Origin of the sequence: Nonomuraea corallina, from assembly GCF_027620315.1 — a bacterium.
GTDB lineage: Bacteria > Actinomycetota > Actinomycetes > Streptosporangiales > Streptosporangiaceae > Nonomuraea > Nonomuraea corallina.
In genome coordinates this window covers 1-56,377 of record NZ_JAPNNL010000014.1, presented here as the reverse complement: position 1 = coordinate 56,377, position 56,377 = coordinate 1, and the positions used below count along the sequence as shown (strand labels likewise).

52 protein-coding genes (1 of these 52 cut by a window edge) are annotated in these 56,377 nt (G+C 71.8%); 26 read left to right on the top strand and 26 right to left on the bottom strand.

Annotated features, from left to right (window positions below; all coding sequences use genetic code 11):
* The 3 genes in view from OUY22_RS06105 to OUY22_RS06095 are tightly spaced (at most 11 nt apart) and all read left to right on the top strand, a layout consistent with a single transcriptional unit that may run on beyond the window.
* Nucleotides 1-1,046: the 3' portion of an ABC transporter permease gene (locus tag OUY22_RS06105; protein ID WP_270153779.1), read on the top strand. 217 nt of this gene lie to the left of the window's left edge; the window shows 1,046 of its 1,263 coding nt (coding positions 218-1,263); the start codon falls outside the window, past its left edge; it ends in the stop codon at nucleotides 1,044-1,046.
* A gap of 11 nt (nucleotides 1,047-1,057) precedes the next feature.
* On the top strand, nucleotides 1,058-1,453 hold the full coding sequence (locus OUY22_RS06100; RefSeq protein ID WP_270153778.1) for a cytidine deaminase: 396 nt from the start codon (nucleotides 1,058-1,060) through the stop codon (nucleotides 1,451-1,453).
* Nucleotides 1,453-2,727, top strand: a complete 1,275-nt coding sequence (locus tag OUY22_RS06095; RefSeq protein ID WP_270153777.1) for a thymidine phosphorylase — start codon at nucleotides 1,453-1,455, stop codon at nucleotides 2,725-2,727. Before OUY22_RS06100 ends, OUY22_RS06095 begins: the two co-directional genes overlap by 1 nt.
* On the opposite strand, the gene OUY22_RS06090 is transcribed toward OUY22_RS06095, so the two are convergent.
* Nucleotides 2,717-3,712: a hypothetical protein gene (locus OUY22_RS06090; RefSeq protein WP_270153776.1), complete on the bottom strand. Its 996-nt coding sequence runs from the start codon at nucleotides 3,710-3,712 to the stop codon at nucleotides 2,717-2,719. The two genes, OUY22_RS06095 and OUY22_RS06090, sit on opposite strands and share 11 nt — an antisense overlap.
* A gap of 32 nt (nucleotides 3,713-3,744) precedes the next feature.
* Complete coding sequence (locus tag OUY22_RS06085) at nucleotides 3,745-4,137, bottom strand: MarR family winged helix-turn-helix transcriptional regulator (RefSeq protein ID WP_270153775.1); 393 nt, start codon at nucleotides 4,135-4,137, stop codon at nucleotides 3,745-3,747.
* 148 nt (nucleotides 4,138-4,285) lie between these two features.
* Between OUY22_RS06085 and OUY22_RS06080 the strand changes: the two genes are divergently transcribed.
* The 4 genes from OUY22_RS06080 to OUY22_RS06065 are packed head-to-tail and all read left to right on the top strand — an operon-like array spanning nucleotide 4,286 to nucleotide 6,931.
* Nucleotides 4,286-4,861 (top strand): AMIN-like domain-containing (lipo)protein, encoded by a 576-nt coding sequence (locus tag OUY22_RS06080; protein WP_270153774.1) that lies wholly within the window; start codon nucleotides 4,286-4,288, stop codon nucleotides 4,859-4,861.
* Between the two features lie 4 nt (nucleotides 4,862-4,865).
* Nucleotides 4,866-5,219 carry a cupin domain-containing protein gene (locus OUY22_RS06075; RefSeq protein WP_270153773.1) on the top strand — a complete coding sequence of 118 codons (354 nt, stop codon included), beginning with the start codon at nucleotides 4,866-4,868 and terminating at the stop codon, nucleotides 5,217-5,219.
* Between the two features lie 30 nt (nucleotides 5,220-5,249).
* On the top strand, nucleotides 5,250-6,323 hold the full coding sequence (locus OUY22_RS06070) for an adenosine deaminase (RefSeq protein ID WP_270153772.1): 1,074 nt from the start codon (nucleotides 5,250-5,252) through the stop codon (nucleotides 6,321-6,323).
* On the top strand, nucleotides 6,320-6,931 hold the full coding sequence (locus tag OUY22_RS06065; RefSeq protein ID WP_270153771.1) for a hypothetical protein: 612 nt from the start codon (nucleotides 6,320-6,322) through the stop codon (nucleotides 6,929-6,931). Before OUY22_RS06070 ends, OUY22_RS06065 begins: the two co-directional genes overlap by 4 nt.
* Nucleotides 6,932-7,408: 477 nt before the next feature.
* Here OUY22_RS06065 and OUY22_RS06060 read toward each other — a convergent pair whose 3' ends face one another.
* Nucleotides 7,409-7,843, bottom strand: coding sequence for a plasmid mobilization protein (locus OUY22_RS06060; protein WP_270153770.1), 435 nt, complete (start codon nucleotides 7,841-7,843; stop codon nucleotides 7,409-7,411).
* A 49-nt stretch (nucleotides 7,844-7,892) separates the two neighbouring features.
* On the bottom strand, nucleotides 7,893-8,156 hold the full coding sequence (locus OUY22_RS06055) for a hypothetical protein (protein ID WP_270153769.1): 264 nt from the start codon (nucleotides 8,154-8,156) through the stop codon (nucleotides 7,893-7,895).
* A gap of 431 nt (nucleotides 8,157-8,587) precedes the next feature.
* Between OUY22_RS06055 and OUY22_RS06050 the strand changes: the two genes are divergently transcribed.
* The gene (locus tag OUY22_RS06050) at nucleotides 8,588-9,031 is read left to right on the top strand and encodes a helix-hairpin-helix domain-containing protein (protein ID WP_270153768.1); all 444 of its coding nucleotides are present in this window, start codon (nucleotides 8,588-8,590) and stop codon (nucleotides 9,029-9,031) included.
* 2 nt (nucleotides 9,032-9,033) lie between these two features.
* On the opposite strand, the gene OUY22_RS06045 is transcribed toward OUY22_RS06050, so the two are convergent.
* Complete coding sequence (locus OUY22_RS06045) at nucleotides 9,034-9,189, bottom strand: hypothetical protein (protein WP_270153767.1); 156 nt, start codon at nucleotides 9,187-9,189, stop codon at nucleotides 9,034-9,036.
* A 90-nt stretch (nucleotides 9,190-9,279) separates the two neighbouring features.
* Here OUY22_RS06045 and OUY22_RS06040 point away from each other — a divergent pair, with 90 nt between their 5' ends.
* On the top strand, nucleotides 9,280-9,684 hold the full coding sequence (locus tag OUY22_RS06040; RefSeq protein ID WP_270153766.1) for a MarR family winged helix-turn-helix transcriptional regulator: 405 nt from the start codon (nucleotides 9,280-9,282) through the stop codon (nucleotides 9,682-9,684).
* 68 nt (nucleotides 9,685-9,752) lie between these two features.
* Here the strand turns inward: OUY22_RS06040 and OUY22_RS06035 are convergent, their stop codons facing one another.
* From OUY22_RS06035 to OUY22_RS05990, 10 genes are all read right to left on the bottom strand, one after another.
* Entirely contained in the window at nucleotides 9,753-10,085 is a 333-nt protein-coding gene (locus OUY22_RS06035) for a helix-turn-helix domain-containing protein (protein ID WP_270153765.1), read from the bottom strand.
* Nucleotides 10,082-10,456, bottom strand: coding sequence for a type II toxin-antitoxin system RelE/ParE family toxin (locus OUY22_RS06030; protein WP_270153764.1), 375 nt, complete (start codon nucleotides 10,454-10,456; stop codon nucleotides 10,082-10,084). Before OUY22_RS06030 ends, OUY22_RS06035 begins: the two co-directional genes overlap by 4 nt.
* A gap of 177 nt (nucleotides 10,457-10,633) precedes the next feature.
* The gene (locus OUY22_RS06025) at nucleotides 10,634-11,362 is read right to left on the bottom strand and encodes an enoyl-CoA hydratase/isomerase family protein (protein WP_270153763.1); all 729 of its coding nucleotides are present in this window, start codon (nucleotides 11,360-11,362) and stop codon (nucleotides 10,634-10,636) included.
* Nucleotides 11,359-12,831 carry a class I adenylate-forming enzyme family protein gene (locus OUY22_RS06020; protein WP_270153762.1) on the bottom strand — a complete coding sequence of 491 codons (1,473 nt, stop codon included), beginning with the start codon at nucleotides 12,829-12,831 and terminating at the stop codon, nucleotides 11,359-11,361. Before OUY22_RS06020 ends, OUY22_RS06025 begins: the two co-directional genes overlap by 4 nt.
* The gene (locus tag OUY22_RS06015) at nucleotides 12,824-13,498 is read right to left on the bottom strand and encodes a TetR/AcrR family transcriptional regulator (RefSeq protein ID WP_270153761.1); all 675 of its coding nucleotides are present in this window, start codon (nucleotides 13,496-13,498) and stop codon (nucleotides 12,824-12,826) included. Before OUY22_RS06015 ends, OUY22_RS06020 begins: the two co-directional genes overlap by 8 nt.
* Before the next feature lie 175 nt (nucleotides 13,499-13,673).
* Nucleotides 13,674-15,083, bottom strand: coding sequence for an ATP-binding protein (locus OUY22_RS06010; protein WP_270153760.1), 1,410 nt, complete (start codon nucleotides 15,081-15,083; stop codon nucleotides 13,674-13,676).
* Nucleotides 15,084-15,244: 161 nt separating this feature from the next.
* Nucleotides 15,245-16,882: a phospho-sugar mutase gene (locus OUY22_RS06005; RefSeq protein WP_270153759.1), complete on the bottom strand. Its 1,638-nt coding sequence runs from the start codon at nucleotides 16,880-16,882 to the stop codon at nucleotides 15,245-15,247.
* The gene (locus OUY22_RS06000; protein ID WP_270153758.1) at nucleotides 16,879-17,682 is read right to left on the bottom strand and encodes a purine-nucleoside phosphorylase; all 804 of its coding nucleotides are present in this window, start codon (nucleotides 17,680-17,682) and stop codon (nucleotides 16,879-16,881) included. The genes OUY22_RS06005 and OUY22_RS06000 overlap by 4 nt, the downstream gene beginning before the upstream one ends.
* Nucleotide 17,683: 1 nt before the next feature.
* The gene (locus OUY22_RS05995) at nucleotides 17,684-18,988 is read right to left on the bottom strand and encodes a M20/M25/M40 family metallo-hydrolase (RefSeq protein ID WP_270153757.1); all 1,305 of its coding nucleotides are present in this window, start codon (nucleotides 18,986-18,988) and stop codon (nucleotides 17,684-17,686) included.
* Nucleotides 18,985-19,965, bottom strand: coding sequence for an Lrp/AsnC family transcriptional regulator (locus OUY22_RS05990; RefSeq protein ID WP_270153756.1), 981 nt, complete (start codon nucleotides 19,963-19,965; stop codon nucleotides 18,985-18,987). Before OUY22_RS05990 ends, OUY22_RS05995 begins: the two co-directional genes overlap by 4 nt.
* Before the next feature lie 109 nt (nucleotides 19,966-20,074).
* Between OUY22_RS05990 and OUY22_RS05985 the strand changes: the two genes are divergently transcribed.
* On the top strand, nucleotides 20,075-21,376 hold the full coding sequence (locus OUY22_RS05985) for an MFS transporter (protein ID WP_270153755.1): 1,302 nt from the start codon (nucleotides 20,075-20,077) through the stop codon (nucleotides 21,374-21,376).
* Nucleotide 21,377: 1 nt separating this feature from the next.
* On the opposite strand, the gene OUY22_RS05980 is transcribed toward OUY22_RS05985, so the two are convergent.
* Nucleotides 21,378-21,830: a gamma-glutamylcyclotransferase gene (locus OUY22_RS05980; protein WP_270153754.1), complete on the bottom strand. Its 453-nt coding sequence runs from the start codon at nucleotides 21,828-21,830 to the stop codon at nucleotides 21,378-21,380.
* Between the two features lie 71 nt (nucleotides 21,831-21,901).
* Here OUY22_RS05980 and OUY22_RS05975 point away from each other — a divergent pair, with 71 nt between their 5' ends.
* Complete coding sequence (locus tag OUY22_RS05975; RefSeq protein ID WP_270153753.1) at nucleotides 21,902-23,296, top strand: NAD(P)H-quinone dehydrogenase; 1,395 nt, start codon at nucleotides 21,902-21,904, stop codon at nucleotides 23,294-23,296.
* A 37-nt stretch (nucleotides 23,297-23,333) separates the two neighbouring features.
* Nucleotides 23,334-23,906, top strand: a complete 573-nt coding sequence (locus OUY22_RS05970; protein ID WP_270153752.1) for a dihydrofolate reductase family protein — start codon at nucleotides 23,334-23,336, stop codon at nucleotides 23,904-23,906.
* 173 nt (nucleotides 23,907-24,079) lie between these two features.
* Here OUY22_RS05970 and OUY22_RS05965 read toward each other — a convergent pair whose 3' ends face one another.
* Both OUY22_RS05965 and OUY22_RS05960 read right to left on the bottom strand, forming a co-directional pair.
* Nucleotides 24,080-24,688, bottom strand: a complete 609-nt coding sequence (locus tag OUY22_RS05965; RefSeq protein WP_270153751.1) for a class I SAM-dependent methyltransferase — start codon at nucleotides 24,686-24,688, stop codon at nucleotides 24,080-24,082.
* A gap of 17 nt (nucleotides 24,689-24,705) precedes the next feature.
* Nucleotides 24,706-25,680: an NAD(P)/FAD-dependent oxidoreductase gene (locus OUY22_RS05960; RefSeq protein ID WP_270153796.1), complete on the bottom strand. Its 975-nt coding sequence runs from the start codon at nucleotides 25,678-25,680 to the stop codon at nucleotides 24,706-24,708.
* A gap of 114 nt (nucleotides 25,681-25,794) precedes the next feature.
* Here OUY22_RS05960 and OUY22_RS05955 point away from each other — a divergent pair, with 114 nt between their 5' ends.
* On the top strand, nucleotides 25,795-27,975 hold the full coding sequence (locus OUY22_RS05955; protein ID WP_270153750.1) for a helicase-associated domain-containing protein: 2,181 nt from the start codon (nucleotides 25,795-25,797) through the stop codon (nucleotides 27,973-27,975).
* 50 nt (nucleotides 27,976-28,025) lie between these two features.
* Here the strand turns inward: OUY22_RS05955 and OUY22_RS05950 are convergent, their stop codons facing one another.
* Complete coding sequence (locus tag OUY22_RS05950) at nucleotides 28,026-29,039, bottom strand: hypothetical protein (protein ID WP_270153749.1); 1,014 nt, start codon at nucleotides 29,037-29,039, stop codon at nucleotides 28,026-28,028.
* 103 nt (nucleotides 29,040-29,142) lie between these two features.
* Here OUY22_RS05950 and OUY22_RS05945 point away from each other — a divergent pair, with 103 nt between their 5' ends.
* On the top strand, nucleotides 29,143-29,751 hold the full coding sequence (locus tag OUY22_RS05945; protein ID WP_270153748.1) for a TetR/AcrR family transcriptional regulator: 609 nt from the start codon (nucleotides 29,143-29,145) through the stop codon (nucleotides 29,749-29,751).
* Here OUY22_RS05945 and OUY22_RS05940 read toward each other — a convergent pair.
* Genes OUY22_RS05940 through OUY22_RS05925 form a run of 4 tightly spaced genes read right to left on the bottom strand, consistent with a single transcriptional unit; the run spans nucleotide 29,744 to nucleotide 30,811 of the window.
* Nucleotides 29,744-30,118, bottom strand: coding sequence for a dihydrofolate reductase family protein (locus tag OUY22_RS05940; RefSeq protein WP_270153747.1), 375 nt, complete (start codon nucleotides 30,116-30,118; stop codon nucleotides 29,744-29,746). The genes OUY22_RS05945 and OUY22_RS05940 overlap by 8 nt on opposite strands.
* Nucleotides 30,115-30,282, bottom strand: coding sequence for an SRPBCC family protein (locus OUY22_RS05935; protein ID WP_270153746.1), 168 nt, complete (start codon nucleotides 30,280-30,282; stop codon nucleotides 30,115-30,117). The genes OUY22_RS05940 and OUY22_RS05935 overlap by 4 nt, the downstream gene beginning before the upstream one ends.
* 38 nt (nucleotides 30,283-30,320) lie before the next feature.
* Nucleotides 30,321-30,485 carry an SRPBCC domain-containing protein gene (locus OUY22_RS05930; protein ID WP_270153745.1) on the bottom strand — a complete coding sequence of 55 codons (165 nt, stop codon included), beginning with the start codon at nucleotides 30,483-30,485 and terminating at the stop codon, nucleotides 30,321-30,323.
* On the bottom strand, nucleotides 30,482-30,811 hold the full coding sequence (locus OUY22_RS05925) for an ArsR/SmtB family transcription factor (RefSeq protein ID WP_270153744.1): 330 nt from the start codon (nucleotides 30,809-30,811) through the stop codon (nucleotides 30,482-30,484). The genes OUY22_RS05930 and OUY22_RS05925 overlap by 4 nt, the downstream gene beginning before the upstream one ends.
* Nucleotides 30,812-30,946: 135 nt before the next feature.
* Here OUY22_RS05925 and OUY22_RS05920 point away from each other — a divergent pair, with 135 nt between their 5' ends.
* From OUY22_RS05920 to OUY22_RS05880, 9 genes are all read left to right on the top strand, one after another.
* Nucleotides 30,947-33,244 (top strand): TIM-barrel domain-containing protein, encoded by a 2,298-nt coding sequence (locus tag OUY22_RS05920; protein ID WP_270153743.1) that lies wholly within the window; start codon nucleotides 30,947-30,949, stop codon nucleotides 33,242-33,244.
* Nucleotides 33,241-34,536, top strand: a complete 1,296-nt coding sequence (locus tag OUY22_RS05915) for an ABC transporter substrate-binding protein (protein ID WP_270153742.1) — start codon at nucleotides 33,241-33,243, stop codon at nucleotides 34,534-34,536. The genes OUY22_RS05920 and OUY22_RS05915 overlap by 4 nt, the downstream gene beginning before the upstream one ends.
* Complete coding sequence (locus OUY22_RS05910; protein WP_270153741.1) at nucleotides 34,537-35,400, top strand: carbohydrate ABC transporter permease; 864 nt, start codon at nucleotides 34,537-34,539, stop codon at nucleotides 35,398-35,400.
* Entirely contained in the window at nucleotides 35,397-36,218 is an 822-nt protein-coding gene (locus OUY22_RS05905; protein WP_270153740.1) for a carbohydrate ABC transporter permease, read from the top strand. Before OUY22_RS05910 ends, OUY22_RS05905 begins: the two co-directional genes overlap by 4 nt.
* Before the next feature lie 25 nt (nucleotides 36,219-36,243).
* Nucleotides 36,244-39,132: a glycoside hydrolase family 3 C-terminal domain-containing protein gene (locus OUY22_RS05900; RefSeq protein ID WP_270153739.1), complete on the top strand. Its 2,889-nt coding sequence runs from the start codon at nucleotides 36,244-36,246 to the stop codon at nucleotides 39,130-39,132.
* 224 nt (nucleotides 39,133-39,356) lie between these two features.
* The gene (locus tag OUY22_RS05895; RefSeq protein ID WP_270153738.1) at nucleotides 39,357-42,071 is read left to right on the top strand and encodes a cellulose binding domain-containing protein; all 2,715 of its coding nucleotides are present in this window, start codon (nucleotides 39,357-39,359) and stop codon (nucleotides 42,069-42,071) included.
* Nucleotides 42,072-42,278: 207 nt separating this feature from the next.
* A complete protein-coding gene (locus OUY22_RS05890) occupies nucleotides 42,279-43,493 on the top strand; it encodes an ROK family transcriptional regulator (protein WP_270153737.1) in 1,215 nt (404 codons plus the stop codon).
* 106 nt (nucleotides 43,494-43,599) lie between these two features.
* Complete coding sequence (locus tag OUY22_RS05885; protein WP_270153736.1) at nucleotides 43,600-46,359, top strand: glycoside hydrolase family 3 protein; 2,760 nt, start codon at nucleotides 43,600-43,602, stop codon at nucleotides 46,357-46,359.
* Nucleotides 46,356-47,360, top strand: a complete 1,005-nt coding sequence (locus tag OUY22_RS05880) for a LacI family DNA-binding transcriptional regulator (protein ID WP_270153735.1) — start codon at nucleotides 46,356-46,358, stop codon at nucleotides 47,358-47,360. Before OUY22_RS05885 ends, OUY22_RS05880 begins: the two co-directional genes overlap by 4 nt.
* Nucleotides 47,361-47,449: 89 nt before the next feature.
* Here the strand turns inward: OUY22_RS05880 and OUY22_RS05875 are convergent, their stop codons facing one another.
* From OUY22_RS05875 to OUY22_RS05865, 3 genes are all read right to left on the bottom strand, one after another.
* Nucleotides 47,450-48,898, bottom strand: coding sequence for a serine hydrolase domain-containing protein (locus tag OUY22_RS05875; RefSeq protein WP_270153734.1), 1,449 nt, complete (start codon nucleotides 48,896-48,898; stop codon nucleotides 47,450-47,452).
* A gap of 126 nt (nucleotides 48,899-49,024) precedes the next feature.
* Nucleotides 49,025-50,407, bottom strand: a complete 1,383-nt coding sequence (locus tag OUY22_RS05870; RefSeq protein ID WP_270153733.1) for a hypothetical protein — start codon at nucleotides 50,405-50,407, stop codon at nucleotides 49,025-49,027.
* A 221-nt stretch (nucleotides 50,408-50,628) separates the two neighbouring features.
* Nucleotides 50,629-52,374 carry an acetyl/propionyl/methylcrotonyl-CoA carboxylase subunit alpha gene (locus tag OUY22_RS05865; protein ID WP_270153732.1) on the bottom strand — a complete coding sequence of 582 codons (1,746 nt, stop codon included), beginning with the start codon at nucleotides 52,372-52,374 and terminating at the stop codon, nucleotides 50,629-50,631.
* Nucleotides 52,375-52,566: 192 nt separating this feature from the next.
* On the opposite strand from OUY22_RS05865, the gene OUY22_RS05860 reads away from it, so the two are divergent.
* From OUY22_RS05860 to OUY22_RS05850, 3 genes are all read left to right on the top strand, one after another.
* On the top strand, nucleotides 52,567-52,839 hold the full coding sequence (locus OUY22_RS05860) for a WXG100 family type VII secretion target (RefSeq protein WP_270153731.1): 273 nt from the start codon (nucleotides 52,567-52,569) through the stop codon (nucleotides 52,837-52,839).
* Between the two features lie 75 nt (nucleotides 52,840-52,914).
* Nucleotides 52,915-54,063 carry a S8 family serine peptidase gene (locus OUY22_RS05855; RefSeq protein WP_270153730.1) on the top strand — a complete coding sequence of 383 codons (1,149 nt, stop codon included), beginning with the start codon at nucleotides 52,915-52,917 and terminating at the stop codon, nucleotides 54,061-54,063.
* Nucleotides 54,064-54,132: 69 nt separating this feature from the next.
* A complete protein-coding gene (locus OUY22_RS05850) occupies nucleotides 54,133-56,223 on the top strand; it encodes a serine/threonine protein kinase (protein ID WP_333486613.1) in 2,091 nt (696 codons plus the stop codon).
* Nucleotides 56,224-56,377 lie beyond the last annotated feature (154 nt).

The window sequence follows — 56,377 nt, the reverse complement described above, 5'->3', positions numbered from 1 at the left end:
TGGTGCTCGGCACGTGGTTCGCCGGCTGGGCCGGCTACCAGTGGGGGCCCTACGCGGCGCTCGTCGCCGGGCTGCTCGCGGGCGCGATCGGCGGCCTCATCCACGCCATCGCCACCGTCACCTTCGGCGTCGACCACATCATCAGCGGCGTGGCCATCAACCTGCTCGGCCCGGGCGTCACCCGGTTCCTGTCCGAGGTGCTCTACAAGGAGGGCAGCCAGGCCAACCAGGCGGGCGCGGGCATCACCACCTCGCCCGCGCTGTCGTCCGAGGCGCCCGAGCTGAGCCTGCCGCTGCTGTCCAGCGGTCCCGACTGGCTGGGCAGCCTGGAGAGCACCAGGTGGTTCCTGCTCGGCGACCTGGCGGGCATCCTGCGCGGGCTCACGCACAACGTGAACGTGCTGGTCATCCTGGCCGTGCTGATGCTGCCGCTGACGTTCTTCGTGCTCTGGCACACCTCCTTCGGGCTGCGGCTGCGCTCGGCGGGCGAGAACCCGTGGGCGGCCGAGTCGCTGGGCGTGAACGTCTACCGGATCAAGTACATCGCGGTGGTCATCTCCGGCGCGTTCGCCGGGCTGGGCGGCGTGTTCCTGGTCTTCGTCAGCACCAAGTACGTCGAGGGGCAGACGGCCGGGCGCGGCTTCATCGGACTCGCCGCGATGATCTTCGGTAACTGGCGGCCCGGCGGGCTCGCGGCCGGCGCCGCGCTCTTCGGGTACGCCGACGGCCTGCAACTGCGCAGCCAGGGGGCGATCACGTCCTTCCTGCTCCTGGGCGCGATCCTGCTGCTGGTCTACCTCGGCGTCAGGGCCCGCCGCGCGGACGGGCTGTCGGCCCTGACCGTCAAGGACTACACGGCGATGGGCGCCGCCGTGGTGGGCGCGGCCGTGCTCTTCTGGCTCTGGCTGACCGTCGACCGGCTGCCGAACGAGTTCGTCTTCATCACGCCGCACGTGCTCACGCTGCTGGTGCTCCTCGTCGCGTCGCAGCGGCTGCGGATGCCCAAGGCCGACGGCGTACGCTACCGACGGGGGGAACAGCATTGAGCGGGACAGCATTGATCATCGATTGGGACTCTCTGCGTGCCAAGGCCGCGGAGGCCATGCACCACGCCTACGCCCCGTACTCGAAGTTCCCGGTCGGCGCCGCCGCGCTGGTCGACGACGGGCGCGTGGTCACCGGCTGCAACGTGGAGAACGCCTCCTACGGCGTGGGGCTGTGCGCCGAATGCGGGCTGGTGTCCGCGCTGCAGGCGTCCGGCGGCGGCCGGCTGCTGGCCTTCACCTGCGTCGACGGCCACGGTGAGCTGCTCATGCCGTGCGGGCGCTGCCGTCAGCTGCTGTGGGAGTTCGGCGGCGCCGACCTGCTGGTCGAGACCGTCGACGGGCCCAAGCCGATGTCCGAGATCCTGCCGTACGCGTTCGGCCCCGACGACCTGTCCCGGATGTCGTGATGGACGTCATCGAGGTCATCGTCGCCAAGCGCGACGGCGGGGAGCTGACCGGCGCCCAGATCGACTGGGTGATCGACGCCTACACCCGCGGCGAGGTCGCCGACGAGCAGATGGCCGCGCTCGCGATGGCGATCCTGCTCAACGGCATGAACCGGCGTGAGATCGCCGGCTGGACCCGGGCGATGATCGACTCCGGCGAGCGGATGGACTGGTCGGCGCTCGACCGGCCCACCGCCGACAAGCACTCCACCGGCGGCGTCGGCGACAAGATCACGCTGCCGCTGGCGCCGCTGGTCGCCGCCTGCGGCGCCTACGTGCCGCAGCTCTCCGGCCGCGGCCTCGGCCACACCGGCGGCACGCTCGACAAGCTGGAGTCGATCCCCGGCTGGCGGGCCTCGCTCTCCAACGACGAGATGCTCGGCGTGCTGCGCGAGGCGGGCGCGGTCGTCTGCGCCGCCGGGTCCGGGCTGGCCCCCGCCGACAAGAAGCTGTACGCGCTGCGCGACGTCACCGGCACCGTCGAGTCCATCCCGCTCATCGCCTCGTCCATCATGTCCAAGAAGATCGCGGAAGGCACCGGGTCGCTGGTGCTGGACGTGAAGGTGGGCTCAGGGGCGTTCATGAAGACCTCGGAACGGGCCCGCGAGCTGGCCGAGACCATGGTCGCGCTCGGCGCCGACGCGGGCGTGCGCACGGTCGCGCTGCTCACCGCCATGGACCGGCCGCTCGGCCTGGCCGTGGGCAACGCCCTGGAGGTCGAGGAGTCGGTCGAGGTCCTCGCGGGCGGCGGGCCGTCCGACGTGGTGGAGCTGACCGTACGGCTCGCGCGGGAGATGCTGGAGGCCGCCGGGGTGTCCGGCAAGGACCCGGCCGACGCGCTGCGCGACGGGTCGGCGATGGACGCCTGGCGGCGGATGATCGCCGCTCAGGGCGGCGACCCGGACGCGCCGCTGCCCCGCGCGGCCGAGACGCTGACCGTCGAGGCGCCGTCGACCGGCGTGCTGACCCGGCTGGACGCCTACGCGGTGGGCCTGGCCGCCTGGCGGCTCGGCGCGGGCCGGGCGCGCAAGGAGGACCCGGTCTCGGCGGGCGCCGGCGTCACCCTGCACGCCAAGCCCGGAGACCGGGTCACCCGGGGCGAGCCGCTGCTCACCCTGCACGCCGACGACGCCGCCCGGTTCGAGCGGGCGCTGGCGGCGCTGGAGGGCGGCTACGCGGTGGGCGAGACGGCCGGCGACGTGCTGCCGCTGGTCATCGAGCGCGTCACACCGTGATGAACGCGTACAGCGCCCGGTGGTTCGACTTCGTGCTGTTCACCGTGTGGTCGACCGGCGACGGCCGCACGGCGCCCTTGACGAACAGGTAGTCGATCTTCCTGGTGCGCAGGGTGGGCTTGGCGCCGTAACCCGTCATGCCGTAGCCGCCGAGCGTGGTCCTGGCGATGCCCGTGCGATTCGCGTCGATGCCGACGACGCGGATCGTCGAGGCGTTCATCAGCCTCCTGGCGTCCGCGCCGAGCCGGATGCCGGAGCCCGCCAGTCCCGTGTCGCCCGGCCCGGCGCAGGCGTTCCTGCTGTTCTCCTGGGGCAGGTGCATGGAGGCCGCGAACACCGGCGTCCCCGTCGCCCGCATCGTGAACCTCGCCGCGATCGCGCTGGTGCGCTTCCACTTGTGGGCGTACGCGGCGCCGGCGTCGTTGCTCGGCGGCTTGTACAGCGTGCACCCGGCCCCGCCGGCGTACGCGGTGCCCGGCTTCAGCCAGCCCGCGCTCCAGTACTTGGAGGTCTCGGCCAGTTTCAGCGTCCTGGTGTTGTAGATGATCCCGTTGGTCTGACGCTTCTTCAGGTCGCCGAGCGACTGCTGGCTGCAGTGGTGGGACCCGCCCCACCGCTCCGGGTCGTCCCAGGCGACGATCGCCTTGAAGGTGCCCGCCGGGTAGCCGAACTTGGCGGAGAGCTGGTCGGCGTAGGCCGTGGCCTGCCCGGTGCCGCGCACCTGCTGGACGATCAGCAGGTCGGGCGCCCGCACGCCGGACGTGCCCGTCCTGCCGTTGTCGTCGACCAGCATCGAGGTGAGGTGCGCCGGGCCCGAGATCCGGGTGCACGACCCGTCGGCGTTGTTCATCACCAGGTTCTCGATGTTGTCGTTGTAGACCCGGAGGACCTGGGCCGCCTCCCGCGCGTGCGCCGGCGTCGTGACCGCGACGGTGAGCACGGCGGTCGCCGCGACTGCCTTGACTGAGCGGTGTAAAAAGGACATCGCCGCAGCGTACCGGTGAAAGGTCCGGAAGGTCACCGGGCGAGGAGCGGCGCGGCGTCCTCGGCGAAGATCGCGCACAGCACGGCGCGCTGCGTGGGCAGGGCGGCCGCGTGGCGGGCGCGGCCCTCGTCGGTGATGCGCACGAACACGCCACGCCGGTCGGAGTCACAGGCCCGGCGCGTGACGAGCGCGGCCCTCTCCAGGCGGGCCACCACGCGCGACAGCGCGCTCTGGCTCAGGTGGACCTCCTCGCAGAGCTCCTGGATGCGCAGCTTCCTGTCGTGGTGGACGATCCGGTCGAGGACCTCGAACTCGCTGGGCCCCAGCCCGTGCTTGGCGCCCAGCTCGCGCTCCAGCGCGCACATGGCCCTGGCGTGCCGGGCCAGGACGTAGTGCCAGGTGTCGACCGCGAACTGATCGTCCATGCGCGGAGGTTACCACGCCGTAAAGATCTCTGTTAGACGCCGCCGCGCGGGCGCGGAACCTATCGCGCCGGGCGGCTCCGCCTCTCCTCCTGATGCTGATCAGGTCGCCGGGCGCATCGCCGGCGCGGTCACCGGGCATCCAGGTCACATGACCCCGTTCGTACGGGCCGCCGGCGCCTTCCTCGCGTGCGGCGCGGCCCTGATCTCCTGCGGCACGGCGCCCCCCGGCGCGACCTCGGCGGGCAGCGCCACGTCCTCCGCCCCCACCGGCGGGTCGCCCACCGCCACCCCCGTCCCGAGCCCCACCGGCACCGCCCCCCTCCAGGTCGAACGCGACGGCATCGAGCCCGCCACGGTCACCGGGGTGCGGATCGGCCGCCACCCCGCGTACGACCGGGTGGTCGTCGACCTCGACGGCGACGTCCCCGGCTACACCGTGCGGTGGGTCCGCGAGCTGGAACAGGACGGGTCCGGCCGGCCCATCGACCTGAACGGCGGCCACGCCCTGCACCTGCGGCTCACCCCCGCCGACGCCCACACCGAGGACGGCGTCCCCACCTGGACCGGCACCGCCGTGCCCCCGTCGGGGACCGTCACGGCCATCGCCAAGACCGGCGACTTCGAGGGCGTCGTCGGCATCGCCCTGCTGACCGGCGCGGTCAAGGGCTTCGAGGTCCGGGAGCTCACCGGCCCGCCCCGCCTGGTGGTCGACGTGGCACACTGATCGGGTGGTGAGAAAGATCGAAGGACCTGCGCGCGTCCCGGTGCCGGGCGGCAAGCTCATCGACGAGCACGTGGGCCGGGTCAACACCGGCGACGAGGCGGTCTCCATCGCCCACATGGTCGCCCCGCCCGGCTGGGAGGAGCCCGCCCAGACCCCGGAATTCGCCGAGTACACCCTCGTGCTGCGCGGCGCCGTCCTGGTCGAGCACGACGGCGGCACCACCGAGGTGCTCGCCGGCCAGACCCTCGTCACCGAGCCGGGCGAGAGGATCCGCTACCGCACCGGCGACGAGGGCGCCGAGTACATCGCGGTGTGCCTGCCCGCCTTCAGCCCCGATTCCGCCCATCGCGACGAGTGACGCGGCCCTGGTGGCTCGTATCATGGGCGGATGAGTCCCACGATTGACGAGATCCGGCGCGCGCCCAAGGTTCTGCTGCACGACCATCTCGACGGTGGTCTTCGCGCCGAGACCATCGTGGACCTGGCCCGCGACTCCGGCTACGACCGGCTGCCCACCACCGACCCCGGCAACCTGCGCCAGTGGTTCGAGGAGGCGGCCGACTCCGGCTCGCTGGAGCGCTACCTCGAGACCTTCCAGCACACCGTCGGCGTCATGCAGACCCGCGAGTCGCTCGCCCGCGTCGCCGCCGAGTGCGCCGAGGACCTCGCCGCCGACGGCGTCGTCTACGCCGAGGTGCGCTTCGCCCCCGAGCAGCACACCGCCGACGGGCTCACCCTCGACCAGGTGGTGCAGGCCGTGCTGGAGGGCTTCCGCCAGGGCTCCGAAGGGCGCGGCATCCGCGTCGGCACGCTGCTCACCGCCATGCGCCACCAGGCCCGCTCGATGGAGATCGCCGAGCTGGCCGTGCGCTACCGCGACGTCGGCGTCGTCGGCTTCGACATCGCCGGCGCCGAGGCCGGCTACCCTCCCACCCGCCACCTCGACGCGTTCGAGTACCTCCAGCGGGAGAACGCCCACTTCACCATCCACGCCGGAGAGGGCTTCGGCCTGCCGTCCATCTGGCAGGCCATCCAGTGGTGCGGCGCCGACCGGCTCGGCCACGGCGTGCGCATCATCGACGACATCTCCGTCGCCGACGACGGCTCCGCCAAGCTCGGCCGGCTGGCCGCGTACGTGCGCGACAAGCGCATCCCGCTGGAGATGTGCCCCACCTCCAACCTCCAGACCGGCGCCGCCGCGTCCATCGCCGAGCACCCGATCGGGCTGCTGCGCCGCCTCTACTTCCGGGTCACGGTCAACACCGACAACCGGCTGATGAGCTCCACCAGCGTGTCGCAGGAGTTCGCCCAGCTGGTCGAGGCGTTCGGCTACGGCTGGGACGACCTGCAGTGGTTCACGGTCAACGCGATGAAGTCGGCCTTCCTGCCGTTCGACGAACGCCTCGCGCTGATCAACGGCGTGATCAAGCCCGGATTCGCCCAGCTCAAGTGGCAGCCGTGAAACAGGTCTTCCGTTCCAAGACCGCCTACGTCTTCGGCTGGGTCTGGGTCGTGTTCGCCGCCGCCAACGTCGTCGACCTGATCGTCCGCTACAGCGGGAAGCCGTCCCTGGTGGCGCTGGCCGTGCTGGGCGCGCTCACCGCCGTCGTGTACGTCGTCGCCCTGCGCCCGGCCACCGTCCTCACCGAGCCCGGCCTGCTGGGCCGCACCCCGTTGCGGTCCACGTTCGTGCCCTGGGCCGCGGTCGACGACGTGACCGTCTCCCACTCGATCAACGTCACCCACTCCGGCGGGCGGTTGCTGCGCCTGTGGACCCCGATGACCTCGGCCAGGGAGCGCGCCAAGGCCCAGCGCCGCGGCGCCGCCCCCGTACGGCGCGGGCGCTTCCAGACCGAGCCGACGCTGACCAAGGGCGAGCAGGCGGCGGCGGAGGTCTTCGCGGGCAGGACCCACGCCGACTGGGTGGCCGACCAGATCACCGGCCGCGCCGAACAGGCCAGGTTCCGCAAGGAGGAGCCGGGGCCGGTCCGCGTGAGCTGGGCGTACGACTCCATCGCCGCCATCGCGGTGGCACTTGTCCTGATCATCCTCGCGGCCATGGTGCCCTGATCTTGTTTACTCTTCCCGCCGAGTGTTGATTCGGCGGGAACGTGTTATATGACCACTTTTCTGGATAACGGTGCGGCCCGTGAGCGCCGCCGATCATCCCGCCGTCGAACGCCTCTGGCTCATGTCCCGCCCCGACATGGCGGAGTTCCAGGGCGACCTGCCCAGTTCCGACGCCACCTAACGCTTCGGCAACCACTCCTGCGACCCGACCTTTGGCACCACGACGCGACCACCGTGGTCGCACGACGGGACATCGGCCCCGGGAAGGAGTTGACCATCGACTACGCCACGCACACCGGGATCGAGACGTGGCCGATGACCTGCAGGTGCGACACCCTTCAGTGCCGGCGCACCGTGACCGGCCGCGACGAACTCCTGCCACCCCTCCAGGCCACGTACGGCGCCCGCTGGAGTCCGCCCTGCTCGCCCGCATAAACGCCTTTTCGCAAGCGGGAGCCAATATCCGTTAGGACAGACCTAGCTACATGCTTCGGTCTTCTTCTTCCGCTTGCGACGCAGACCTTTCAGGACAAGTGATTGCTCACGATGATCTCGTCCTGTGTCGAGTCCGACGCCGCTTCGTTGGAGCAGTTCTACGATGTGAAGAACTGAGTCTTGGAGCTGTCGCGTTTGCTCTCCGGAGAGCACTGCCGCAGGTGGCGCAGTTGGTGCAGTCGCCGCTGCCTCCAGTCCGACCTTGCGCAACCATGCGCTCAGCTTCATCCCTGCTGCCGACGCAGCTTCAGCCAGCAAGCTGAGATCGCTAGGGCTTACACGTATTGATATGACGCGGTCGAGGACGACGGGGGTGGAATCCTCGGCCACTTGCTCGCGGTTGTCGTAGAACCACTCGGCACGATCTTCCTCATCCATTGCAGCGATGTCGTGTGCAGTTGGATCGTTCTTCGTCATGATGATCCTTTCCTCGGCGTCTCGTATGCGGTAATCGGCCTCGCGATCTCTAGTTCGTATGTGCCCCAGTCACGCTTTTGGTGATGGGATAGAGGATGACCACGGTCACACGTCGCCCGGCATCGGTAACACCTGTCAATAGATAGTGATCGAGAATAGGCTCCCCGTCCCTGGTGCGGGACTGTCGTACCTCGGGCATGTTGCGGACAACCTGTTCGATCTCGTCGCGTGAGACGCCATGCCCTTGCGCATGACTCAGGTTTCCCTCATCCCAGTCCAGCGGCAACTCCACGAATGGGAGCGGCTTGCTCATCGACCACCAGCCACGTCATACATACTACCCGAGCGATGTCATACGAACCACTGGGCACAGGGAACGGCGCGATCTTGCAGATGACGGCTGCCGAGCGCTCGAGTCGCGCTGACGTGATTCCCACCCAGCGTGATCCCGACGCCGCCCGCTTCCTCAGCATCCCCCAGCAGACGTCCAACCACTGGGCACGCGGCTACGAAAGAGGCCGTCCCCTGCTGCACATCCTTACCCGGGAGGGACGAGCATCGCATAGCCACTGTTCCCTTCGTCGATGTGCAGTGCTGCCAGTCAGAGAGGGGCTGGTGTGTGGCGGCTCACCATGCGCGGCTCGGAGCCGTACACGGCACCGGCGGCCCGGAACAAGCGGTCCAGGACTCGCGACAGGTGAGGCGCGTACGGGATGGTGACGGATTTCGCCACGGCCCACCCCAGTGACCGAAGGCGGCGGCCGGGTGTTCACCGTGGGCGGCGAGGAGTTCGCCGCGCTGGACCCGGACGCCCACGTGCGGCTGCGGCTGCCCACCGCCGAGGCCGGGGAGCTGGTCTCCCAGCACCCGACGGCCGTGCGGTCGGGCGACTGGGTGCGGCTGCCGATCGCCGACGTCAACGGTCAGGCGCTCAACTCCTGGGTGCGGCGGGCCTGGCTCGCGTGCGCCCCGCCGGAGCTCGCCGCCCTGGCGTCCGCCGCCGAGAGCGCCGACCGGGCCGGTGACCTGCCGAAGGCGATCGGCCGACCCGCCACCCGGGCGCTGGCGGGCGCCGGCATCACCACGCTCGACCAGGTCGCCCGCCTCTCGGACGCGGAGCTCGGCGCGCTGCACGGGGTCGGCCCGAAGGCGGTGAGGATCCTGCGGGAGGCGCTCGACGCCCGCTGACCTCACCCGCCCGGGGTCCGCCAGGCGTCGAGATGGGCGTCGATGAACGCGCCCAGCGACGTGGGCTCGCGTCCGGTGATCGTGTAAGCCCGGCCGCGGTGGTCGTCAGGCGCGCGGAGCGCGGCCACGGCGACCTCGGCGATGTCGCGCGCGTCCACCCACGCCAGCGGCGCGCCGCCCGAGGACAGGCTCAGGACGCGGTCGTCCCGTACGGCGTCGCGGTGGAACCGGGGGTCGGTCAGGATCTGGTGGAACCAGGACGGGCGGAGCAGAGTCCAGGAGGCGGCCCGGGTGACGACCGCGTCCTCGACCCGGCGCGGACGGGCAGTCCTGCCGTGCTCGGACGGCTCACCCGGCGGATCGGGATGCGCGAGCTGGCCGACGAGATCGGCTGCGACGCCTCCAACGTCACCCAGATCATCCGCAGGCTGGAGGCGCGCGACCTCGTCCGCCGCCGGCCGCACCCTCACGACCGCCGCTCCCGCCACATCGTCAGGACCGCCGACGGGACCGCCCTGTACGCCGCCTTCGAGGAGTCCTTCGCGTTCGCCCGGTCCGCCATCGCCAACCTGGACGCCCGCGAACAGGACCAACTGGCCACCCTCCTCCGCAAGGCCCTCAACGGCGAGCAGCCCCCCTCCACCAGCCGATGACGCGCCTCAGCGGTCGCGGTTGACGAAGCGGTCCATGTCGGCCTGGCGTGCCCGCGCCCGGGACGGGTTCAGGCGACTTTTACGGTGTGATCGCCGAAGTCGGCCACCACATCCAGTGTCCCGCCCAGGGCGACGACATAGGAGCGCAGGATGTCCAGGCCGCCGATCTGGCCATGCTCGATCTGGGACACGCGTGCCTGCGATACCCCCATGCGTTCCGCGAGCAGCTTCTGCGAAATCCCCAGGCGCTTGCGCATCTCGGCAAGCTGGGCGCCGCGAAGCTCGCTGCGAAGCTGCTCCAGACTGGCCTGCCGCGCGGCGACACGCTCGGGGGAGTCCCATTCGGGGTCGATCTCGCGAATCTTGGCTTTGGTGTCAGACCACTTCACGAACTCGCTCATCGCTGTTCCTCCTCCTTTTCGGCACGGTATGCGGCGTAGCGTTCCTCCGCCAAGGGAATCGCCGTGCGGTACCACCGGTTCCATGCCCCGGACTTGTCACCAGCGACCAGCACGATGGCCTCCCGGGTGGGGTCGAAGACGAACAGCATGCGGATCTCGGCCTCGCCTGGTACACGCGGCCGCAGTTCCTTGAGGTTGTGCAGGACTCGGGAGTGGTGGATCCGGTCGACCAGCGGGCGGCCGAGTTTCGGACCTTGCAGGGCAAGCTCGTCCAGGGCTTCCTCGATCTTCTCGGCAGCGATCGGATCGTTCTTGCAGACGTCCATGAACCAGGCGTTCACTTCGATGTGCAGCGTGATCTCCCAGGCCATGCTGCCAATATAATGAATCCTTATATCACTCGGAGGCTATCACAAGGAACGGAGTACGGTTCTACCGGAAGATGCCGAATGTCGTCTCTTCAGTCTCTGGTCCTGGAAGCGGCCCGCTACCAGGACCATGGTGTTCGCTCCGGCAGGCCGTGCGGGAACGAAACGGCATTTCCTGGCTCAGCGGTCGCGGTTGACGAAGCGGTCCATGCCGGCCTGGGCGATGCCCGAGTCCTCCACCTCCTTGGCGGCCTCCGTCTCCACGGCGAAGGCGGCCTCCACCTCCTCCAGTGACGGGCGCAGGAGGCGCAGGTGGACGCCGGTGGCCGTGCCGGGCAGGGTCCAGCGGTGGACGAGGCCGATCGCCGTGTCCAGGAGGGCGTCGGGGGCGACGATCTCGTCCAGGATGCCGAGCCGCTGCGCCTCCTCCGCGCTGATCCGGGACGAGTCGAGCACGAAGCGCAGCGCCCGGCCGCCGATGAGGCGGCGCAGCAGGAGGCTGGAGGCGTTGGAGATCGACAGGCCGATGTGGTTCTCGGGCAGGAAGTACTCGGCGGCGGGGGTGCCGAGGCGGGCGTCGAAGCAGAGGGTCCACTCGGCGGCGCCGCCGACGCACAGGCCGTTGACGGCGGCCACCACGGGCACCCGGGTCTGCAGGACGGCCCTGGTCAGGTCGTGGAAGAGCGCGACCTCGTCCAGCAGGGACCGGCCGACCGCCTCGTTGATGTCCTCGCCGGCCGAGAACGCCCGCCCGGTGCCCGTCACCACGATGCCTCTGACCGAGCCGTCGCCGTGGTCGCGGACGGCCTGCGCGAGGTCCCTGCGCATGCCGGCGGTGAGCGCGTTGAGCTTCTCCGGACGGTTCAGGGTGATGACGGCCACCTCGTCGCGGACCGTTGTGTCGATCATGACCTCTCCTCTGCGAAGGCGAACGCCCCGGCTCGCTGGTCGGGCCGGAGCAGGTGACGCTTCTCGATACGGGCGGACGGGGTGAGCCGGAAACCGTCCACGAACTCCACGTAAGCCGGGACCTTGAAGCGGGCCAGCCGCTCGGCGGCGTGCGCGACCAGGCCCGCGGCCGTCTCCCTGTCCGCCGCATGGCCGGGCCTGAGCTGGACGAACGCCTTCGGCAGCTCGCCCCACAGGTCGTCGGGCACCGGGACGACGGCGGAGTTCAGCACGGCCGGGTGCTCGCCGAGGACGCGCTCGACCTCGGCGCAGGAGATGTTCTCGCCGCCCCTGCGCACCATGTCCTTCAGCCGCCCGCGATGGTGGATGTAGCCGTGCTCGTCCTGGAAGCCCAGGTCGCCGGTGTGGTACCAGCCGCCGCGAAAAGCCGCGGCGGTGGCTTCCCGGTGGTTCCAGTAGCCCTTCATCATCGGCTTGCCGCGGACCAGGATCTCGCCCGTCTCCTCGTCGATCCTGACCTCCTTGCCGGCCGGGGGCCGGCCCATGGCGCCGGTGCCGACGGTGTCCACGTCCTCCAGGCCGGCGAGCAGGTCAGGGCCGCTCTCGGTCGACCCGTACAGCTCCCGCCACGGCGCGCCCCAGCGCTCCTCGAACGCGCGGTGCAGGCTCGGCGCGATGCCGGAGCACAGGACCAGCCGCATGCGGTTGTCCCGGTCGAGGTCGTGCGGCGGCTGCTTGTGCAGGAGCAGCGGCATCGTGCCGAGCACGTACGTGAGCGTCGCGCCGTGCTCGCGGACGGCGGGCCAGAAGCCGGAGGCGGAGAAGCGGGGGAGCACCACGTGCGGGATGCCGCCCATCAGGCACATGAGGGTGGTCCACTGCGGATCCATGTACGAGTGCGCCTGCGCGATGATCATGACATCGTCGTCGCGGAGCCGCACGCCGTCGGCGACGATGCGCGCGCAGCGGATCCAGTAGTCGTGGGTGAGCAGGCAGGCCTTGGGGAAGCCCGTCGTGCCCGAGGTGTATTGAAAATTCGCGATATCGTCCGCGTCAGGCGAGATGTCGGGCGGCGACGCGGGCCCGGACAGCGCGTCCAGCGTGTAGACGCGGCCCGGCAGGTGCGGGACGTGCTCCGGCGTCGTCAGCGTGGCCACCGCGCCCGAGTCGCGCAGCACGTGCTCCAGGTCGGCGGCCCGGTACCGGACGTTGACCGGCACCGTGATCGCCCCGGCCTTGAGCACGGCCAGCCAGCTCAGCGGCCAGCCGGCGACGTTCTCCATCATGATCGCCACCCGGTCGCCGGGCCGGACGCCCTCGGCGGCGAGCGCCCCGGCCAGCCGGTCGGACTCGGCGTCCGCCTCGGCGAAGCTCAGCGACGCCTCGGGGAAGCGCAGGAACTCGCGTCCGCCGTACCGCTGCGCGGCGTGGCGGACCAGCTCGGGAATCGTTCGGTACGGATCAGTCACGAGGCGGCTCCCAGGGCAGGTCGGGCAGCAGGGAGAGGTCGGCGATCGGCAGCGGGCGGGCCGGTGCCCGGACGGCCGCCAGCCCGATGGCCACGAACTCCGCGCACACCTGCTCCAGCGTCGAGTCGCCGTCCGGGCGGTACCACTCGCTGGTGCCGGTGCACATGGTCATGAGGGCGAGCCGGGTCAGCTTCTGGTCGGCGACGTGGAAGACGCCCTCCCGCACCCCGTCGGCCACCGCCTGCCGCCAGCGGTCCTCGTACGCGTCGCGCAGCGCGATGACCTCGGCCAGGGCGGCGGAGCCGGGGGTGAGCGCGCGCAGCTCGCCGTCCATGACCCGGGTGGTCAGCGGGTTCAGCGCGTGGGTGGCGGTGAGCGAGCTGATCAGCAGGGCCAGCCGCTCGGCGGCCCCGGACACCCCGTCGAGCACCGTCGCGGTGGCCTCGACGAGGCCCTGGTGCCCCGAGATGAGCAGGTCGGCGAGAAGGGCTTCCTTGCTGGGGACGTGGTGGTAGATGCCGGCGTTCGTCATGCCGACGGTACGGGCGAGATCGCGGATGGTCGTGGCCGCGTACCCCTGACGGGCGAAGAGCAGCACCGCCGCGGTCCTGATGCGGAGACCGGCGTCGGCGTCGCGGTCGGTGAGGTACGTGGCGAGGGGGGTCATCGGCCTACCGAACGTTCGGTTACTCGGATATGTCGCACGATAAACCACAAAAGGGGCATCGCCTAGAGGGGAAGTTTGGTCTCACCGGTGAGACCAACGGGAACTTCGGTCTCACGTGGCGAACCAGTGAGACCATCCCGGACCCTTGGTCTCACGGGTGAGACCAAGGGACGGGTCAGCGCCAGGCGTCGAGGAGCTCGTCCGGGGTGACGTGGCGGATGCCGTCGACGGCGCATCCGGCCCGGGAGACGGCGTAAAGGGGGGTGCCGGCGTCGGCGCCGGGCATCTTCGACCGGTGCACGATCAGCTCGCTCAGGTCGTGGTGGTCGAAGGGCCGGTTCTCCAGCCACTTGATCGATCCCAGCAGGGTGACGCGCTTGGCCACGGGTTCGCGGTCGGCGCCGACGAGGTCGATCTCCGGGTCGTTGTTGCGCGTCCAGTAGCCGCCCACGGCGCCGGTCTCCTCGGGCAGGTCGGCCATGCGGCGCAGCGACTCCCGGATGACGGGCTCCACGGCCGTCCCCCGCCAGGACGTCCACTGCCGGCGGATGTGCTCCAGCACCTGGTCACCCCGGCCCCGCTCGATGACCGTCAGCCGGTTTCCGATGAACGGGATCCAGAACCGCAGGTGTGAGTCGACCACGTGGTATCGCGTCTCCCGCGACGGGCGCGTGGACAGCGGACGGTCGACGGCGATCATCCGTTTCTCCAGCAGCAACTGGAGGGCGCGGTTCATCGTGGCACGGGACATGCCCTGAGCGGACGCGGCGATGTTCGCGTGGGTACGCTGTCCGGATCCGATCGCGGTGAGCACCTGACGGGCATGCGCCTCCGGCGGGAACTCCGCATCCAGGGCACGCTCCCCGCTGACGACCAGGGCGGAGATCGGGTCGTTGACCGCCTCCCGCAGGTAGTCCCAGAGCGAGCCGCCCTCGGGCCACTCCTCGCAGACCAGGGGCAGGCCACCGGACACCAGATGGGCGTCGAACGCCTCCGCCGCCTGTAGCCCCAGAGCCTTCCCGACGTCGAGGGGAGTGAGGGGGTCGACCAGGAAATCAGCCGCCCGCTGGTAGAAGGGCCGCTCGTAGGCGTTGATCGCCTCCATCATCGACAGGTCGGAGCCGATGAGGAGCAGCAGCACCGGACGCCGGGAGAACTCCCGGTCGAAGACCTTCTGCAGCACGCCCTCCAGCGTGGGGTCCGCCTTGATGAGGTACGGCAGCTCGTCGATGACGACGATGCTCGGCGCGTCCTCGGGCAGCGCGCGGGCCAGGAGAACGAGCGCGTCATGCCAGGACCGCGGCTCGCGCTCCTGGAAGACCGAGGCGGCGGGGAGGTCGCTCGCCAGCACCTCGTCGGTGAAGATGCGCAGCTCCCTGGTCAGCGTCTGACCGGTCGCCGTGTAGAACACGTACGGCACGCGGGCCCGATGGATGAACTCCTCCGCCAGCCGCGACTTGCCCACCCGGCGGCGTCCCCGGACCAGGAGCGCCCGGCCGGGGCGTCCGGTCCTGCTGGCGCGGCACTTCTCCAGCGCACGCCCCAGGACCGCCAGTTCCCGCTGCCTGCCGATGAAGGGCTCCACGACACCTCACTTTGGTCTCATCCGTGAGACTAACAAGAAGAGTTGGTCTCAAGAGCTGAATCGGTGAGACCCGGGCTCACCATCGGTCTCATGGATGAGACCAACCGCGGCTGAGACGACCAACTTTGGACCGTCCACAATTGGTCGTCTCAGCGGTGGAGTCAGAGTCCCAGGGCGGCGCTCAGGTCGGTTTTCAGGGCCGCCAGGTCGTCGGCCGCGCGGGCGCGGGCCGGGGCGACGTCGTCCGCCACCGGGACCACGACCTCCAGATAGCACTTGAGCTTCGGCTCGGTGCCCGAGGGCCGGACCACCACCCGGGCGTCGCCCGACAGCGTGAAGCGCAGGCCGTCCGTCGGCGGGAGCCCGCCGTCACCGCGGCTCAGGTCGTCGAGCCGTACCACCTCGCGGCCGCCGAGCCGGTCCGGCGGGGTGGCGCGCAGCCGGGCCATGGCGTCCTTGATGAGGGACAGGTCGGCGACCCGGAAGGAGAGCTGGGACGTGGCGTGCAGGCCGTAGCGCCGGGCCTGGTCGTCGAGGAGGTCCAGCAGCGTGCGGCCGGCGCGCTTGGCGTCGGCGGCGATGGCCGCCACCGTCAGGGCGGCGCCGATGCCGTCCTTGTCGCGGACCGGCAGCTCGGGGGAGCCGCCGCGGGTGGTGCCGACACTGTAGCCGATGGCCTCCTCGTAGCCGAAGACCAGGCCGGGTCCGGCCTTGATGATCCACTTGAAGCCGGTCAGGGTCTCGCCGTAGCCGACGCCGTGGGCGCGGGCGATCTTGCCGAGCAGGGTGGAGGACACGATCGTGGTGGCCACCATGCGCGCGCCCGACGTGTGCGTGATGACGTGCTCCGCCAGCAGGCCGCCCACCTCGTCGCCGGTGAGCATGCGGCAGCCGCCGCCCGGCAGCGGGACGCCCACCGCGCACCGGTCGGCGTCGGGGTCGTTGGCCAGCACCAGGTCGGCGCCCGTCGTCGCGGCCAGGGCGACGGCCAGGTCCATCGCGCCCGGCTCCTCCGGGTTGGGGAAGGCCACGGTCGGGAAGTCGGGATCGGGGTCGCGCTGCTCCGCCACCGGCAGCGGCGGCTCGAAGCCGGCCGCCTCGAAGGCCCGCGCGAGCGTGTCCGCGCCCACGCCGTGCAGCGGCGTGTAGGCGACCCGCAGGTCGCGGGCCTCGCCCAGCGGCAGCGTGGTGACCGCGTCGAGGTAGGCGGCCACGACGGAGTCGTCCAGGAGCGTGCCGGGGCCGCCGAGCGGCAGGTCGCCGACCGGCCCCACCGCGTCGATCGCGGCCGAGATCTCGGCGTCGATCGGCGGCACGATCTGGGAGCCGTCGCCCCAGTAGACCTTGTAACCGTTGTCGCGGGGCGGGTTGTGGCTGGCGGTGACCGTCACGCCCGCGTCGGCCCCCAGGTGGCGGACCGCGAAGGCGAGCACCGGCGTCGGCAGCGGGCGCGGCAGCACCGAGGCGCGCAGCCCGGCGCCCTTCAGCACCGCCGCCGTGTCGCGGGCGAACACGTCGGACTTGTGGCGGGCGTCGTAACCGATGACGACGTGCCTGCCGGGGCCGAGCACCCGGGCCAGCCCGGCGGCGGCGCGCATGACGGTGACCCGGTTCATCCGGTTGGGCCCGGCGCCCAGCTCGCCCCGGAGCCCGGCGGTGCCGAACTCCAGCTTGGCCCCGAACCGGTCGAGCAGCCCTTCGGCGTCGCCGCGTTCCAGCAGGCCGGCCAGCTCGGCGCGGGTGTCGGGGTCGGGGTCCTGCGCCAGCCACGCCCGCGCCCGGTCCTGCACGCTGGTCACAGCCGGTCGACCGCCTTCGCGAGCAGGACGCCCATGCGGGCGGCGGTGGCGCGGCCGACCTGGAGGACCTCCTCGTGGTCGAGCGGGTCGCCCGCCAGCCCGGCGGCCGGGTTGGTGACCAGAGAGACGCCGAGCACGTCCAGCCCCGCCTCGCGGGCGGCGATGGCCTCCAGGACGGTGGACATGCCGATCAGGTCGCCGCCGAGCGTGCGCAGCATCCGGATCTCGGCGGGCGTCTCGTAGGTGGGGCCGCGGAAGGCGACGTAGACGCCCTCGGCGAGGCTGGGGTCGATCTCCCGTACGAGGTCGCGCAGGCGCTTGGAGTAGACCTCGGTCAGGTCGAGGAAGGTGGTGCCGGTGATCGGGTTGGCGCCGGTCAGGTTGATGTGGTCGCTGATCAGCACCGGGTCGCCGACCTGCTGGGTCTCGGGCCGGAGCCCGCCGGCCGCGTTGGTGAGCACGACCGTGCGGACTCCGGCCGCCGCGGCGGTGCGCACGCCGTGGACCACCGCGTCGACGCCGCGCCCCTCGTACAGGTGGCTGCGTCCGAGGAAGATCAGCGCATGGCGGCCGGCGTCGGTGCGGACGGCGCGGATGCGGCCGCCGTGGCCGGCGACGGCGGGGGCGGCGAAGCCCGGCAGGTCGGTGAACGGGACCTCCGCCACCACCTGCCCGATCGCGTCCGCGGCCGGAACCCAGCCGGACCCCATCACGAGGGCCACGTCGAAGGTGTCGAGACCGGCGGCGGCCTTCAGCGCGGCGGCCGCCTCTCGGGCGAGGACATAGGGGTCATTACTCACCTCAGTAGTTTAGGAGCAGGCGGTCGAGCACCCGCACCCCGAACTGGAGCGCCTCGACCGGCACCCGCTCGTCCACGCCGTGGAACATCGAGGCGAAGTCGAGGCCGGCCGGCAGCCGCAGCGGCACGAACCCGAACCCGCGCACGTTCAGGTCGGCGAAGAACGTCTTGTTGTCGGTGCCGCCCGACATGCAGTACGGGATCGCCCGCGCGGCCGGGTCCTCGGCCTTCAGCGCCGCGATCATCGACTCGACCAGGGCGCCGTCGAACGTCGTCTCCAGCGCGATGTCGTGGTGGACGAACTCGCGGCGCACCTTCGGCCCGATCAGCGAGTCGATCGTGGCGAAGAACTCGTCCTCGAAGCCAGGCAGGAACCGGCCGTCGACGACGGCGGAGGCCTGGCCGGGGATGACGTTCGCCTTGTAGCCGGCGTCGAGCTGGGTCGGGTTGGCGGTGTGACGCAGGGTGGCGCCGACGAACCGGACCAGCGGGCCGAGCCGGTCGAGCAGCGGCCCGGGGTCGTCCTCGTCGAACGGCAGCCCGTACGCGTCGGCCATCTCGGTGAGGAAGCGGCGCACCGTCGGGGTGTAGGTGAGCGGCCAGTCGTGGGCGCCGATCCGGGCCACCGCCTTGGCGACCTCGGTGACGGCGTTGTCGGGGTTCAGCATGGAGCCGTGGCCGGCGGTGCCGTCGGCCATCAGCCTCATCCAGGACAGCCCCTTCTGGGCCGTCTCGATGAGGTAGAGCCGCAGCGATGGGTCGATCTCCAGCGAGTAGCCGCCGACCTCGCTGATCGCCTCGGTCACGCCCTCGAACAGGCCGGGGTGGTGCTTGGTGAGGTACTTGGCGCCGAGGTTGCCGCCCGCCTCCTCGTCGGCCAGCCAGGCGAAGACCAGGTCGCGGCGCGGCCGGCGGCCGTCGCGGGTGAGCTGGCGGAGCACGGCCAGCATCATCGCGTCCATGTCCTTCATGTCGACCGCGCCGCGGCCCCAGACGTAGCCGTCGCGCACCTCGCCCGCGAACGGGTCCACCGACCAGTCGGCGGCGTTGGCCGGGACCACGTCCAGGTGGCCGTGGACGAGCAGGGCGGGCAGCGACGGGTCGGAGCCCTCGACCCGGGTGATCACGTTGCCCCGGCCGGGCGCGCTCTCCAGGTAGGTGGCCTCGATGCCGACCTCGGCCAGCCGGGCCATGACGACCTCGGCGGCGGCCCGCTCCCCGGGGCCGCTGTCGTCACCGTAGTTGCTGCTGTCGACCTTGATCAGCTCCACGCACAGGTCGGCGACTTCGTTCTCAGCAGGCGTCATGATCTGTTCTCCATGGTGAGCAGGCCGGACTTGCGCAGGTGTCCCCGCTTGTAGGCCCGGGTGATGAGTGTGACATCGAGGTCGGTGACTTCGTCGAGCGGGCCGACGACGCCCGACAGGAACGCGTGGAGCGCGGCCTCGTGGGCCACCGCCACCTGGACGATGAGCCGGTGGACGCCGGTCGTGGCGGCGCAGTAGCGCACGTGCGGATGGGCGGCGAGCGTCCGGCCGGTCCGGTCCAGGCCGTTCGGCCGGACCTTGAGCCAGAGCTGGGCCTCCACCGCCAGGCCGAGCAGCGCCGGCTCCGCCTCGGCACGGAGCAGCAGCAGACGGCGCTCCAGCAGGGAGGCGATCCGCCTGCGCGCGGTCGGCTGCGACAGCCCCAGCCGTTCGGCGACGGCCGCGACCGGGATCCGGCCGTCGGCGACCAGCAGACCTGCGATCTCCTTCTCCAGAGGTGAAAGCCCGTCCACGTCGGGCAGGGGAGCCGCCGGCGTCGCCCGGCGCAGCCTGGCGACCTCCTCGTCGGTGAGAAGCGGCGCGTGCCATTCGGCCACGGTCCTGAACGTGTGGAGGACGACCTGGGTCTGGGTCTGCACCACCCCGTCGATGGCGGAGATCTGCGCGGACACGAGGTCGTGCAGGTGCTCCCGGGACGGCGGGACCAGCTCGCAGCCCAGGTCCTGGGCCCCGGTCAGCGCGAAGACCGCGCGGATGTCCGGCCGCTCGGACAGCGCCCGCGCCACCGCCGCCGCGGTGCCGGGCCGGACCCGCACGTGCAGATGGGCCGGGAGGCCGCCGCCGGTGCGCGCGTCGTCGTGGATCGCGGTGACCCGCACCATCCCCTCGGCCATCAGCCGCAGCAGCCGGCGCGCGACCGTCCGCTCGTGCTCGCCGAGCGCCCGGCCGAGCTCACCCCACGACGCCCGAGGGCTGACCTGGAGCGCGGCGACGAGGCGGCGGTCGAGAACGTCCACGCTGAGCCGTTTCTGTGTCGGGTTCCGTCATCAGGGACGGCTTGCCTGACCGGTTCGGCCAATTCCCGCAGATTACGGCATGACGCACTGTTGAGCAAAGGAGCCGCCCGTGGCGACCTCACCCGTTGCCCCATCCCCCCTCGGCATCCCCAAGAGCCGCCTGCGCCAGCTCTTCGCCGCCAGCGTCGGCAACGTCGTCGAGTGGTACGACTGGTACGCCTACAGCTTCCTGACCGTCTACTTCTCCCACCAGATCTTCCCCGAGACGGACAACCCGTTCGTGCCGGTGCTGAGCGCCTTCGGCGTCTTCGCCGTGGGCTTCTTCATGCGGCCGCTGGGCGGGCTGCTGGTGGGCGTCTTCGCCGACCGGTTCGGCCGCAAGGCCGCGATGACGTTCACCATCATCCTGATGGGCGTCGGCTCGCTGATGATCGCGGTCACGCCCACGTACGCGGCCGCGGGCGTGCTCGCGCCGATCATCCTGACCCTGGCCCGGCTCGTGCAGGGGCTCTCGGTGGGCGGCGAGTTCGCCGCCGCGACCACGTTCCTCGTGGAGTCCGCGCCGCCCGGACGGCGCGGCCTGTTCTCCAGCTTCCAGTACGTGAGCACCACGATCGGCCAGTTGCTCGCCTCCGGGCTGGCCGCGCTGCTGGCCACCATGCTCGCCGAGCCCGACATGAACGCCTGGGGCTGGCGGGTCCCGTTCGTCGTGGGCGCGCTGATCAGCCTGGTCGGCCTGTGGATCCGCCGCGGCGCGGAGGAGACCAGCACGCTCGCCGAGGACATCCGGCAGGGCAGGGCCGAACGGCCCGGCATGTTCGACTTCCTGCGCCACCACCCCGGCAAGGCCGCGCTCATCGTCGGCATCACCCTCGCCGGCACGGTCGCGTACTACACCTGGACCACGTTCCTGCCCACGTACGCCCAGCAGACCGTGGACTTCGACAAGGCCGACTCGCTCACCGTGAGCACGATCGCGCTGGTGTTCTTCATGATCCTGCAGCCGCTGCTGGGCATGGTCTCGGACCGGGTGGGGCGCAGGCCGATGCTGCTGACGTTCGGGCTCGGGTTCACGATCCTGCCGGTGCCGCTGCTGGGCATGCTGACCGACTCGTTCGCCAGCCTCCTGGTCATCCAGTGCGTCGGCATGGTGTTCCTCGGGTGCTTCACCTCGATCTCGGCCGCGGTGAACTCCGAGCTGTTCCCCACCCGGGTGCGCGCCGCCGGCGCGGGCTTCCCGTACTCGCTGACCGTCGCCCTGTTCGGCGGGACCGCGCCGCTCATCGGCACGGCGATGGCGAACGCCGGCGCGTCCTACCTGTTCCCGTGGTACATGTCGGGGCTGGCGCTGGTCTCCACCCTCGTGTACGCGTTCGCGCTGAAGGAGACCAGGCACCTGCCGCTGAGCTGAGTCAGTCGCCGAGCGACTTGCAGGGGCGTCCCCGCAGCTCCTTGACGTAGTCGTCGGGGGCGCCCGCCCGCTCGGCGGCGTCGGCCAGGATGCCGAGATAGCGGGCCGACGGCAGCCCGCCCTCGTAGCCGTCGAGCACGTAGAACCAGGCCACGACCTCGCCTTCGAGCGTCTGCACCCGCAGCCGGACCTTGTGGTAGAGGCCGCGGGCGGCGCCCTCCCACTGGTCGAGGGAGTGCTCGTCGAACTCCGGCACGTCGTAGAGGGCGACGAAGACGTGCTCGTCGGGATCCTCGACGATCGTGGCGAGCGCGCCCTCCCACCCCAGGGTCTCCCCGCCGAAGGTCAGGCGCCAGCCAGGCAGCCAGCCCACATCCCGCAAGGGGGAGTGAGGGGCCCGCATGGCCATCTGCTCCGGGTCCATGTTGCTGCCGTAGGCGGCGTAAACAGGCACAGCAAGCAAGCGTAGCGTGACCGTGGCCGCCCCGTTCGTCGGCAGCTCAGAGTATGCGGGACAATAGGGATGTGACGAGGATCGTGATCATCGGTGGCGGACCCGGCGGCTACGAGGCGGCGCTGGTCGCGGCGCAGCTAGGCGCGCAGACCACGCTGATCGAACGCGACGGTCCCGGCGGGGCGTGCGTGCTGACCGACTGCGTGCCGTCCAAGACACTGATCGCCACCTCCGTCCGCAAGCAGGCGCTGCTCGACGCGCCGTCGCTGGGCGTCGCCTTCGACGGCGGGCTCGACGGCGACGTCGGCGTGGCGAGCGTCGACCTGCCCCTCGTCAACAAGCGGGTCAAGGAGCTGGCCCAGGCGCAGTCCGCCGACATCGCCGCCCGCGTCGAGGCCGAGGGCGTCGAGATCGTCAAGGCTCAGGGCCGGCTCGTCGACCCGCAGGTGGTCAAGGCCGGCGACCGGACGATCCGGGCCGACGTGGTGCTGGTGGCCACCGGCGCCACCCCGCGCATCCTGCCCGGCGCCGAGCCCGACGGCGAGCGCATCCTCACCTGGCGGCAGCTCTACGACCTCGACAAGCTGCCCGAGCACCTCATCGTGGTCGGCTCCGGCGTCACCGGCGCCGAGTTCGCCGGCGCCTACCGCTCGCTCGGCGCGGAGGTCACGCTGGTCTCCAGCCGCGACCGCATGATGCCCAACGAGGACGCCGACGGCGCCGAGGTGCTCGAAGAGGTCTATCGCCGCCGCGGCATGAACGTCATGGGCCGCAGCCGCGCCGCCTCCGTCAAGCGCACCGCCGACGGCGTGGTGGTGACCCTGGAGGACGGCCGCACCGCCGAAGGCTCCCACGCGCTGATGACGGTCGGCATGATCCCCAACACCGCCGGCATCGGCCTGGAGGAGGCCGGGGTCCAGCTCGACCCGCACGGGTTCATCAAGGTCGACAAGGTCTCGCGCACGTCCGCGCCCGGCGTCTACGCGGCGGGCGACTGCACCGGCGTGCTCATGCTGGCCTCCGTCGCCGCCATGCAGGGCCGCATCGCCGTGTGGCACGCCCTCGGCGAGGCGGTGCAGCCGCTGCGGCTGGCCACCGTGGCGTCCAACATCTTCACCGACCCGGAGATCGCCGCCGTCGGCGTGGCCCAGCGGGTCATCGAGGCGGGCCAGATCGACGCCAAGGTGGTCAAGCTGCCGCTCGCCACCAACGCGCGGGCCAAGATGCAGGGCTTCAACGACGGCTTCGTCAAGCTGTTCTGCCGGCCCAACACGCAGATCGTGCTCGGCGGGGTGGTGGTGGCGCCGCGCGCGTCGGAGCTGATCCTCGCGGTGTCGGTGGCGGTGCAGCAGCGGCTCACGGTCGACCAGCTCGCCCACACGTTCGCCGTCTACCCCTCGCTGTCGGGCTCCATCACCGAGGCCGCCCGCCGCCTGATGCAGCCCGAGACGGCGCTCGACTTCTGACCGATGAGCTGGATCGGCTGGTCTAGTCTGATCGCCCGTGCGCAAACTCATCATTCAAGAGCTCGTCTCGGTCGACGGCTACGTGGCCGGGCCTGGCGGGGAGCTCGACTTCTTCGAGTCCGTGACCGACTACAGCCAGGTGGACCAGGACAACCTCCGGATCCTGGCGAACGTGGACACCGTCCTGTTGGGGGCGGAGACGTACCGGATGTTCGTGCAGTACTGGCCCACCGCCGACGAGACGGTCGCCAAGACGGTGAACACCCTGCCCAAGGTGGTCTTCTCCGCCACCCTGGACGAGGCGCCGTGGGGTGACTGGGAGGCGGCGCGGGTGGTGCGCGGCGACGCGGCCGAGGAGGTCGACGCGCTCAAACGGCGGCCGGGCAAGGACATGATGCTCTGGGGCAGCCTGTCTCTCGCCCGCTCGCTGATTGGGGCCGGCCTGCTCGACGAACTCCAGCTCCGCGTGATCCCCGTCGCCATCGGTGCGGGCCGCAAACTCTTCCCCGACGACCTGAACCGGCTGGACCTGGAACTGACCGAGGCCAAGCCCTACGGCTCGGGCATCGTCTCCCTGCACTACCGTCCGAGGCGCCCGCCCTCGGACTGAGCGTCGCCGCGCGTCCATGCTTCGCACCCCGGACCAGTTCGACCGGTCGCCCGGTGAGGGCTGAACCTTCCGGTAGATCGCCTTCCACGTCGCCGACTCGGTCTGCTACGCCGACGCCGTCGGCGACCTGCTGGCGGTGGGTTCCTGAGGTCGCCGTCCAGCCGGAACGCCGGTCAGCGGCGCTTGCGGGCCTGGAGGACGGTGTCGTGGAGGGGCATCTCGCGGTCGCCATGGGACATGACGCGGGATCGGTTCTCGGCGACGGTGATGTCCCACCGGCCGGGGTCGAGGGCGGCCGTGAGCTCCCCGGCCTCGACGTGCGCCTCCGGGACGGCCGCGGTGTGCGGGTCCGACGGGTGGTGGCCGACGACGAGCAGCGTGCCGCCGGGCGCGACCGCCGCCGCCAGCCGCCGGAACAGGTCGCCGGGCCCGGTCGCCGGGTGCGCGTAGTGGGAGCAGGCCAGGTCGAACCGCTCCTCGGCGGGCGTCCACGTGGTCAGGTCGGCCTGGATCCAGTCGATCCCGGTCGTGACGCCGGAGGCCGCGGCGTGCTCGCGGGCCCGGCGCAGGGCGGTGTCGGCGATGTCCACCGCCGTCACCTGCCAGCCGTGCGTGGCGAGCCAGATGGCCTCGGCTCCCTCGCCGCAGCCCGCGTCCAGGGCCGTGCCGGGCGTGAGGTCCCCGGCCGCCGCCGTCAGGTAGGGGTTGGGCGGCCCGGCCGCGGCCGGGGCATGACCGTCGTAGTGCTCGTCCCAGTACGCCTTGTCGAAGGTTTCGGACACAGTCGTTCCTTTCGGTATCAGCGGGACCCGGCCGAGGTCAGCTCGCGGTGGGCCGCGACCGCCTCGCGGATCTCCTCGGCGACGAGGTCGGCGTTGATCTGGGCCGCCGCGCCGGCGCCCGCCGCCGCCGCGGTGCCGACCTGGGCGACCAGGTCGGTGACGTTGCCCGCGACCCACACCCCCGGCACCTCGGTGCGGCCGGTCGCGTCGGCGGGGATGTGCTCACCGGCGCCGCTCGGGTGCTCGACCGGCCGCAGCCCGAGCGTGGCCAGGAAACCGGCCCGCGCCTCCATGCGCGACGCCACCGCCAAGACCTCACGGCTGACCAGGGTGCGGTCGCTCAGCCGTACTCCCACCAGGCGGTCCTCGACGATCTCCAGGGACGCGACCTCGCCGGCCACCACCCTGATGCCGCGGGCGGCCAGGCGCTCCGCGTCCTCGCCTGTTGGGGCGGGCATGGTGTGCGAGAAGTACGTGACGTCGTCGCTCCACTGACGGAACAGCAACGCCTGGTGCACCGACATGGGCCCGGTGGCCAGCACGCCGATGGCCTGGTCGCGCACCTCCCAGCCGTGGCAGTACGGGCAGTGCACGACGTCCCGACCCCACCGCGAGCGCAGCCCCGGCACGTCCGGCAGCCTGTCGGCCAGCCCGGTCGTCACCAGCAGCCGGCGCGCCAGGACCGTCCGGCCGCCGGCCGGCGTCACCGCGAACCCGTCGCCGTCGCGGACCGCGGCCAGCACCTCGCCCGTCACCACCTGACCGCCGTAGTGGCGCACCTCGGCCCGGCCGCGCTCCAGCAGTTCGCCCGGCGGCATGCCGTCGCGGCCCAGCAGTCCGTGCACGCCTTCGGCGGGGGCGTTGCGCGGCGTGCCCGCGTCGACCACCAGCACGGTCCGCCTGGCCCGCGCCAGCATGAGCGCCCCGCTCAGGCCCGCGGCGCCGCCGCCGACCACCACCACGTCATAGCCGCTGTTCGGCTGCTCGGTCATCTCGACCACCTCCGCGCACACTATGCGGAGCGACACGCCAAACAGGCAAACTTGTTTGCCGAAACAGCAATCCGGACGGCGCGGGAACCGGCTGCCGGGGCTACTCTGGCGGGCATGCCACGCAACGCCATGGCCGACTGGCTAGCCACGCGCGCTCCGGAGCAACTCCAGCTGATCGCCGACCGCGCGGCCCTGCGCCGCCACGGAGGTGACCTGTCGCTGACCGACCTGGCTCGCCTGCTCAGCCAGGACTACGTGGCGGCCGAGCTGGTGAAGTTCTGCACCCTCCCGGAGATCCAGGCCCTGGGCGCCGTCTCCTGGCTGGCCGACCAGCGGCACGGTCCGTTCCCCGAGGAACACTGGCGCGCGCCCGACCCCCGGAGCCGCGCGGTCCCCCGGAGCGAGGTGATCGACCTGCTGGCCGGTGACGACCCCCGCCTGAGGGCCGAGGCGGAGGCGGCGCTGGACCGGCTGGCGGACCAGGCGCTCCTGCTGCCGCCGCACGGCGAGCAGGTGGTGGCGCACAACTACGTCCACCGCGCCCTGACGGACGGCATGGCCCTGGGCCGGCCCGCCGGGCAGCTCATCTCCCGCCACTTCAACGCGCCGGAGGTGCACCGCGTGGCCGCCGGGCTGGGGCTGGAGAAGGCGGCGACCCGGACGGCCGCCGAACAGGACGTCCTGGCCGTCCTCGCCGACCCCGCGCGGCTGCGCGCGGTGCTCGACGCGGCGCCCGAGGAGGCCAAGGAGCTCCTGCAGCCGTTGGCGTACGAGGGACCCCTGGTCGAGACCCGCTGCTTCCACCCCGTGGGCCCTTACGGCTACAGCTCCACCGGCAAGTACACCTTCTTCCCCGGGGGGTCCGGTCACCGCGGGGTCGACTGGCTGGCCGCCAGGGGGCTGCTGCTGCCCTCCGGCCTGCCGAACATCGCCGAGCTCCCGATGGAGGTCGCCCTGGCGGTGCGCGGCGAGACGCGGTCCTCCTTCCATCCCCGGCCGCCGTCCCCTCCCGAGCTGCCGGGCGCGGAGCGGGCCGAGGCCGGTTCCCAGAGCGCCCTGGTCGCCGTGGCCTGGCAGATCGAGCGGCTGCTGGCCGCCTGCGCCGAGCAGCCGCTCGCCGTGCGCAAGGCGGGCGGCATCGCGGTGCGCGACACCAAGCGCCTGGCCAAGCTGCTGCGGCTGCCGGAGGAGACCGTCCGCTTCCTGCTGGAGCTGTGCGTCCGGGCCGACCTGCTGGGCGCGCTGGCCGAGCCGGTCGAGCGCCCCGCCAACCGCCGGGTCAAGGCTCCCGACCCCACCTACGTGGTGCTGCCCACCACGCGCTACGACCGGTGGCTGTCGCTCCCGCCCGCCGAACGGCTGGTCCCGGTGCTCGCCGCCTGGGCCGTCTGCCGCGACATCCCGCTGTGGTGGCCCGATCCCGACCAGACGCCGATCGCCCTGGCCGCGGCGGACGACCCCGACGCCGTCGGCCTGCGCTACGCCCTGCTGGAGGCGCTCGCCGCGGCTCCCGGCCGCCGCGCCGCCGCCGCGCCCGAGTATCTCGTGGCGGCCACGACCTGGCACCGGCCCATGCGCGTCGCCGAAGGCGCGGACGGGGCCCAGCGGATCGCCGCCACCGTGCGCGAGGCCGGACTCCTCGGCGTCATCGCCGACGACGCCCTGACCGCGCTCGGCCACGCGCTGCTCGGCCTGCTCCGTAGCGGCCAGGCCTGGCGCGCGCCCGGTCCGGTCCTCGGCCCCGTTCTCGCCGGCCTGCTGCCGCCGCCGCAGACCACCGCCCGCTTCCAGACCGACCTGACCGCCGTGGTGAGCGGCACCCCCGAGGCCGGCCTGGCCGCCCTGCTCAACGCGGTGGGCACGCGTGAGTCCGAAGGTCACGCCGTGGTGTGGCGGATCTCCCCGGCGTCCGTACGGCGCGCGCTCGACACCGGCCACGAGGCCGAGGACCTGCTCAGGCAGTTGCGGGCGGTGGCCCAGGGCGACTTCCCGCAGCCGCTGGAGTACCTGATCAAGGACGTCGGCCGCACCCACGGCCGGATGCGGGTGGTCCGCTCCGGTTGCTGCGTCCGGTCCGAGGACGAGGCGCTCCTGGCGGAGCTCGCCGGGGCCAAGGCGCTGCGCAAGCTCGGCTTGCGCCTGATCGCGCCGACCGTGCTGATCAGCGCGAGCTCCGAGCGGGAGACGATGGACGCGCTGCGGGCCGCCGGCTACGCCCCGGCGCTGGAGGCCGAGACCGGGGTCACGCTGGTCGAGGAGCCGGCGGCGCGCCGGGCGCCGGCCCGCAAGAGCTGAGGTCCGCGGCGGCGCCGTGCCGGGCGTCCGGGGGTGCGGAGGTCCGCGCGTCAGAGGCCTCGGTAGTAGTCCGCGACGGCGGTGAAGGCGGCCTTGGGCTCCCAGGGCAGGCCGGGGTAGGCGGCGCCGTCGCCGTGTTCCAGGATTTTCACCACGCCCCAGCTCCCCAGGTCGAGGTCCTCGCGGGGGTCGGGGCGGTGGACCAGGCCGTAGCAGGCGAAGGTGCACACGAACGCGGCGTCGACGCCCTCGGCGGTGAACACGTCGAGGAGCTCGCGGAGATAGGTGGCCTGCTCCTGCTCGTCGCGCACGTAGTCGCCGGTGAGCCGTAGCGGGAGGCCGCCGTCGTAGTCGACGATCTCGCCGCTGCGGGCGCCGTCATCGGCCGCGCCGCGGTGGGTGGTGCAGCCGAACTCGGTGATCGCGACCGGCTTGTCCTGCGCGACCAGGGTGCGGATGCCCTCCTGGTAGAGGTGGGCGACCTCCTTGGAGCGGTGGGCGTCCACGGACACGAAGTCGAACGGCGTCCAGTCGACGTTCTCCAACGGGACCGCCGCGTAGGTCACCTTGCCGCCGAACCGTTCGCGCACCCCGGTGACGACCTCGGCGAGGAAGGCGTTGACGCGGGCGGACAGCGCGGTCAGTCGCTCGCGGGTATCGGGACCCGCCGCCAGCAGGGCGCCGACGCGCTCCCGGATGGTCCCGCCGGGCAGGAATCCTCGGTTGAACAGGCTCAGCTCGGCACCGACGACGAAGACGACGTCGGCTCCCCGGCGGCGGATCCGCTCGGCGCGCTCGGCCCCGTCGAGAAGCAGTTCGACGATCCGATCCGGCTCCAGTTGCTGGGGGAACGGCGAGAACCAGACCTCCAGGCCGAGGTCGGCCGCGTGGCCGGCGGCGAACTCGATGCGGTCCAGGTCGTTGCCGATCAGCCGCACCGCCGTGCAGTGCAGGTCGTCGCGGATGATCCGCAGCTCGCGTTCCATGATCGTGCGGTCGAACGGCCTGTTCTCGACGCCGTCGAGGATGAAGCCGGTGTCGTAGCCGATGCCCTTGGCTCGCATGGAGGATGTCCTCTCGTCTTTATAAGGTACATCTCGTACCTTATTCGCAGGGCAAGCTATCAGATGAACAGTCCAAATAAGGTACGTGATGTACCCTTTAATGGTGAGTGAAGAGGCGGCGGCGAAGCGGGGCAGGCGGCGGGGGGCCGAGCTGGAGAGCGCCATCCTGCGCGCCGCCCAGGAGGAACTCGCCGAGTCCGGGTATGCCGGGCTGACCATGGACCGGGTGGCCCGCCGGGCCGGCACCAACAAGAACGCGATCTACCGCCGCTGGCCCAACCGCGCCGCGCTCGCCGTCGCCGCCTACCGGCGGCTGGCCACGGACAGGCTGCCGCCCCCCGACACCGGCGAACTGCGCGAGGACGTGCTGACGTTGCTGCGCGGGGTCAACTGCGGGCCGTCCTCGCCGCAGGCGGAGATCCTCCGCGGCCTGCTGGCCGGCATCGGCGACGAGCCGGAGCTGCTGGCGCAACTGCACGAGCTGGCCGCCGAGGGCGGGGCGGGCGTCTGGCTGACGGTCGTGGGCCGCGCCGTCGCCCGGGGTGAGGCGCCGCCGGAGGCGCTCCACCCGAGGGTCGTCACCGTGGCTGTCGCGCTGCTGCGCAACGAGTACATCACGCGCGGGCTCTCGACCGTGCCCGACGGCGTCCTGGTCGAGATCGTCGACGAGGTCTACCTGCCCCTGCTGCGCGGCCGCGCTCCGGTTAGATGAGGGCGGTGACGCCTTCGTACTCGGCTCTGGGTGCTTCGCCCGTGGTCTGGTATTCGAGGAGCAGCAGGCCGTTCGGCGTCGCCTCGTGATGGGTCAGGCGGAGGCCGGACGCGGCGCCGTCACCGGTCAGGAGGCGGCGGCCCGTTCTGAGTACCGTGGGTGCGACCACGAGGCGGAGGGTGTCGACCAGGCCGGCCGACAGGAGCGCGTCGCCCAGGCGGGCGCTGCCGTGGATCTGGAGTTCCCGTCCCGGGTGTGACTTGAGCGCGGCGACCGTCCGGACCGGGTCACCGGTGAGCACGGTCGTGGGGTCCCAGATGCCCTCGGTGAGGGTCTTGGACACGACGTACTTCGGCAGGGTGTTCATCCGCTCGGCGAACGGGTCGGCCGGGTCGGTGATCTTCGGCCAGTCGCGCTGATCGTGGCCGTCATCGCGACCGGGTCGGGGTTCGCGGGACGCCACGCGCTGGTGATCGCGTTGGTGAACACGATCCGCTCCAGCTCGTCGACGGCGAGGAAGCACGCGTCCATGTGCGGTACGAAAACGGCGCCGTCGTCGCTGAGCCGTGTCACGAACGCCCCGCCGGGTCGCAGGTCAGGCGGTCCACGCGGCAGCGGGACGGGGCCGGGACCCACCAGCGGGCGAGCTTGGCCGGGTCGGTCCAGGCGCTCCACACGGTCGCGCGCGGGGCCCGGATGATCCGTTCCAGGGCGAAGTCGAGATCGGGGTTCACCGGTCGTCCTCCGTGACGAACCGTTCGAGGCGGTCGGTGCGCTCTTCCCAGATGCGGCGCTGCTCGGCGAGCCAGTCGTCGACGAGGGCGAGCCGCTCGCGGTTGAGCGCGCACGTGCGCACCCGGCCGGACTTGACCGTGCGGATGAGCCCGTTCGACTCGAGCGTCCGCACGTGCTTCATGAACGAGGGGAGGGTCATCGGGAACTCGCGGGCGAGGTCGCCGACGCTCATGGGCCCGTGGCCGAGGCGCCGGACGACGGCACGCCTGGTCGGGTCGGCCAGGGCGACGAACACGCCGTCCAGTTGCGCCGAATACTGTGCCATGTGGCTAAGTATTGCGGAGGCGGATGGTTAGCGCAAGAGCTAAGTGTTCGGTGCGCCGGGGGAGACCGTTGACGTTTGTTGGTATGGGCACCAAACTAATTCACGAGTTCCGCGCTGTTCGGAAAAGGAGCGCCCATGCCCTACCGCCCCCCGCTCGTCGCGCACGAGTACTTCGTCGCCGATCCGCCCGAACTGCCGGTGCGTGCGCGCGGCGAGGGTGGTCTGTCCGCGCTGACCGCCGCCGAACTGGTCGCCGCCGATGGCGCCGCGGTGATGCTGAAGGCCGTCACCACCGCGGAGGAGACCCTGGTCGTGCAGGTGGGGGCGGCGGGCGAGGGCGTGATCCGGGTCAGGCTGAGCGCGGACGCCGACGCCAGGCCGCGGTCGGAGCGGGCCATCGCGCTGGTGACGCCGGGCTCGTACGCGGGGGCGAGGGCCGAGGTGACGCCGGGGGAGCCGATCGTGATCGACGCGGGCTCGCTGCGCGCGGAGATCACGCTCACGCCGTGGCACCTGCGCTTCACCGACGCCACCGGCGCCCCGCTGGTCGAGCAGGACCGGGGACACGTCGACATCAGCGGGCGGCTGCGCACGCTGCCGTTCGGCCGGTCCTCGGCCGGGGGCGCGCACGTGGCCTTCCACGAGAGCTTCGCCGCCGCGCCCGACGAGGCGTTCGCCGGGTTCGGGGAGTCGTTCGCGCCGCTCGACAAGCGCGGCCAGCGCCCGCTGATGTGGAACTTCGACGCCTTCGGCGCCGAGTCGCAGCGCGCGTACAAGAACATCCCGCTCTACGTGTCGAGCCGGGGGTACGGGGTGCTGGTCGACAGCGGCGGGCCCACCGAGTTCGACGTGTGCCAGTCGACCCACAGCGCGGTGCAGATCGTGGTGCCCGACGACGTCCTGGACTACTACGTGCTGGCCGGGCCGACGCCGGTCGAGGTGCTGGAGCGGTACGACGGGCTGACCGGGCGGCCGGCGCTGCCGCCCAAGTGGGCGTTCGGCACCTGGATCTCCTCCGGCTTCTGCGTCGACAGCCAGGAGCGGGTGCTGGCCAGGGCGCGCGCGATCAGGGAGCGCGGCATCCCGTGCGACGTGCTGCACCTGGACACCTACTGGCAGACCGACGGCCACTGGTCGGACCTGCGCTGGGACCCGGTCACCTTCCCCGAGCCGGAGGCGATGCTGGCGGAGCTGGACGCGATGGGGTTCAAGGTCTGCCTGTGGATGAACCCGTACATCTCCCGGCTGAGTCCGGCGTTCCAGGAAGCCGCCGATGCCGGATATTTCCTGAAAAAGCCGGATGGGGAGCCGTACGTGGCCGACACCTGGCACGGCTCGTACCCCGCCTGCGGCATCCTCGACCTCACCGACCCCGACGCCGTCCGCTGGTTCCAGGAGCGGCTGCGGGCGCTGCTGCGCCAGGGCGTGCAGGCGTTCAAGACCGACTTCGCCGAGGGCGTGCCGCACGACGCGGTCGCCGCCAACGGCATGACCGGCACCGACCTGCACAACGTCTACACGCTGCTGTTCAACGACGCCGTCGCCGAGGTCACCCGGGAGGTGCACGGGCACGGACTGGTGTGGGCGCGCTCGTCGTTCCTCGGCGGCCAGCGGCACAGCGCCCAGTGGAGCGGCGACACCTACACCAGCTACGCCGCGATGGGCAGCACGATCCGGGGCGGGCTGGCGCACGGCCTGTCCGGGGTGCCGTACTGGAGTCACGACGCCGGCGGCTTCACCGGCAGGCCCAGCGACGACCTGTTCGTCCGGTGGACCCAGTTCGGCGCGCTGTCACCGCTGGTGCGGCTGCACGGCACCACCAGCAGGGAGCCGTGGGAGTTCCCGGCCGTGGAGGAGCACGCGGTGGCCGCGCTCCGGCTGCGCTACCGGCTGATGCCCTACATCTACTCGGCCGCCGTGGACGCCGCCAGGACGGGCGCGCCGATGATGCGGGCGCTCTGCGTCGACCACCCCGGCGACCCGGTCGCCTGGCAGGCGGACCTGCAGTACCTGTTCGGCCATGACCTGCTGGTCGCGCCGATGATCTCGCCGGATGGCGTGCGCGAGGTCTACCTGCCGGAGGGCCGGTGGGTGGACTGGTGGACGGGCGAGGTGCACGTCGGGCCCCGCTACGTGCGCGTGGCCAAGCCGCTGGCGGAGCTTCCGCTGTTCGTCCGGCACGGCGCGCTGATCCCGGTCGCCGAGCCCGGCGCGACCGTCTCGACGCCCGGCGAGCTCACGCTGGTCGCCTTCGGGAGCGGCGACCGCCGCATGCGGATCCACGACACCGACGGGGAGACCGCCGTCACGGCCGTACGGGACGGCGACACGCTGCGCGTGACCGTCTCCGGCCCGAAGCGGGTCGCCGCCGTCGAGTTCGCCCCGGTGCCGGGCGCGCCCGGCCGGGCCGTCATCACCCAGGAGGAAACATGATCGGAAAGTCTGGCGTGGCGGCGCTGGCAGCCATGGTGCTGGCCCTCTCGGCCTGCGGTTCCGGCGCGGAGAGCCCGCCGGGCGACGGGCCCCGGGTGCTCAAGCTCTGGCACTACGAGTCCGCCGAGTCCGCCATGGGCAAGGCCTGGGCCGAGGCGATCAAGAGGTTCGAGTCCACTCACCCGAACGTCAAGGTGGAGTTCGAGGAGAAGAGCTTCGAGCAGATCCAGAAGACCGCGAGCATGGTGCTCAACTCCGACGAGGCGCCCGACCTCATGGAGTACAACAAGGGCAACGCCACCGCCGGTCTGCTCTCCAAGCAGGGCCTGCTCGCCGACCTGAGCGCCGAGGTCACCGGGCGCGGCTGGGACAAGCTGCTGCCGGGCGGGCTGCAGACCACCGCCAGGTACGACGAGCGCGGCGTCATGGGCTCCGGCCAGTGGTACGGCATCCCGAACTACGGCGAGTTCGTGATGGTCTACTACAACAAGGACCTGTTCGAGAAGCACAAGGTCGAGGTGCCGACGACCTTCGAGGAGTTCACCGCCGCGCTCGACGCCTTCGTCGAGGCCGGGGTGACCCCGATCGGCACGGCCGGGGCCGAGTATCCGGCCCAGCAGATCTTCTACCAGCTCGCGCTCAGCAAGGCCGACCGCGCCTGGGTGGACAGGTTCCAGGCGTACCACGGCAAGGTCGACTTCCACGGCCCCGAGTTCAGCTACGCCGCGCAGACGTTCGCCGACTGGGTGGCCAAGGGCTACCTGGACGAGAAGTCCGCCGGGGTCAAGGCCGAGGACATGGGCGTCGCGTTCATGAAGGGCGAGCACCCGATGATGGTCAGCGGGAGCTGGTGGTACGGCCGCTTCGCCTCGGAGATCAAGGACTTCGCGTGGGGCCACTTCCTGTGGCCGGGCGCGACGATGGCCCCCGGTTCCAGCGGCAACCTCTGGGTGGTGCCGGAGAAGTCGCAGAACAAGGACCTGGCCTACGACTTCATCGACATCACGATGAGCAAGGAGGTCCAGAACCTGCTGGGCAACTCCGGTGGCGTGCCGGTCGCGGCCGACCCGGCGGCGATCACGGACGCCAAGAGCAAGGAGCTGATCGAGAGCTTCAACACGCTGACCGGCCGCGACGGGCTGGCGTTCTACCCCGACTGGCCGGCGCCCGGCTACTACGACGTCATGGTCGCCGCCACGCAGAACCTCATCAACGGCAGCAAGCAGCCGGCCGCGATGCTGGACGAGCTGGCCCAGCCGTACGAGGACAACCTCGCCGACCTCGGCAACTAGATGCGCGTCCGGAAGCAGGGCTACTGGCCCTACCTGGTGCCGAGCCTGGTGCTGTTCCTGGCCGTCATCGTGGTGCCCTTCCTGATGAACCTGGGCGTGAGCCTCACCCGCTGGTCGGGGGTGGGCACGCCCAGGTGGGTCGGGCTGGAGAACTACGCCCGGTTGCTGAAGGACGAGCGGTTCTGGCAGTCGTTCCAGAACAACGTGGCGCTGATCTTCGCGATGGCGGTCGTGCCCACGGTGCTCGGCCTGCTCCTGGCGGCGGCCCTGTTCGACCACGTCGGCAAGCGGTTCGGCCCCCGCACCGCCTCGGCGCTGCGCGCCCTGTACTACCTGCCGCAGGTGCTGCCGGTGGCGGTGGCCGGGGTGGTGTGGGGCTGGATGCTGCACCCGTCCTACGGCGCGGTCAACCAGATTCTCGGCCTGGAGCTCGACTGGCTGGGCGACCCGGATCTGGCGCTGGCCACGGTGATGGCGGTGATGGTCTGGTTCCAGCTCGGCTACCCGCTGGTCATCTTCATGGCCGGGTTACAGCGGGTGGACCCGGCCTACTACGAGGCGGCCGAGCTGGACGGGGCGTCGTGGTGGCGCAAGGTGTGGCACATCACGATCCCGCAGATCCGGCCGGAGATCTTCGTGGTGCTGCTCACCTGCACGATCGCGGCGCTCAAGGTGTTCGGGCCGATCTTCGTGCTCACCCGGGGCGGGCCGGGCAACGCCACGCTGGTGCCGTCGTACTTCTCGTACCTGAACTTCTTCCAGAAGAGCAACGTCGGGTACGGGTCCGCGATCGCCACCGTGCTGGCCCTGATCATCGTCGTGGTGACGTTCCTGTTCCTGCGGGTGCAGGAGCGTGAGCGGTGAGGGGGCCGGGGCGCTGGGCGGTGCTGGCGGCGCTGACGGTGGCGGCGCTGGCGATGGTGTTCCCGTTCGCCCTCGTGGCGCTCAACGCGGTCAAGACGCCTGAGGAGTACGCGTCGGGCGGGCCGCTGGGCCTGCCCGGCGGCCTCTACCTCCAGGGCATCGTGGACTTCTGGAACCGGGTGGACTTCGGTGAGAAGCTTTGGAACAGCCTGCTGATCAGCGGTTCCGTCGCGGTGCTGGCGGTCGTGCTGTCGGTGCTCAACGCGTACGCGCTGGGCATCGGGCGGGTGCGCGGCCGGCTGTCGATCCTGGTGCTGTTCCTGGTGGCCAACACGCTGCCGCAGGAGGCGCTGGCCTACCCGCTGTACTACCTGGCCAAGGAGGCCGGGCTGTACGACACCCGGCTGTCGATGATCATCATCTTCACCGTGATCCAGGCGGCGTTCGGCACGTACCTGCTCAGCGCGGTGCTCGGCCAGTTCCCGAAGGAGATCCTGGAGGCGGCCGAGATCGACGGGGCCGGGCGGTTCAGGGCGCTGGTCAGGGTCGTGGTGCCGATCAGCCGGCCGACGATCAGCGTCCTGCTGATCTTCTTCTTCATCTGGACCTGGAACGAGTTCTTCCTGCCGTTGATCTTCCTCATCTCCAACGACACCCAGACCGTGCCGGTCGCCCTGGGCGTGCTGCAGGGCGAGCGGTACATGGACGCGACCATGTCCAGCGCCTCCGCCCTGCTCGGCATCGTCCCGGCGGTGGCGTTCTTCCTGATCTTCCAGCGCACGCTCACCCGAGGCATCACGGTCGGGGCCGTGAAGTGAGCCACCCCCTCCCGAGGAGAAGCCCATGAGAAGACGGTTACGCATCCCGATCCTGCTCGCGCTCACCCTGGTCGCGGCGCTGCTCACGGCTCCGGCCGGGGCCGCCGCCGACTTCCCGTTCCGCGACCCGTCGCTGCCGGTGGAGCGGCGGGTGGCCGACCTGCTGGGCCGGCTGACGCTGACGGAGAAGCTGGGCCTGCTGCACCAGTCGCAGGCGGCCATCCCGCGGCTCGGCGTGCCGTACCACAAGAACGGCACCGAGGCGCTGCACGGCGTCGCCTGGTCCAACGACCTGAACGACAACTGGAACCAGAAGCTCGCCTCCGGCACCGTGTTCCCGCAGGCGGTCGGCCTGGCCAGCACGTGGGACCCGGAGCTGATCAAGCGGGTCGGCTCGGTCGTCGGCGACGAGGTCCGGGGACACAACGCGATCAACCCGACGCTGTGGGGGCTGCAGGTGTGGGCGCCGGTGGTCGACCCGCTGCGCGACCCCAGGGCCGGCCGGAACGAGGAGGGCTACTCCGAGGACCCGCTGCTGACCGGCGCCATCGCCACCGCGTACGGCAAGGGGCTGCGGGGCGACGACCCGTTCCACCTCAAGACCGCGCCGGTGCTGAAGCACTACCTGGCCTACAACAACGAGGTGAACCGGAGCCTCACCTCCTCCAATCTCACCCCCAAGCTCAAGCACGAGTACTACCAGCGGCCGTTCAGGGAGGCGCTCTCGGCGAAGGCCGCGACCGGGGTGATGGCCTCGTACAACCTGGTGAACGGGCGGCCCAACCACGTCAACGCCGACCTCCAGGACGTCGTGAGGTCGTGGACGGACGAGACGCTCTACAACGTCAGCGACGCCTGGGGCCCGCACGCGCTCACCGACCTGGAGCGCTACTTCGACGACAAGCCCGAGGCGTTCGCCGCGGTGCTCAAGTCAGGGCAGGACAGCTTCACCATCGACGGCAGTGACACCGGACCGCTGGTGACGCACCTCACCGCCGCCCTGGAGCGGGGCCTGATCACCGAGGCCGACGTGGACCGGGGCGTCAGCCGGGCGCTGACCATCCGGTTCCGCCTGGGCCACTTCGACCCCGACGGGGGGCCGTACAAGGGGATCGGCGCGGACGTGATCGACAGCCCCGCGCACCGCGCGCTCAACCGCGAGACCGCCGGCAAGGCCGCGGTGCTGCTGAGGAACTCCGGCACGCTCCCGTTCGCCGCGCCGAAGTCGGCGGCCGTGGTCGGGCCGCTGGCGGACCGGCTCTACAGCGACTGGTACGCGGGCCGGATGCCGTACCAGGTCACCCCGCTGGACGGGATCAAGGAGCGGGTGGCCGGCGTGACCACGGGCGAGGGCCTGGAGCGGATCGCGCTCAGGCACGTCGGGTCCGGCAAGTACGTCACCGCGACCGGCACCGGCCCTGACGACAACGCCGCCCTGACCGACACCGCCCCGACGCCCGCCTCGCAGTGGGACGTGACCGACTGGGTGAGTGACGTCTCGACGCTGCGCAACGCGGGCAACGGCAAGCTGCTCGGCGGCGACTGGCGTTCGCTGGACACCGACGACGACGACCCCCACGGCTGGTACGTGCAGCAGCAGTTCTCGCTGGAGAAGCAGGGCGACGGGACCTATCTGATCCGGTACGCGGGCTTCGAGAGCGTCGAGGGCTGGTACGCGCTGCCCGACCCGTACGTGACCGTGACCGCCGACGGGGCGCTCGCGCTGGCTCCGAAGGCGCAGGCGGCGCGGTTCGCCAAGGAGGTCGTCTCCGACGGCATCGCGGCGGCGGCCGAGCAGGCCCGCGCGGCCGAGGTGGCGGTCGTGGTCGTCGGCAGTCACCCGTGGGTGCACGGCCGCGAGTTCCACGACCGGGACGACCTGCGGCTCGGCGACGGGCAGAGGCGGCTGATCGAGGCGGTGCGCCAGGCGAACCCGAAGACCGTGGTGGTGCTGGAGACCAGCTATCCCGTCGTCGTGGACGCCCCGGCGCTGCTGTGGACCACGCACGCCGGCGCGGAGACCGGGCACGCGGTCGCCGACGTGCTCTTCGGCGACGTCAACCCGGCCGGGCGGCTCACCCAGACCTGGCCGGCCGGCGACGACCTGCCCAGCATCCTGGACTACGACCTGGTCAAGACCGGGATGACCTACCTGTACGACAAGGACAGGCCGCTGTTCGCCTTCGGCCACGGGCTCAGCTACACCACCTTCGGCTACCAGGGGCTCAAGGTTCAGGGCGAGCAGGTGAGCGTCAAGGTCACCAACACCGGCCGGGTCGCGGGCGAGGAGGTCGTCCAGCTCTACACCCACCAGCGGCAGTCCCGCTTCGCCCAGCCGGTCAAGCAGCTGCGCGGCTTCCAGCGGGTCGCGCTGGCTCCGGGCGGGTCGAAGACCGTGACGTTCCCGCTGAAGAAGGCCGATCTGGCGGTGTGGGACCACACGCGGGACAAGGAGGTGGTCGAGACGGCCACGCACGACGTGCTCGTGGGTTCGGCCGCTGACCGGATCAGGCAGCGCACGACGTTGCGGGTGAGCGGGGAGAAGGTGCCCCCGCGCGACCTGACCAGGACGACCAGGGCGATGAACTTCGACGACTACGCGGGCGTCACGTTCGCCGACGAGAACAAGGTGCGCGGCGACGTGGTGGCCGGGTCGGACGGCGGCTGGATCTCCTTCACCGACACCGTCCACGGCGGCCGGCTCAGCGCCGGGGTGGCGTCGGTCGAGGGCGGCTCGATCGAGCTGCGGCGCGGCTCGCCGAAGGGCGCGCTGCTCGCCACCGCGCGGGTGCCGGCCACGGGCGGGGTGTACGCCTACGAGACGGTCACGGCGCGGCTCCAGCCCGGCTCCGGTGACCTGTACGTGGTCTTCCGGGGCGACGTGCGGCTCAGGGACCTGGCCCTGGCCCGCTGAGGACCGTCGGCCCGGCGCGGGGGCATGGACCCGCACCGGGCCCGACTTATTTCGTTGTCCATCCAAACTATTGACGCTCAGTCCAGGCGTGTGTGAGCCTCATAGTGCTCATGCGCGAAGGCGCGGCGACGGTCAGGGTCCCTGCAACCTGGTCGTGCATGGCGGTCATCTGTTCGTCCTCGGGCACGCCTTCTCCCGGCGTGCCGGGAAAAGGAGAGCCGCTCATGCGAAAGGCATTGCTCAGCCTGCTCGCGATCACCGCCGTCCTGCTGGTCACAGCAGTGGTGCGGATGACCCCGGTGTCCGCCGTCGCGGCGGACCCGTACAGCTTCAAGAACGTGCGGATCGACGGTGGCGGGTTCGTGCCCGGCATCGTCTTCAACCCCACAGAACGCGACCTGATCTACGCCCGCACCGACATCGGCGGCGCGTACCGATGGAACCAGTCGTCGAAGTCCTGGACGCCGCTGCTCGACTGGGTGGGCTGGGACAAGTGGGGCTGGAACGGCGTGATCAGCCTGGCCACCGACCCCGTCCAGACCAAGCGGCTGTACGCGGCCGTCGGCATGTACACCAACGACTGGGACCCGAACAACGGCGCCATCCTGCGCTCCACCGACAAGGGCGACACCTGGCGGGCCACCGAGCTGCCGTTCAAGCTCGGCGGCAACATGCCCGGCCGCGGCATGGGCGAGGCGCTCGCCGTCGACCCCAACCGCAACAGCGTGCTCTACCTCGGCGCCCCCAACGGCAACGGCCTGTGGCGCAGCACGGACTACGGCGCCACCTGGGCGAAGGTGACGAGCTTCCCCAACCCTGGCGACCACGCCGACGACCCGAGCGACCCCAACGGCTACCAGAGCCACCGCCCCGGCGTCGTCTGGGTGACCTACGACCCGCGCTCGTCCTCCTCCGGCGCCGCCACCAGGACCATCTACGTGGGCGTCGCCGACAAGCAGAACACCGTCTACCGCACCACCGACGCCGGCGCCACCTGGCAGCGGGTGGCGGGCCAGCCGACCGGCTACATCGCGCACAAGGGCGTGCTGGACGCCGAGAACGGCCACCTGTTCATCGCCACCAGCGACACCAGCGGCCCGTACGACGGCGCCAAGGGCGACGTGTGGCGGCTCGACACCGCGACCGGCACGTGGACCCAGGTCAGCCCGGTCCCGTCGTCCAGCGCCGACGACTACTTCGGCTACAGCGGCCTCACCCTCGACCGGCAGAACCCCGGCACGCTGATGGTCGCCACCCAGATCTCCTGGTGGCCTGACGTGATCTTCTTCAGGTCGACCGACTCCGGCGCCACCTGGACCCGGGTCTGGGACTGGACCTCCTACCCGAACCGCAGCTTCCGCTACGAGATGGACGTCTCCGAGGCGCCCTGGCTGACCTTCGGCACCAACCCGCAACCGCCCGAGGTCACGCCCAAGCTCGGCTGGATGACCGAGTCGCTGGAGATCGACCCGTTCGACTCCGACCGGATGATGTACGGGACCGGCGCCACGATCTACGGCACCGAGAACCTCACGCAGTGGGACGCGGGCGGCCGCTTCACGATCAGGCCCATGGCCAAGGGCCTGGAGGAGACCGCGGTGCTCGACCTGATCAGCCCGCCCAGCGGCGCCCCGCTGATCAGCGGCCTGGGCGACATCGCCGGGTTCCGGCACACGAACCTGGACGCGGTGCCGCCGATGATGTTCACCTCGCCCACCTTCACCTCCACCACCAGCCTCGACTACGCCGAGCGGAACCCGGCCGTGATGGTGCGGGCGGGCAACTTCACCGACTCCGACCGGCCCAACGACAGCCACGTGGCCTTCTCCACCGACGGCGGCGCCAACTGGTTCCAGGGCACCGAGCCCGGCGGGATCAACGAGGGCGGCACGGTCGCGGCGGCGGCCGACGGCTCCCGCTTCGTGTGGGCGCCGCGCGGCGTCACCCCGCACTACTCGGTCGGCTTCGGCACCTCCTGGACCCAGGCGCAGGGCCTGCCCACGGGCGCGATCGTCGAGTCCGACCGGGTCAACGCCTCGAAGTTCTACGGCCTGGCCGGCGGCCGGTTCTACGTCAGCACGAACGGCGGCGCGTCGTTCACCGCCACCGCGGCCTCCGGGCTGCCCGCGACCGGCAGGTTCAAGGCCGTGCCCGGCGTCGAAGGCCACCTCTGGCTGGCGGGGGAGGGCGGCCTGTGGCGCTCGACCGACAGCGGCGCGTCCTTCACCAAGCTTTCCGGGATCACCGGCTCGGTGAACGTCGGCTTCGGCAAGGCCGCGCCCGGCGCGACCTACATGGCGATCTACGCGGTGGCCACGATCGACGGCGTCACGGGCCTCTACCGCTCCGACGACACCGGCGCGAGCTGGCTCCGGATCAACGACGACGAGCACCAGTGGGGCAACATGGGCGAGGCGCTCACCGGTGACCCCCGCGTGTACGGCCGCGTCTACCTGGGCACCAACGGCCGCGGCATCATCTACGGCGACCGCACCGGCCCGCCGGTCACCGTGACCCCCACGATCACCCCGACCATCACGCCGACCATCACGCCGACCATCACGCCGACCATCACGCCGACCATCACGCCGACCATCACGCCGACCGTGACGCCCACCATCACCCCGACCACCGGGACCGGCTGCACGGCCACTTACCAGGCGGGCAACCAGTGGCCCGGCGGCTTCCAGGCCGAGGTCACGGTCCGCAACACCGGCGGCTCGGCCATCACCGGCTGGCGGGTGACCTGGACCTGGCCGGGTGACCAGCGGATCAGCCAGCTCTGGAGCGGCTCGCACACCCAGACCGGGGCGAACGTGAGCGTGACCAACGCCGGCTACAACGGCAACCTGGCGCCCAACGCCGGCACGTCGTTCGGCTTCAACGGCAGCCAGTCCAGTACCGGCTCCCCGCCGGCCCTGACCTGCAACCCCGTCTAGCCTGAGGGCGCCCCTGCGGGGCGCCCTCACCCTTTGACGCCCCGATCAGCGGGCCCCTGGAGAAGTGACGCCCGCCTTAGTTGGTATTCCAGCCAAACAAACTAGACTGTGACCGCGACCCCGAGGGAGCGTCGCGGTCACAGGTTGGTGAAGGGCGTCGGCGATGCGGCATGCTGGGGTCACTTCTCGGCGGGAACGGGGCTCATATTGATCACTTCCACGACCGGCCCGCAGCCGGCCGACTTCGCGGACGTCCGGGCCACCAACCTCGCGGTCGTGCTCCGGTTCGTGCGCGAGCACGCGCCGTGCTCCCGCGCCGACATCGCGGCCGGCACCGGCCTCAACAAGGCGACCGTCTCCAGCCTGGTCGCCGACCTGATCGACCGCCGCCTGGTCCGCGAGACGGGCCTCACCGAGAACCGCGTGGGCAGGCCCGCCACCATGCTCGTCCTCGACGGCTCCCCGTACGCCGCGATCGGGGTCGAGATCAACGTCGACTACGTCTCCGCCGTGGCCACCGACCTGGCGGGGGAGCGGCTGCTGGCCTGGCGGCGCTCCTTCAGCGCGGGCGAGTCGGTCAACCAGGGGGTGGCCAACGTCGCCGCCGTCATCCGGCGGGTGGTCAACCGCATGGCCAAGGAGGAGCGGCAGGTCCTCGGCCTGGCCGTGGCGGTGCCCGGCCTGGTCGACGTGAACGGCACCGTGCGCATCGCGCCCAACCTCGGCTGGCGCGACGCCGACCTCGGCGGCGACCTGGCCAAGGCGCTGCGCGACCCCGGCTTCGCGATCCAGGTCGACAACGACGCCAACCTCGCGGCGCTGGCCGAGCAGCGCTTCGGCGCCGGCGCGGGGGCCTCCGACCTGGTCTACCTCACCGGGCAGATGGGCGTCGGGGCGGGCGTCATCCTCGACGGGAGGCTGCGCAGGGGCCGCCTCGGCTACAGCGGCGAGCTCGGCCACGTCCAGCTCGACCCCGAGGGCCCCGCCTGCCGCTGCGGGCGGCGCGGGTGCCTGGAGGCGATGGCCGGCGTCGGCGCCGTGCTGCGCCGCGCCGACCCGTCACCGGCCGAGATCGAGATCGAGCTGGAGGAGGTCGTCAGGTCGGCGCGGGCCGGCGACGAGGCCACGCTGTCCACGCTCGGCGCCGTCGGCGCAGCCCTGGGCCGGGGCGTGTCGATCATCGCCAACCTGCTCAACCCTCAGCTGATCGTCCTGGGCGGCTACTACGTGCCGCTGGCGCCGTGGCTGCTGCCGCCGGCCCGCGCGGCCGTGCTCGACGGCGCCATCGCGCCGCAGGCCGGCGGCTGCCAGGTGGTGGCCTCCACGCTCGGCCACGACGCGGCGGCCCTGGGCGGCGCGGCGCGGGTGCTCGACTCCTTCGATTCCGGAAGATTGCCGGGCGGAATCTCACGAACCTCTTGACCCGGCTTCACACCCGCGTGCACCCTTCAGGAAACCCGGAGAAACACTGAGGTAACTCCACCGGCCGGTCATCGAAGCGCTTCGACACTCCCCTCAGAGGATGGCCATGCACGAACCCTTCCGCGACCCTGAGCTCCCTCTCCACGACCGGATCGCCGACCTGTCGCGCAGGCTCACGCTCGACGAGAAGATCGGCCTGCTCCACCAGTACCAGGCGCCCGTCGACCGGCTCGGCGTGGCCGCGTTCCGTACCGGCACCGAGGCCCTGCACGGCCTGGCCTGGCTCGGCCCCGCCACCGTGTTCCCGCAGGCCGTCGGCCTGGCCTCGACCTGGGACCCGGACCTGGTCCGCCGCGTCGGCGAGGCCGCCGGCGACGAGGTGCTCGCCTTCCACCACAAGGACCCGACCGGCGCCGGGCGCAACGTCTGGGCCCCCGTGGTCAACCCGCTGCGCGACCCGCGCTGGGGGCGCAACGAGGAGGGCTACTCGGAAGACCCGTGGCTCACCGGACTCATGGCCGCGGCCTACGCCTCGGGCCTGCGCGGCGGCGACCCCCGCGTGCTGAAGACCGCGCCCACGCTCAAGCACTTCCTCGCCTACAACAACGAGACCGACCGCTGCGTCACCTCCAGCAACGTGCCGCCCCGGGTGCTGCACGAGTACGAGCTGCCCGCCTTCAGGCCCGCCATCGAGCAGGGCGCAGCGGTGGCCGTCATGCCCTCCTACAACCTGGTCAACGGCCGGCCCGCGCACCTCAGCCCGCTCATCGGCGAGGTCCTGCGGGCCTGGGCGCCGGACGACCTGCTCGTGGTCAGCGACGCCTGCGCGCCCGGCAACCTGGTCTCGCCGCAGGGCTACCACGCCGACCCCCCGGAGGCGTACGCGCACGCGATCAGGGCCGGGCTGGACAGCTTCACGCAGGACGACGACCGGTCCGAGGCCACGCTCGGGCACATCAGGGAGGCGCTGGAGCGCGGGCTGATCGGCGAAGCCGACCTCGACGCCGCCGTGCGGCACCTGCTGTCGATCCGCTTCCGGCTCGGCGAGTTCGACCCCGCGACCCCGTACGACCACCTCACCGAGGAAGTGGTCAACTGCCCGCGCCACCAGGACCTGGCCCGTGAGGCGGCGCGGCGCTCGTTCGTGCTGTTGGAGAACGACGGGCTGCTGCCGCTGCGCGACGTCGCCACCGTCGCGGTCGTCGGCCAGCTCGGCGACACGCTCATGGAGGACTGGTACAGCGGCACGCTCCCGTACGCCGTCACCGCCCGCGCCGGGCTGGCCGAACGGTGCGAGACCGTCTTCTGCGAGGCCGTCGACCGGGTGACGCTGACCGCCGAGGCGGGTCACGTGGTGGCCGACCCGGCAGGCGGGCCGCTCAGCCTCGGCGCCGAGCCGGGCCTGTTCGACGTGTTCGACTGGGGCGGCGGCGCCTACGCGCTGCGCGCCGCCGCCACCGGCCGGTTCGTCTCCGTGGACGACGGCGTGCTGGTCAACGACCAGCCGGGGCCGAACGGGTGGGAGGTGCGCCAGACGTTCCGGATGGAGGAGCGGCCGCGCGGCGCTCTGACGCTGCGCCACATCGCCACCGGCTGCTACGTCGGCGTCGCGGGCGACGGGACGCTGCGCCTGGTCGACGACGCCGACCGGGCGCTCTGGCTGTCGCTGGAGGTGGTCAGGAGCGGCGCCCGGCAGGCCGCCGAGCTGGCCGCCGCCGCCGACGTGGCGGTCGTGGTCGTCGGCGACCACCCGCTGGTGAACGGCCGCGAGACCGAGGACCGCAGCACGCTGGCGCTCGCCCCCGCCCAGGACGCCGTGGTCCGGGCCGTGCTCGCCGCCAACCCGCGCACGGTCATGGTGATCAGCAGCGGCTACCCGCTCACCTGGACCGCCTCGGGGGTGCCGGCGGTGCTCTGGTCCGCGCACGGCGGGCAGGAGTACGGCCACGCCCTGGCCGAGGTGCTGCTCGGCGACGCCGAGCCGGAGGGGCGGCTCACGCAGACCTGGTACCGCTCCGAGCAGGAGCTGCCCGACCTGCTCGACTACGACATCATCACCGCCGACGCCACCTACCTGTACTTCCGCGGGACCCCCCGCTACCCGTTCGGGCACGGCCTCGGCTACACCGACTTCGCCTACTCCGGCCTGACGGTCGCGTGCGACGGCGACCGGGTGCGCGCCGCGGTGACCGTGACCAACACAGGCCCGCGCGAGGGCGTCGAGGTCGTCCAGTTCTACACCCATCAGCAGCGCTCCCGCGTCAAGCAGCCGCTGCGCCGGCTGCGCGGCTTCGAGAAGGCGCGGCTCGCGCCCGGCGAGAGCCGCACCGTCCATCTCGACCTGCCGGTACGCGACCTGGCCTGCTGGGACGTCACCAGCGGCCGGTTCGTCGTGGAACGCGCCCCGCACCGGCTCATGGCCGGCCGCAGCGCCACCGACCTGCGGGTCGGCGCCTGCTTCGAGGTCGACGGCGAGGTCATCCCGCCGCGCCGCGGCCTGCTGCGCGCCGTGGACCACGACGAGTACGACGCGATCACGTTCACCGCGTCGGACCGCGAGCGCGGCGAGGCGGTCCTGTCCGACGCCGAGGGTGCCTGGATCGTGTTCCGGCAGGTGGACCTCACCGGCGCGGCCTCCTGCCTGGCCGTGCTCGGGAGCACCGAGGGTGGCATGATCACCTTACGGATCGGCGACCCCCTCTACGGCCGGCCGATCGCCGCCTTCCCCGTGCCCAGGACCGGCCGGTACGACCTGCGCGCCGTCGCCGCCTCCCTTGCGGGCACGCGGGGAGTGCACGATCTTTATGTCGTGTTCGAGAACGAAGGGGTCACGCTGAGCCAGATCGACATCGGGGCCGGGACTTGAGCGGGCGCACCGTCACCATCACGGAGGTCGCCCGGCACGCCGGCGTGGCCGTGAGCACCGTCTCGTACGTGCTCAGCGGCAAGCGCACGATCTCGGCCGGCACCCGGCGCCGGGTGCTCGACAGCATCGACGCGCTCGGCTACCACCCGCACGCAGGCGCCCGCGCCCTGGCCAGCAAGCGGGCCAACGTCATCGCCCTGGTGCTGCCGCTGCGCGCCGGCATGCACGTCCCGGTGCTGATGCGCTTCGCCAGCGCCGTCGTCACCGCCGCCCGCCGCTACGACCATGACGTGCTGCTGCTCACCGCCGACGAGGGCACCGACGGCATCAGGCGGGTGGCGGCCAGCGCGCTGGTGGACGCGTTCGTGCTCATGGACGTCGAACTGGACGACAACCGGGTGCCGCTGCTGCGCGAGCTGGCCGAGCCCAGCGTGCTCATCGGCTTCCCGGCCGAGCCCGCCGGCCTCACCTGCGTCGACCTCGACTTCGCCGCCGCCGGCGGGCAGTGCGTCGCCCACCTGGCCGAGCGCGGCCACTCCAGGATCGCCCTGCTCGGCGCGCCCGCCGTGGTGTACGAGCGCGGCACCGGCTTCGCCCGCCGCACCCGCGAGGGCTTCGTCGCCGCCGTCGCCGCACACAGGGTGGCGGGGGTGGCGCTGCCCTGCGAGGAGACGTTCGACGAGGTGTACGCGACGCTGGCCAGACTGCTGCGGGACCAGCCGGACCTGTCCGGGCTCGTGGTGCACAACGAGGCCGCGGTCGGTCACGTGCTCAGCGCGCTGCGCCAGCTCGGCCGGCGCGTCCCCGCCGACGTGGCGGTGGTGGCGATCTGCCCGGACGACGTGGCGGAACGTGCCAGCCCGGCCCTCACCTCGGTCCTGATCCCGGCCGAGGAGGTGGGCCGGGAGGCGGTGCGGCTGCTGATGGAGAAACTCGACGGCAGGACCGTCCCGGACGCCACCCTGCTCGCGCCGCACCTCGCGCTGCGCGCCAGCACCTGACCGGGAACGGTCCTCAGCGGATCAGGAAGCCTCCAGCGGATCAGGAAGCGTCCAGCGGATCAGGAAGCGTTCAGCCGATCAGGAAGCGTTCAGCCGATCAGGAAGAACGCGAACGCGGCCAGCAGCACGATGGCGATCACGGGGGACAGCCAGGTGCGCCAGGTCACCGGCTTCGCGCTGACCGGCAGCACCGGCCGGCGGGCCACGGCGGCGGCCACGGCGGCGCCCAGGACACCGGCGCCCAGCGCCCACACGAACGGCGGCACCACGTCCCAGCCGCCCGCCGTGTGCCCCAGCCCGAGGAAGAGCACCGCCCACAGGGCCCGGGTCGCCACCGAGACCCGGTCCAGCACCGGCGCCCGGAACGCCGAGTAGAGCAGGCCCAGCCCGAGGAAGGGGAAGACCAGGGCGAAGATCAGCGGCCGGATCTCCGGACCGCCGCCGGCCGGCGGCTCGGCCCCGAGCAGGCGCAGGCCCACCCCGTCGACCGCCGTGCCGGTGTTGCCCATGACCACCACGCCCCGGCCGGACGCCCGGTCGAAGCCCGCGTACGTGCGGAACCCGCCGGTCCCGCCGTTGTGCCAGGTGACCTCGCGCTCCCCGTACCGGGTGGTGAACCAGCCGTAGCCGATCCGCTCGCCGTCACCGGCGTCGAAGCGCGGGGTCGCCGCGTCCGCGCCCGGCGCGGAGCCCGCCATCACCGCCTGGACGAGCCGGGCGACGTCGTGCGCGGTGGACCAGACGGCGCCGCCCGCGCCCGCGTGCCCGTGGTCGCGCCACGGCTCCATCGGCAGCCCGTTCACGTTCTGGCCGCGGGCGTGCCGGGCCGGCAGCGGCTCGTCCGGCTGGAGGACGACGGTGGCGTCCATGCCGAGCGGTGCCAGCAGCCGCGTGCGCAGCAGGGTCTCGTAGTCGGCGCCCGCCCGCTCGGCCAGCGCCTGCCCGAGCAGCGCCGCGCCGAGGTTGGAGTAGGAGACCTCGCCCCGCTTCCCGGCGGAGACGGCCGCGGCGTCGTCCAGCATGCTCCGCGGCCCCGCGGCGGCGTACGGGTCCTCGCCGGCGAAGACGTACAGGTACGAGCGCAGGAAGCCCACCGGCGTCATGCGCAGGGTGGGGATCCCCGCCCGGTGCGAGGACAGCTCGGCGAGGGTCGCCCCGGCCACGGCGGGGTCGGAGAAGGCGACGCGCGGGAGCAGGTCGCGCACCGGGGTGTCGGGGGAGAGCCCCTCGCTCGCCAGGTCGGCCAGCAGCATCCCGGTCATCGGCTTGGTGATCGACCCGAGCTCGTAGGCGGTGTCCTGGTCCACCGGCCGGGGGTCGGCGCCGCCGGTGTCGCCCACTCCGGCGTAGCGGACCCGGCCGTCCTCGATGAGCGCCACGGACAGGCCCCGGAATCCCTCCTGCCCGGCGGCGTTGCGTACCAGCTTCGCCAGGGCGGGGTCGCCGGTCGTCGCGGGGCCCAGCGTGGGCGGGGCCGGAGCGACGAACAGGGCGAGGGCGGCCACGACGAGGGCGGCCAGGGCGGAGGCTCGCTTCATGCTCCGAATCTACGTAATTTCAAAACTTCGGTCAAATGGAGTTCGTGGCGCGGGCGGCTCCGCAAAGACGAGAACGCGCCCCCCGAAGGGAGCGCGCTCGCGTGGATGTGGGTGTGGTGGTGCGGCCTACCAGTCGCCGCCGCCGAAGTCGCCGCCGCCGAAGTCGCCCCAGCCGCCACCGCCGCCGAAGTCGCCTCCGCCGAGGTCACCGCCTCCGCCGAAGTCGCCGCCACCGGCACCGGCGTCGTAGCCGCCGCCCATCATGCCGCCCATCATCATGCCGCCCATGCCCCAGCCCATCATGGAGCCCATCATGGTGCCGATGAACATGCCGGTCATGATGTCGCCGAACCCGCCGTAGTAGCCGTAGGCGTACGGCTGGTAGGCAGGGCCCGCCTCGTAGTAGGGGCGGCGCTGGCCGTTGACCATGACCTCGCGCGTCTGCGGGTCGAAGCCGCGCTCCACCGCCTCGGCGTCGGCCTTGCAGGCGGGCACGTCGCGCACCGCGCCACCGGGCGGGGCCCAGCGCACGTCGCGGGCCGAAGGACCGTGCTGCGGGTTGAAGAAGCAGGGCGCGCGTCGCTCGGGCACCGGCTGGTTGTCGACCCTGGCCTTCACGACGGCCAGCGCGTAGCGGCCCTCCTCCAGCGTGCCGGTGACCTCGCGGACCTGGTCGGCCCGCTCGACCGCGGCGAGCTGGGTCTTGGCCTTCTCGTAGGAGTCGAGGGCCTGCTGCCACTCGTCGATGTGCTTGCCGCCCTCACCGGAGAGCACGACGTCGGTGTCGAGCGCGGTGATCTCCTCACCGAACTTGGTGACGTCCTCCTCGACGGTCTGCTTGACCGCGGCCAGGTCCTTGGCGTCCTGGATGGCCTGCTTCTTCTTCTTGTTGCGCGAGTAGAGGAAGTAGCCGCCACCGCCGGCCAGCGCGAGCACGCCCAGCGTGGCCAGCGCGCCGAAGCCGCTGCCGTCGTTGACCGGGCCGGAGTCGAGCGCGGAGCGTGACTTGCCCTCGGCCATGAGATTGACCCGGGCGATGAAGTCCTGCATGCCGGAGACGAGGTCGTCGTTGTTGCGCACGGCGAGCTTCGACAGCTGGTCGGTCATCCCGGCCCTGCCGAAGTTGGACGCGGCGAAGAGCGTCGGGCCGTCGAGCACGGCCACGGTGAACTGGCCACCGGAACCGGACTTCTTGGCCTCGGAGACCGCGTCGCCGAGCTGCTTGATGTAGCCGGCGGGGTCGCTCACCGTGTTGTCGGGCAAAGCGGCCAGATAGATGTCGTTCTTCGAGTCCTTGAGCGCGTCGCGGATCTCGGACTGCTGGTCGGAGCTGAGGGCCGACCCTGACTGCACGTAGAGCGGGTCGCCGCTCTTCCAGTGGGCGAGCACCGTCTGGGCATCGGGCGGCGCCGCCGCCGCGTTAACGGCAGGGGACAGCGCAAGAGTGACGAATAGACCGGCGATGAGAACCGCGATCGCGGCCCCTGCGCGGCGCAGCGGATGTGTCATTGGCAGCAAGCCTCCTTCGCCCATGAGGACGAACGGGCGGTCGGCAAAGTTCCTCACTGGGCACGCTACCCGCCCCGAACGCTCGGGGCGCACGGCGGATTCCCCGGGATCACCCGCCCCGAACGTTCAGGGCGCACCGCGATTCCGAAAAGGCCGGGCAGCGACCACGCATGCCCGGCATTTCGGGAAACGGCGGGATCGGGGCCGATCCCGCCGTGCCGTCACGCTTCCTTGATCTCGCAGATCGTCGCCCCCGACGTGACCGTCTGGCCGACCTGCGCGGCCAGGCCGGTGATGACGCCGGACTTGTGCGCCGTCAGCGGCTGCTCCATCTTCATGGCCTCCAGCACCACCACGGTGTCGCCCTCGGCCACCGTGTCGCCGTCGCCGGCCACGACCTTGACGATCGTGCCCTGCATCGGGGAGACCAGCGCGTCGCCGCCCGCCGCCGCCTTCTTCGCGCCGCCCGCCGCCCGCCGGGGCTTCTTGGCGCCGGAGGGCGCCGCCGCGGTTGCGCCGAGACCCGCGGGCAGCACGACCTCCAGCCGCTTGCCGCCGACCTCGACCGTGACCGTCTCGCGCGCCTCCGGCTCGGCGGTCTCGGTCGCTCCCGCGTACGGGGCGATGGTGTTGTCGAACTCGGTCTCGATCCACCGCGTGTGGACGGCGAACGGCTCGGAGACGAAGGCCGGGTCGGACACGACCGCCCGGTGGAACGGCAGCACCGTCGGCATGCCGTCGATCTCGAACTCGGCCAGCGCGCGCCGCGACCGCTCCAGGGCCTCCTGGCGGGTGCGGCCGGTCACGATCAGCTTGGCCACGAGCGAGTCGAACGCGCCCGGCACCGTCATGCCGGCCTCGTAGCCGCCGTCGAGCCGCACGCCGGGGCCCGACGGCGCCCGCATGGCCGTGAGCGTGCCGGGGGCGGGCAGGAAGTCGCGGCCCGCGTCCTCGGCGTTGATCCGGAACTCGATCGAGTGACCGCGCAGCTCGGGGTCGTCGTAGCCGAGCGGCTCGCCGTCGGCGATCCGGAACATCTCGCGGACGAGGTCGACGCCCGCGACCTCCTCGGTCACCGGGTGCTCGACCTGGAGGCGGGTGTTGACCTCAAGGAAGGAGATGGTGCCGTCCTGGCCGACGAGGAACTCGCAGGTGCCGGCCCCCACGTAGCCGGCCTCCTTGAGGATGGCCTTGGAGCTGGAGTAGAGGATGCCGAGCTGCTCGGGGCTGAGGAAGGGCGCGGGCGCCTCCTCCACCAGCTTCTGGTGGCGGCGCTGCAGCGAGCAGTCGCGCGTGCTGACCACGACGACGCCGCCGTGGCTGTCGGCCAGGCACTGGGTCTCGACGTGCCGCGGCCGGTCGAGGTAGCGCTCGACGAAGCACTCGCCGCGGCCGAAGGCGGCCACCGCCTCGCGCACCGCCGACTCGTACAGCTCGGGGACCTCCTCCAGGCGGCGCGCGACCTTGATGCCGCGACCGCCGCCGCCGTACGCGGCCTTGATCGCGATCGGCAGGCCGTGCTCCTCGGCGAACGCGACGACCTCCTCGACCCCGGACACCGGGTCCTTGGTGCCGGCGACCAGCGGCGCGCCCACTTTCTGGGCGATGTGCCTGGCCTGCACCTTGTCGCCGAGCGCGGCGATGGCGGCGGGCGGCGGGCCGATCCAGATCAGGCCCGCGTCGATGACCGCCTGGGCGAATCCGGCGTTCTCGGCCAGGAAGCCGTAACCGGGGTGCACCGCGTCGGCGCCGGAACGGGCCGCCACGTCGAGCAGCTTGCCGATGTCGAGGTAGGTCTCCGCGGGGGACTGACCGGCCAGGGCGTACGCCTCGTCGGCCACTTTCACGTGGAGGGCGTCGCGGTCCTGGTCGGCGTAGACGGCCACGCTTCCGAGGCCGGCGTCCTTGCAGGCGCGGGCCACTCGTACGGCGATCTCGCCGCGATTGGCGATGAGAACCTTCTGCACCGACATCCATCCTTCCTGGGCGAGCACTGAGGGGGAGTGTAGGTGCTCGAAAACGATCGGCTACAGGTGGGTCAGGCCAGATGGTGCTGCATTCGACCATAGCCGCTCGGTATGAAGGCCGACGTGGCGGTGAGGGCGCCTCTAGGGTGAGGGCGCTTCGTCCGATCAGGCGTCCCCAATCAGGAGGTATGCGTGAGCCAGAGCATGCTCGGCGGCGACCCTGCAGAGATGCAGACGATGTCCGCTCAGTTCAAGCAGCAGTCCGAGGCCGTGCGCGCCACGATGGCGGCGCTGGACAAGGAGGCCGCCAAGGTCGGCACGGCCTGGACGGGTCCCGGTGCCCAGAAGTTCCAGGGCGCGTGGCAGAGCTACCGGACCGCCTTCCAGCGCATGACCGAGGAGCTGACCGAGGCGTCCCGGGTCATCGACACCTACCGGGGCAACATCGAGTCCGCGACGCGCTGACGCGGCCATGGCGGAAGCCCCGGCGTCGCCGGGGCTTCCCGCGCGCGGGAATCGGGCACGCTACGCTTTCCCGACATGATCGGTCGCGCCTTCCTGGCGAGCCTGCTCGCCCTGCACGTCGTCGCGGCGCCGGCGGCGGCCGCCGCGCCGGACGAGTGCAAGCCGGAGAAGGGCACGCTCAAGCTGCCCGCCAGTGAGCCCTGGGCGCAGAAACGGCTCGACATCAAGAGCGCCTGGCGGCTGACCAGGGGCGAGGGAGTGACGGTCGCCGTCGTCGACAGCGGCGTCGACTACAGCCACCCGCAGCTGCGCATCTCCAAGATCATCGACGAGACCCACACCGGCCACCACGACTGCGTCGGCCACGGCACCGCCGTCGCGGGCATCATCGGCGCCCGCTACCTGGAGGGAGTGCCCTTCCACGGGGTCGCGCCCGACGCCAGGCTCGTCGTGCTCAAGCAGAGCAACAAGCCCCAGGGCAGCATCGGCAAGCTGGTCGACGCGATCAACGACGCCGTCGAAGCCAAGGCCGACGTGATCAACGTGTCCGTCCGCGCCTCCGACCACCCGGCGCTGAGGGCCGTGGTCCAGCGGGCGCTGGCCGACGACATCGTCGTGGTGGCCGCCGCCGGGAACGTCACCGGCCCGGACGACGAGGACGTGCCGGCCTACCCTGCCTCCTACGAGGGCGTCCTGTCGGTCGGCGGCGCGGGGCCCGACGGCGGCCGGGTCGACTCCTCCAACGCCGCCACCCCGGTCGGCGTCATCGGCCCCGGCATCGACATCACCGCCCCCTGGCCGGGCCGCAGCTACATGCGCGGCCTGGAGGGCACGAGCTACGCCACCCCGTACGTCGCGGGCACGGCCGCGCTGGTCCGGGCCCGCTTTCCGCAGCTCAACCAGGAGCAGGTGCGCCGCCGCATCATCGCCACCGCCGACGGCACGGCCGGCGCGGGCACCGGGGCCGGCATGGTGAACCCGGTGCTCGCCGTCACGGCCGTGCTGCCCTACGAGGCCGCGAACGTGCCCGTGGTCGCCGAGCCGCCGGCGTCCGCGCTCCCGGCCGACGCGATCGCCAAGGTGCCGCCCCGCGACGAGACCGCCATCGGCGTCGCCGCCGCCATCGGGACGGGCGCGCTGATCGCCGCCATACTGGTCGGCGCCCTCGCGGTGCTCATCCCGCTCGGCCGGAGGCGGGGCTGGCGCGCCGGGTCGCGGTCTTGATCACAAATTGTGAATGAATTCGGTAAACGCTGATGAAACTACTGATACAAATGGGTCAGATGCGGTTGAATGTCCCTTCGAGATCTTGCCTTTAGTGAAGGGACGCAGATGCACCCCCTGCGGCCGGGTGATCCCGAAAAGCTCGGCGCGTACGTCATCTCAGGACGCTTGACCGATGGGCCGCGAGGCTCGGTCTTCCTCGGTAAGGAGTCCGACGACGCGCCTTTGAGAGTCGTCAAGTTATTGCCGTCCTCCGAGGCGGGCAGCGATGACCTCGCCCGTCACACCGGAGTGCAGCGCGTGTCCAGCGCCTCCGTCGCCAGGACGCTGGAGGCGGGCACGTACGAGAACCGCGTCTACGTGGTGCGCGAGCACGTCGAAGGACGCAGCCTCGCGGAGGTCGTGGCCGAGGACGGCCCCCTCGACGCCGACGCGGTCGAGCGGGTGGCCGTCGGCACGCTCACCGCGCTGACCGCGATCCACCTGGCGGGCATCACGCACCGCGGGCTCACGCCGCACAACGTGATCATCGGGGCCGACGGCCCCCGGGTGACCGACATCGACCTCGGCGAGCCCGCCGGGGAGCTCGGCTACCGCGCGCCGGAGCAGATCCGGGGCCTGGCGTACGGGCCCTACGCCGACATCTTCGCCTGGGCGGCGACGGTGGTGTTCGCCGCGACCGGCCGGCCGCCGTTCGGCCAGGACGAGGACGCCGTGCTCAACGGGCAGCCGGAGCTGGGCGAGCTGGCCGAGCCGCTGCGCCGGGTGGTCATGTCCGCCCTCGCCAAGAACGTCGCCCAGCGCCCGACCACCGACATGGCGCTGCTGCAGCTCCTCGGTGACAAGCGCGGCACCGCCCTGGCCACCCAGAAGCCGTCGTCCCAGCCGATCGAGGGTGTCCCCGTACCGGGTGTGCCAGGGCCGGGCGCGGTCCTGCCGGGCGTGCCCGTGGCCGGGGGCCCTGTACCGGGCGCGGTCCTGCCAGGGGTGCCCGTGGCCGGGGGTCCCGGACCGGGAGCGCCGCTTCCGGGCGTGCCCGTGGCGGGGATGCCTCCGCAGCAGGTTCCGCCGGCGCAGAACTGGGGACCGCCTCTGGAGCACCAGCAGCAGGCGGCGCTTCCGCCCGGGGCCCACCCGGCGCCCGGCCCCGCCTGGGAGGCGCCGCGCGAGCAGCCGCCGCACGTGGCCGTGCCCGCGCAGGCCGTCTCCTCGTCGCCCAAGCGCAAGTTCCCGATGGGGCTGGCCGCCGCGGTCGGCGCGCTGGCGCTGCTGTCCGGCGCGGGCCTGTGGGGAGCCAACCACTACGCCGCGACCGAGCGGTTCGAGCCGGCGGCCGCCGCGGGAGAGCGGGTGGACCAGCGCGGCTCGGGCAGCGGCAAGGTGGAGAACGGCGTGAGCGTGCCCAGCCAGGCCCCCGTCCAGGTCGAGACACCGCCGGACCAGTCCGAGGTGGTGGTGCCGTGGGCCACCCCCTCCAACTCCGACCCTGACAGCGTCGGCCCGATGGTGCTGCCCAACGAGTGGGAGGGCCAGGCCACCGCGACCCCCGAGCTGAGCACGGTGCCGACCCCGGCCCCGATCGTCACCCAGCCGGTCGCGCAGCCGACGGTGACCGTGACCGCTCCCCAGGCCCGGGAGGACACCCCGACCCCCACGCCGACGCCGACGCGGTCGCGGAACATGGTCCACCCGACGGTCACCGTCACCGCCACGCCCACCCCGACCGTCACCGTCACGCCGACTCCGACCGTCACCGTCACCCCGACGCCCACGCCGACGGTCACGGTGACGGCGACCCCGAGCGTCTCCGCCACGTCGACCCAGGCGCAGCCGGTGCAGAACCCGCACACGCCCGAGAAGGTCTGCGGTGAGGGCTTCCAGGTCCAGCGGAACAAGGCGTTCATCGGCGGCGAGATCTTCCTGCTCTACAACGAGAAGAGCGGTCAGGTCTGCGGTGTCACGATGAAGAGGATGGACATCGGCAAGGCCTCCCCGGTGAGCGTCACCCTCGACGTCCACGGCCACGGGAAGCCGTCCGCCTCCGGCAACTTCGAGTACTACGCCGGGCCGGTCAAGCACTACGGCAAGGGCAAGTGCGTCCGGTTCTCCGGCAGCGTCGGACCCGAGACCGTGCACGACGACCTGCCCAAGTGCACCTGACCTGAGCGAAGCGAAACCCCTCCGGTGCTTCCGGAGGGGTTTCGCCGTTTCACGGCGGCCCGGCCGGGTTCCTGATCGGTTGACACCCGATCGTTCTTGCACCGCGATATGCCCGACGAATGGACATTCCCCCTAGGCGGGGGGATTGCCGGCC

What these genes read in the sequence shown, in the direction of transcription:
- OUY22_RS06095 (WP_270153777.1), top strand. Translation starts at nt 1,453, where the DNA reads ATGGACGTCATCGAGGTCATCGTCGCCAAGCGCGACGGCGGGGAGCTG.
- OUY22_RS06090 (WP_270153776.1), bottom strand. Translation starts at nt 3,712, where the DNA reads ATGTCCTTTTTACACCGCTCAGTCAAGGCAGTCGCGGCGACCGCCGTG.
- OUY22_RS06085 (WP_270153775.1), bottom strand. Translation starts at nt 4,137, where the DNA reads ATGGACGATCAGTTCGCGGTCGACACCTGGCACTACGTCCTGGCCCGG.
- OUY22_RS06080 (WP_270153774.1), top strand. Translation starts at nt 4,286, where the DNA reads ATGACCCCGTTCGTACGGGCCGCCGGCGCCTTCCTCGCGTGCGGCGCG.
- OUY22_RS06070 (WP_270153772.1), top strand. Translation starts at nt 5,250, where the DNA reads ATGAGTCCCACGATTGACGAGATCCGGCGCGCGCCCAAGGTTCTGCTG.
- OUY22_RS06060 (WP_270153770.1), bottom strand. Translation starts at nt 7,843, where the DNA reads ATGACGAAGAACGATCCAACTGCACACGACATCGCTGCAATGGATGAG.
- OUY22_RS06055 (WP_270153769.1), bottom strand. Translation starts at nt 8,156, where the DNA reads ATGAGCAAGCCGCTCCCATTCGTGGAGTTGCCGCTGGACTGGGATGAG.
- OUY22_RS06035 (WP_270153765.1), bottom strand. Translation starts at nt 10,085, where the DNA reads ATGAGCGAGTTCGTGAAGTGGTCTGACACCAAAGCCAAGATTCGCGAG.
- OUY22_RS06030 (WP_270153764.1), bottom strand. Translation starts at nt 10,456, where the DNA reads ATGGCCTGGGAGATCACGCTGCACATCGAAGTGAACGCCTGGTTCATG.
- OUY22_RS06025 (WP_270153763.1), bottom strand. Translation starts at nt 11,362, where the DNA reads ATGATCGACACAACGGTCCGCGACGAGGTGGCCGTCATCACCCTGAAC.
- OUY22_RS06015 (WP_270153761.1), bottom strand. Translation starts at nt 13,498, where the DNA reads ATGACCCCCCTCGCCACGTACCTCACCGACCGCGACGCCGACGCCGGT.
- OUY22_RS05995 (WP_270153757.1), bottom strand. Translation starts at nt 18,988, where the DNA reads ATGACGCCTGCTGAGAACGAAGTCGCCGACCTGTGCGTGGAGCTGATC.
- OUY22_RS05960 (WP_270153796.1), bottom strand. Translation starts at nt 25,680, where the DNA reads ATGACCGAGCAGCCGAACAGCGGCTATGACGTGGTGGTGGTCGGCGGC.
- OUY22_RS05955 (WP_270153750.1), top strand. Translation starts at nt 25,795, where the DNA reads ATGCCACGCAACGCCATGGCCGACTGGCTAGCCACGCGCGCTCCGGAG.
- OUY22_RS05950 (WP_270153749.1), bottom strand. Translation starts at nt 29,039, where the DNA reads ATGCGAGCCAAGGGCATCGGCTACGACACCGGCTTCATCCTCGACGGC.
- OUY22_RS05940 (WP_270153747.1), bottom strand. Translation starts at nt 30,118, where the DNA reads ATGAACACCCTGCCGAAGTACGTCGTGTCCAAGACCCTCACCGAGGGC.
- OUY22_RS05935 (WP_270153746.1), bottom strand. Translation starts at nt 30,282, where the DNA reads ATGGACGCGTGCTTCCTCGCCGTCGACGAGCTGGAGCGGATCGTGTTC.
- OUY22_RS05925 (WP_270153744.1), bottom strand. Translation starts at nt 30,811, where the DNA reads ATGGCACAGTATTCGGCGCAACTGGACGGCGTGTTCGTCGCCCTGGCC.
- OUY22_RS05920 (WP_270153743.1), top strand. Translation starts at nt 30,947, where the DNA reads ATGCCCTACCGCCCCCCGCTCGTCGCGCACGAGTACTTCGTCGCCGAT.
- OUY22_RS05915 (WP_270153742.1), top strand. Translation starts at nt 33,241, where the DNA reads ATGATCGGAAAGTCTGGCGTGGCGGCGCTGGCAGCCATGGTGCTGGCC.
- OUY22_RS05910 (WP_270153741.1), top strand. Translation starts at nt 34,537, where the DNA reads ATGCGCGTCCGGAAGCAGGGCTACTGGCCCTACCTGGTGCCGAGCCTG.
- OUY22_RS05900 (WP_270153739.1), top strand. Translation starts at nt 36,244, where the DNA reads ATGAGAAGACGGTTACGCATCCCGATCCTGCTCGCGCTCACCCTGGTC.
- OUY22_RS05895 (WP_270153738.1), top strand. Translation starts at nt 39,357, where the DNA reads ATGCGAAAGGCATTGCTCAGCCTGCTCGCGATCACCGCCGTCCTGCTG.
- OUY22_RS05885 (WP_270153736.1), top strand. Translation starts at nt 43,600, where the DNA reads ATGCACGAACCCTTCCGCGACCCTGAGCTCCCTCTCCACGACCGGATC.
- OUY22_RS05875 (WP_270153734.1), bottom strand. Translation starts at nt 48,898, where the DNA reads ATGAAGCGAGCCTCCGCCCTGGCCGCCCTCGTCGTGGCCGCCCTCGCC.
- OUY22_RS05870 (WP_270153733.1), bottom strand. Translation starts at nt 50,407, where the DNA reads ATGACACATCCGCTGCGCCGCGCAGGGGCCGCGATCGCGGTTCTCATC.
- OUY22_RS05855 (WP_270153730.1), top strand. Translation starts at nt 52,915, where the DNA reads ATGATCGGTCGCGCCTTCCTGGCGAGCCTGCTCGCCCTGCACGTCGTC.
- OUY22_RS05850 (WP_333486613.1), top strand. Translation starts at nt 54,133, where the DNA reads ATGTCCCTTCGAGATCTTGCCTTTAGTGAAGGGACGCAGATGCACCCC.